Below are 57671 nucleotides of genomic sequence, written 5' to 3'. Positions count from 1 at the left end.
TAATATCCCTTCCTAGTGAAAGTGATACGTTTTCCAGAGATGCGAATTCGGAACGAGAAACTAGCGGAGAACCGGATCGTCGTGATCCGTTCGAATCTTCACGACAAGTGCGACGATAGATGCGGCGTACAACCCGAGAAGCGGTGTCGCCACGCGTGCGTAGGCCTCGTATTCGTCGGGCGTTCCACCGGGGATCATGAACCCCACCAGCAGGAATCCAACAACGAGACTTCCCACGAGATACGCGACCGCGAGACCGATCTGCGTCGGCCTTCCCTTGGGTGCGAACGGATGGACTCCGGCCAGAACTGCGACGCTCACCGGAATCACCACGAGCCAGCTGAGCCGTTGAGAGGCGAGCCACCCGAATACGAGGCCGCCAAAAACGTTAGAAGCGCCTCCGGGAGCTTTGAGAGTCAGTGGGATTCTGCCATCGGGGATCACCCGGAGAGATCTGCGCGTTTGAGGAACTGGGCGTTGATCGCGACGATGACCGTACTCGCGGACATCAACACGGCACCCACGGCCGGCGAGAGCAAGATTCCGATCGGTGCGAGAACGCCCGCTGCGAGCGGCAGCGCGAACACGTTGTAGCCGGCCGCCCACACGAGGTTCTCCTGCATCTTCCGATAGCTCTTGCGGCTCAACCGGACGAGCTTCACCACGTCCCGCGGGTCATTCTCAACGAGAACGACATCGGCCGATTCGACGGCGACGTCCGTCCCGGACCCGATCGCGATGCCCACGTCCGACCGGGTCAACGCAGGGGCGTCGTTGACGCCGTCTCCGACCATCGCCACGAGATTGCCCTGTTCCTGCAGCTCAATGATCTTCTTGTCCTTGTCGTCGGGCAACACCTCCGCGAAGTACGTGTCAATGCCGAGTTCTTCGGAGACGGAGCGAGCGACATCTTCGCTATCGCCGGTCAGCATCGCCACCTCGACACCCATCGCGTGAAGCGCGTCGATCGCCTCGCGGCTCTCCTCGCGAATGACGTCCGCGAGGGCGACCGCCCCGATTGCCTCGCCGTCGCGGATCAGATAGACGACGCCCTGTCCGCGTTCGCCGGCCTCGTCGCTGAACGCCTTGAGCCCATCACTGGATTCGACGTCGAGGTGGCGAAGCAGGTTCGGCCCGCCGACGTACACCGTTTCTCCATCTTGTCCACCGCTCGCCTCCGCGCCGGGAAGGGCAGCGGTTTCCAGCTCGACGGTCGCACGGACGCCCCGACCCTTCAGCGCCTCGAAGCCGCGGGCGTCGGGGACATCCAGCTTCCGCTCCCGGGCGGCGTCTCGGATCGCTTCGGCGATCATGTGTTCGGAGTCGCTCTCGACTGCCGCCATCAGAGCGAGCACCTCGTCTTCATCCCAGTCAGTCGTCGTCTCGATGTCGACGACGCCCTGCTCGCCTTTCGTGAGCGTGCCCGTCTTGTCGAAGACGATGGTATCGAGGTTGCGGGCCTCCTCCATCGCGATCCGATCCCGGATGAGCATCCCGTTGTTGGCGGCCATCGTCGTGTTGATCGCGACAACCAGCGGGACGGCGAGGCCGAGTGCGTGCGGACAGGCGATGACGAGCACCGTGACCACGCGTTCGACGACCGGCAGCCCGAACCCGACCGCCATCGTCCACGCCACGGCGGTGAGCGCGGCGACACCGAGGGCAGCGTAGAACAGCCACCCTGCGGCCCTGTCGGCGAGCACCTGCGTACGCGACTTGCTCTGTTGGGCTTCCTCAACCAATCGCACGATTCCCGACAGGGTCGTCTCGTCACCCGTTGCAGTCACTCGAACGCGCAAGCTGCCGTCGCCGTTGGTCGTCCCGCCGATCACCTCGTCGCCCGGCTCCTTCCCAACGGGACGAGACTCTCCGGTGATCATCGCCTCGTTGACGTTGGACTCACCTTCTTCGACGATGCCATCGGCCGGGACGTTCGCCCCCGGCCGGACGAGCACCAGATCGTCGGCCGCTAGCTCGTCGACGGGAACGTCCTCGGTGTCGCCGCTCTCAGTGATACGCTCGGCCGTGTCGGGCATCAATTCGGCCAACTCGTCCAGTGCACCCGACGCTCGGCGGACGCTGCGCATCTCGATCCAGTGACCGAGCAGGAAGATGACGACCAGCGTCACCAGTTCCCAGAAGAACGGCTCGCCGATGTCGAAGGCGACGGCGGCCGCGCTGTAGACGAATGCGACGGTGATCGCCAGCGAGATCAACAGCATCATCCCCGGCTCTCGTTTTCGGGCCTCGACAGCGCCCATCCGGAGGAAGGGGATCCCGCCGTAGAGGAACACGAGCGTGCCGAGTGCCGGGCCGATGAGCACGCTTCCCGGGAACGTCGGCGCGGTGAACCCGAACCACTCCTGTAGCATCGGACTGTACGCCAGCACCGGAATCGCGAGGAGGAAGCAAACGAAGAATCGCCGTTTGAACATCTCCTCGTGGCCGGAGTGGTCGACGTGAGCGCCGTGGTCGTGGTCGTCGGCGTGAGCGTCGTGATGGGACGCGTGCTCGTCTTCTGCATCGGGTTCCGCCTCGTGGCGAGCGGCGTGTTCGGCGTGCGTCTCTTCCGACGGCTCGTCGTCGGTCTCGTCTTCGACGTTCAGAGTACAGACTCGACAACAAGGACAGCGTCGATCGGTCAATCGCTCGTGGGATACCCGTGAGTCTGGTGCATGCTCCTCGGTGTGGCCGTCGTGTTCGTGGCTGTGGTCGGACATTGACTCGACTCACCTACTCATCTCGTCGGAGGCGTTCGCTTCGCTGCTCGAACTCCTCCTCGGAGATATCGCCGCGAGCGTACGCGAGTCGAAGTTCCTCGAGTGCTTCGTCCGTTCGGTGCCCATCCTGCGAACGACCCGTCCTGACCAACAGATATCCTCCCCCCGAGAACGATTAACAGGAAGACTGCCCACATGAGTAGCCACGACCACCACATCCCTCCAGTGCCGTTCCAATCTCCCATATGGCCCCAACCGACCATCCCCATCATCGGCAGCGCGAGGAGCATCACGAGAAACGGGGCAATCAGAACGATGGCAACGACGATCAGTAGCGTGCGTGCGAGTGGATCCGTGGTTGACATGAAATCCGATTTGCTCCGAGTAGACATAATAGCTGGCCTGATTTGTGGAATGCCGCCGAGACTGCCGTTGGACAAGAATTCTGACGACCTGATCGGGGTTGTCAGAGCCAGCGTTCCTTATAGAACGTTTCAAAACGTGGGTAACTCGGTTCTCGATGGCATCGATTCGATCCCGCTCGAACCGTTTCTTTTTGCTCAGAACACTCCGAAGTTCCATGAGGCTGAGAACCGAAACAAGCGGATCGTCGATTTGATCAAGCAGTTCGATTGCTTCGTCAGACCGATCGGTATCCCGAGTAACGGCTGCGACGAAAACGCTCGTGTCGAGGAGCACTCTCATAACCTTCGCGGACGTCACGAACGGCTTCGACGGAGTCAACCTCGACATCGAGACCCAGCTCTGAGAGTGCCTGTCCGAGCGGGACCGTCTCGTCATCATCGGGGTTCGAGGAAACGAACTCCTCGAAGTCGTCCGAAGTGAGACTCATACCTGACCTTACCCACCAACTCGCAAAAGACTACTGGCGGTCCCGTTGTCCGTGATGTGAGAGGATAAACCTCCAGACCGTCGGTCCGGATATACGTCTCGCCGCAGTATCGACACTGTGTGACTGACGACTGGATCGAGTCAGTCTGATCGCCGGTGACTGCCTCGGCCTCATCGAGTTGTCCAAAGAAGTCGTCCGAATCGGTCACTGTGACCACCTCCAGATGGGAGACGGCTGAGTACGGAGCGGTCGCTCGGAGTCGGAAAAGAATGGAAAGAAGTGTAGATGTTCGTTACTCGTTCCCGAACATCTGGCGCATCATGGGGTAAATGGGTGAGCCAATGGGCCACCCAATTTAAATGATACCCATACCATTCGAAAATATCATAGAACGCATCTGACACGCCGTCAGTCCTCGCGCGGTCTACCGTGAGCACGGAGCCTCGCTTGCCCGTTCTCTCCGCTGTCAAGCGTCACGTCACCCTCAACGCATAACGGGGGTTGAAGTGACTCAGCACGAAACCCGCGCGACGGCTCAATCCCCGTGCGGCAAGCACATCACCTGGTTGTACGTCTCATCGAATTCGGCGATGAGGGTGTCAAGAAACGCACAGACCTCCCCGATGTTCGCGTCGCTGTCATAGACCGCGGCGACACCGTCTTCAAACGGCACTCACAGAGGACTCGTCGTTTGAGTCCACGTGCACTGGGGTCGTTGCACGGTCGATCGTACAGAAACTCCACTCGTCGATCGCTCTCACTTCACCCCCAAACTTTTGCTACTTGGACTTAAATAGGAATATATTACTCGGCAGTAGGTCAGCATTTATGATTGGATCCCAAACGCAAAACGGTGAGGTGCAGACGCCACCAAATCACCGACCGGAATCCCCTCGAATTCTCTTATTGCTGGAGCGCGAGGCGAACTGCGACCGTTTGGCCGACTGGCTGTCACCCACGTATGAGGTTATTACCACAGATGGTGAGCCGTCAGACGAGGAATTCGATCTCTGCATAGTCGATGGACCGATGCTTGCAACGCACCGTGAGAGACTCCAGACTGCCAAGAAGCAGGCAGCCCCCATATTCCTCCCATATGTGCTGATGTCTACCACCACCAATCCGAAACCAACATCCCAGGTTTGGGACGATGTTGATGAGGTGATTTCAGTCCCAACACAGAAAGCAACGCTTCATCATCGCCTCACAAACCTCCTCGAACGCCGCGCACTCTCACAACAACTGGCGGGTGATTTCCAAGAGCAACGGGAACTCTTTAGGAAAATCTTCGAATCCTCGAACGACGCAATCCTCGTAACCGACCTAGATAAGGATACAATCCGGGAATGTAACCCCCAAGCCTGTGAACTACTCGGATACACCCGGACGGAACTCTGCTCGTTGACGCCTGCAGAAATCCATTCGGGCGAACTTCCTACTTATCGAGCATTCGTCGAATCCGTTGTCGAGGAAGGACACGGCTGGATCGATGAACTCTCCTGCCAGACCAAAACCGGCGAGCGGCTTGACGCAGAAATCTCGGCCTCACGGCTCGAACTCAATGGACGACCACATTTGCTCGCCAGCGTACGCGATGTGACGACCCGAAATGAACAGCATCGAATTCTGAACAGCCTCCATGATACGACAGTCGAACTGATGGGGGCTTCGACGAAACAAGAGATCGCCGAGGTGACAGTCAAGGCCGCAAAGCGGGTCTTTAACTACGACATCGTCGGTGTTCGTCTACTCAATGAAAAAACGAGCCCACAAACGCTTGAGCTCGCGGCTGCAACTACCGATATTGAGGACCTTCTTGAGCCGGACCCACCCGCCTACGAGGTCGGTGAAGGGCCAGTCGGACAGTCCTTCGAACACGAGGAGCGAGAGGTAATCGACGACCTACGAGAGCGAGACACGCCGTTCGAGTACGATCCGATTCGGAGTGCGATGTGTTTTCCGCTTGAATCGTACGGCGTTCTGAGTATCGGGGCCACCGACTCCGCGTCGTTCACCGATGATGATGTCCAGATGGCGGCCATCTTGGCGACGAACGCGGCGGCAGCACTCACTCGGAGTGACCGGGAGGTAGCGTTGCGCGACCGGACGGCATCTCTCATTGGGCTTTTCGAAAATACAATCGACGGGATTGTTGAAGCCGAGTTCATCGACGGGATGCCCTATATTCGGGACGTCAACCCGGCGTTCGAGCGCATATTCGGCTATGACCGCGATACAATTCAGGGGGAATCGTTAGCCAAGCTTGTCGTTCCAACCGAGCAAGAACCAGAATCACAGATACTCATCAACCATGCACTTGCTGGCAGGTACATCGAAACGGAAGCCCGGCGCAAAACGGCTACCGGTCGTCGTGACTTCCTCATCCGCGTCATCCCGGTTGATCCCGACGGATCGGGAGTTGGTGCCTATCTCGCCTATATGGACATCACGGAACGGAAACGGAGAGACCAGCAATTACAGGTCCTCAATCGCGTGCTCCGGCACAACATTCGGAACAAACTGAATGTCGCTCGCGGCGTTGTAGAACAAACAATAAAAAAAGACGGCGAGGTATCCGACTCCCTTGCACACGATGGGCTCGATGCAATCAACCAACTCCTCGATCTAAGTGAGAAAGCACGCGAACTCACAACAGAATCTAACTCCCAGAACGATCCCGAGTCGGTGGCGGTTGCCGACCTTGTTACGCGCACCATCGAGTCACTCGAACAGGAGTATCCAGACGCAGTGATTTCGACCGACGTAACAACCGAAACATCGGTGGCGGACACTGGTCGGCTCAACCAAGTGCTACAAGAACTATGCGAAAACGCGATCGAACATACCGATCAACCCGAGCCATCAGTCCGGATTAGAGTCATGTCAGATCCCGACTCGGACGAACAGATCAACATTGCTGTCGAGGACGATGGCCCCGGCATTCCGGATGACCAGCGGGCCGTGCTTCAGGACGGTGAAGAAACACCGCTCCAGCACGGGGATGGACTCGGCCTCTGGACTGTCCACTGGAGCGTCAGGATGGCCGGCGGCGACCTTGATCTCGGAGAGGCAAGCGACCGGGGTACGACGGTAACAGTGATATGGCCGACTGTCAGTCAGGACACCGCGCGCCTAGAGTGGGGTCGGATTACAGGTGATACCAATGAATGATACTCCCGAGAATCAGCGTAGTACCGTCCTTGTCGTTGATGACGAACGCGGTCTCGCTGACCTGTACGCTGTGTACCTCGACGAGGACTACGAGACCCGAACGGCGTACGATGGCGAGACGGCACTCGAACAAGTGGATGACGATGTAGACGCTATTCTGCTGGATCGGCGAATGCCGGGATTATCTGGTGATGAGGTGCTGACAGCGCTGCGTGAGCAGGGATATGACTGCCCTGTGGCGATGCTCACCGCCGTCGATCCCGATGAAGACATTCTCAAATTAGACGTTGACGACTATTTCGTAAAACCCGTCGATCAGGAGGAGATTCGGGAGGCTGTCGCCACGCTCACTGCGCGGACGCGGTACAACGACGAGTTCCGTTCGTATTTTGCCACTGTTTCGAAGAAAGCTGCGATGGAGACTAACCTGAGTGAACAGGAACTTGCGTCTAGTGATGCCTATCAGACGTTGACAGAGGAGGCTCAAGCGGCGAAGGAAGATGCCGATGCCGCGTTCACGGAGATGATGGCGACAGACCAGAGCCCATTCGCCGGATTCCGTGAAATATGACTGTTCATACAGACCGATACAGTGGCAGAGCGGCCCCGACAACGGGAGTCGAATCTCGTTTACGAGCAACCCGGGAGGAGGCGGTCGGAGACAACTTATGACAGATACCACGAAACCACCGGACTTAGAGTTTGAGCCAGGCATAGATGTTGAACGGGATAGCGCGAAGGAGATACGCATTGAAGCGAACGGTCAGGAGATACCGTCGGAGGCGTATCGTGTGGTTCACGACTGGTCGGGGGACCGATCGCTCAGTACCACGGTCATACACGCCGTTCAACGGGTGTTGAACACGCCAGAAGAAGAACTTCCGATACTTTACGAACATATTGATCCAGACGCACTGGACCGCCTTTTTGCTCCTGTTCAATCAGATCGAAGTCGCACTGACGGACGAATCACCTTCTCGTATGCTGGATTATGCGTGATGATCGAGGCAGACGGCACCATCACACTGTTTATCACGCGAGAGGAGGGAGAGAAGTAGTATGACGGACGAAACTGATTCATCGCAACAGGAGACTCATACACAATCAATTGAACGACTTTCGACAGGGGTCTGCGGTCTGGATGAAATTCTACAGGGTGGGCTCATTCCGGAACGGAGCTACCTCCTTCGTGGCGAGCCGGGGACGGGAAAGACCATTCTTGGCCTCCATTACCTGACCACAGGGATCGCCCAGAATGAAATCCCCCTGTTCATCAACCTTGAAGAGACGACCGAAGACATAAAACAGAACGCCGCCTCGCTCGGATTCGATCTCACCGACGTCCATTTTTTGGACCTGAGTCCGAAATCGGATTTCTTCGCCGGAGATCAGGGCTACGATGTCTTCGAATCGGGGGAAGTCGAGCGCGATCCGCTGGTCGAAGAAATCACGGAACAGGTCACTGACCTCCAGCCGGACCGGGTGTTTGTCGATCCGATCACCCAACTGCGGTATCTCTCGACCGACGAGTACCAGTTCCGCAAACAAGCCCTCTCGTTCATGCGGATGCTCAGTGAACAGGGTGCCACCGTCCTATTTACGACCCAGGCAACCGAGGACGCCCCAGACGAAGATCTGCAGTTTATGAGTGACGGGACGATCCAACTCGGCTATGCGGCAACTGGCCGATCGATTAGCGTTCCGAAATTCCGTGGCTCACCCACCGAGAGCGGTGGGCACTCTATGGAGATTACCAGCGATGGGCTCGTCGTCTACCCGGAACTCTCGCCTGGGAAGTACGATCGCTCGTTCGTCAACGAGGCGATTTCGTCTGGCGTGCCAGAACTCGATGAACTCCTTCATGGGGGACTCGACCGTGGAACGGTCACCGTGCTGAGCGGGCCGACCGGGGTCGGAAAGACGACGACTGGCACACAGTTCATGAAAGAAGCCGCCGGCCGGGGAGAGCGATCGGTGATCTATCTCTTCGAAGAGTCCGAATCAACGTTCATGCAGCGCTCGGAGGCGATCAACATTCCAGTCCACGAGATGCGTGAGCGGGGAACGCTCTCTGTGGAAGAAATCGAATCGCTGCAAGTTTCCCCTCAGGAGTTCGCCAATATGGTTCGGCACGAAGTCGAAGAGAAAGACGCCGACATCATCATGCTTGACGGGATTGCCGGGTACAAACTTGGGCTGCAAGGCGAGGAAGACGACCTGGTCACGCATCTCCACGCGCTCAATCGGTATCTCAAGAACATGGGCGTAACTGTCATCCTGATCGACGAAGTAGCAAACATCACCGGTGAGTTCCAGGCGACAAACGTCGGCATCAGCTACCTCGCGGATAACATTATCTTCCTACGCCATCTGGAAGTCCGCGGCGAGATGAAGAAGGTCATTGGGGTGTTGAAGATGCGCACCAGCGACTTCGAGCGAACTCTTCGGAAGTTCGAAATCACTAAACACGGCATCACGGTCGGCGAGCCACTCACCAATCTCCGAGGGATTCTGAGTGGCACACCACAATGGACGGAGGATCAGAATCCAGACGTGAGCCGTGAATAGTCCAGCTATGGAGGCATCGGACTCTGAACGTCCCACAGCAACTACACTCCTCCTGCTCATCGACAGCGACCGGAATCGAGAGTTGCTTGCGGACCGACTCAGTGCCGAGTTTGCGATCGAAACAGCCGACGACGAACCATTGAATGACCCGGCATTCGATCTTTGTCTTCTCGATCCTCTGTCACTGAGCAGGTTTCACGATGACTTACAAGAAGTGAAATCCAGTGCAGAACCCGTGTTTCTCCCGTTCCTCTTACTCACAGGAGAGCGGTCCCCTGAAGAGCTATCGAGTGACGTGTGGGACGTCGTGGATGAAGTTATTCAACGACCGGTAAATCCAACAGAGCTGGATACTCGGATTGGAAATCTCCTTCGCCGACGTCGCTTATCGGTAGACCTAGCTCGCCAAAAAGCCCAGAGCGAAGAACGATTCGAGTCGCTCTTCCAATCGACACCCGACCCTGTCGTTGTAACAACACCTGATGGAACGATTACCGAAGCGAATGATGCCTTCGCCCGGACATTTGGCATCGACTCCGAGGAACTCCGAAACCGACCGATCACTGAGATCGACCTCTCACCACCCGATGCGGTTGAACGCGTGTTGCTTCGTATCGCTGATAATGAACCCTCGTCAACGACCGTGCAGTGGAATCTTGACGAGGATACCTCACTCGTCACAGAACTGAACACAGATATTGTGGCGGGATTGAGTGAGGCTACCGAACGGATCGGAATCTTCAGGGACATTACTGCCCGAGCGGAGCGCGAGAAAGACCTCAAACGGCAGAATGAGCGTCTCGAAGGGTTCGCAGACACAATCGCGCACGACTTGCGGAATCCCCTGAACGTCGCACAGGGTCGCCTCGATCTCGCGCAACAAACCGGTGATGAGGAACACTTCGAGGCGATCAGATCCGCACAGGATCGGATGGGGCAGATGATCGATGAGCTACTAACCCTCGCAAAACAGGGCCAAGCTGTTTCCGATCCAGATTCGTTCGTCTTTGTAGACGCGATTACCCGGGCGTGGAGTCACGTTGAGACATCGGATGCAACGATTGCAGTGGATGTTGACGAGTCAGTCATGATTACAGCCGATGAGGGGCGTCTATGTGAGCTTCTGGAGAATTTATTTCGAAATGCAGTTGAGCATGGGGGTGAGACCGTCACGGTGCGTATCGGGGTACTCTCAGAGGGAGCGGGATTCTATGTCGAAGACGACGGCCCAGGGATTCCGCCGGAGAAGCGAACGGAAGTCTTCGAGGCAGGGTATACTGAGTCAGCGACTGGAACGGGATTCGGCCTCTCGATCGTCCAGCAGATTGTTGATGGTCACAACTGGACGATTACGCTAACCGAGAGTGACAATGGTGGTGCACGGTTTGAACTCAGGGATGTTGAGATGTGAACCGTTGTGCCTATAATATTCATCGTGCAGTGTCTCTCACATTTTTTGATCTAATCCCCGGTATTCATTGGTTCGGTTGGAGGAGTGGCGGCACGACTTATCCGACGAGACATAACTAATTCTCCATGCTAAGGGACGATGTTCGGGTTTCAAACTGTAAGTTTACTGTTTTAGCCTGACGTAGGGGCTCTCGTCAAGGTATTCCACCAGAGCGACATCTCCCAACTCGCCGACTTGTCCTTTTTGGAGACGGAGATATTGCAGTCCTGTTTCATCCAGCCAGGTCTCCACACCCATCGTGGCGGCATCCGTGTAAAACTCCGCCATCCGCTCTTCCATCACATTGGGATTATGAACATCCAACAGTACATCCTGGTCAGTGAGGAACTGTGATGGCATCCAGTAGCGGAACCGTCGAGTTGCATCTCTTCCAATCGCGTGAACTGTTGCTTCAGTGTTCAACAACAAGAATAACCCCTCGCCGTCGCCCTTATTTCGAATCTCTTTCATCAAATACTGGAGGCCAGCATCTTCGAGTCGAGGATTAAAGACATTCTCGTGCGAGCCCCAACCACCCAGTGCATCAATAACAAAAAATCGGTTCGCATCCATCAATTCGGTCCCATCGGTGAAATCTATCTCTGCCCGCTGGATCAACTCATCAACACGCTCCGGTGACGTGCTGACACGAGGAATCATCACGAGACTCATATCATTTCGAAGTGCGTTCGCCGCCGCCGCAAACAGGAGATCCTGTACGTTGGCTTCTCCGTCGTGTTCAAACAGGGAAGCGTTGCCTTTCGGCAGACCGCCTCCGAGTAGTTCGTCTAACGTGTATAGACTGGTCGAGAGCCATTCCGTGCTCAGTTGTTCCGGTGGGAGCGCGCGTCGACGCGGAGCAATCTCGATCCCGTCATCTGAAAACATTATTTCATGGGGGCGAGTATCGTGGTCAACCCCACGCATTTTCATCACGTCGATAAATCGACGAAGGCTACCCTTTTTTTCTTCCCGCCAGAGACGCAACACACCGTGAACGTTGTACTGAACGGTGTTTTCAACCGAGATTGTCTCGATGTCTTGGTCACGAGGCGAGGTTCCGATGTACTCGGAGGTGAATAGCGTGGTCGCACCAAACTCGGTCGTGAACTGTTGGATCAGATCCAGCACACCACGCCGAAATTCCTCGCGGGTTTCAGCCATCGGTTCCAGGCCCGTCACACTATCGAGGACGATCCTATCTGCGGGTTTGTACCCTTCAAGCACTTGTTGAATGCGCTCGCTGCTGAACTCAGCTGAATACCCGAATCCGATGACGTCGCCTTCGTCAAATCGCTCGATGACCAATTCGTCATCCTCACTCTCGATGGTGCGGCCATTTCGAGCATGCAGTGAGGTGATAGTCAAGTTATCGTGGTCGAGATCGAACGCAAACGAATCAAATGCGTCTCGAAGTTCATCAACCGTCTGTTCGGTACTAATAAACAGACAGTCGTCACCCTCGTCAAGCCCTGCCTGGAGGAACTGCATCGCCAGCGTACTCTTACCAGTTCCGGGTGTTCCAGTGACGAGCACAGCACGACCCTCTGGGTACCCACCGTTCAACATCTCATTGAGAGGTTGAGATCCCGTTGTTGATGCAGGCATGTCCCAAGCTATGTAACCTATTAACAAAAGATGGAGGGTGAGATTTCGTGTCAAAACATACGGTTTACCTGACTATCTCAATACGTATTTAGTGAGATAATCGTTCAATAGTCAGTCACATACATCAGTATGATACATTTATGAAGTGGATACTAGTCGGCTTGGACAGCAGGTGCCCTAGCTGCGGCATCAACCTCCATTATTTCGATCTTGTCGGTGAGGTTCTCGCGCAGATATGTGGCAATCGCGGGGTCGTTTCCGGCTAGGCGACGCAGGAGATTACGCCACCGGGGATGCTGAGACGATCCAACCACGACGAATTCCGCACCGATTTGAGTAGCTTCCTCAAGAATTACCTCCTCAACAAGAAAACCACGACGCGTGGTCACCGATGCCTCGACACCATCAAGTGTAGACGAAATTGATTGTGTGAGCTCCTCTGTTTGAGTAGCATCCCCCGTCTGGTAGAGATTAACATGGAGTACCCGGAGATCTGCTGGGGCGTTATCGTGTGCGAGACGACCTGCGGTTGCGAGCGTTCTGGCGCTTTCGTCCCTGAGCGGATATCGTATCGGAACGAGAATCGTCGTTAGCTCGGACATAATTAACGAACTGTACCATACGCGCCAAGTAAAATCCATGGGTCAAATCGGATTGACAATTAGGATATGATTACTCCAGACTATCATAGAGTGATTGTCACCCACCGTAGAGACGCCGTGAGAACGTGAGTACAACCTATTCGAGATTTTGTGATGTGTTCGTTGTATGCGCAACGGCAATCTTGTTCCCTTCCATCCATACGGTGTATTCATCAATGGAGAAGGTAACCGATATCTCGTCCACATCTTCGTGAGTGAACAGTCGATTAAGCGCATCCGGGTCAAGGTAGTCATACAGTGTTATGCCCGCAACTTCTGACAAGGTGGCAGGATCAGTGTCTTTTACGGACGCGATGGCTTCGATAACAGCGGCACTCGGGGACGTTACTACCGGATCGTATTCAGTCTTGATGAGTGTATCCTCTCCACAGACCCCAATGTCGTCAGAGTTGGGCACTTCATCATTCATTGGTATTAGATACCATTTCCCAGTCGATTAAAATGTTACTGTCATTATGTGAGTGAATGGTCGTATTCTAAACAGAGCGATTCGACGGTACAAAACTTGGAACGAGGCTCATCCAGTTCCGCGTCCCATATTCAGCAAGCAGCCCCGGCCAAAACTGAATAAATTGGCTTTGTTGAATCCGTCAATTTCGCTGGACTTCTTGTGCTGAACCCGCATGGCGAATGTGCCACGATCAGGAACCCAATCTTCGATGGGAGTGATTTCTCAGTACTGTCGAGAGTGGTTTCAGATGCGCACCTAGCACGTTAATGGAGAGACCTTTTGACTGTCGTATGGACGCTACTTTCAGCATTCATATCAGCGTGTCAGCTGCAGTATGGATCCGATGCATGTACGAATGCATCCCGTTCATTGCCTCCTCGAAGGCAGGAAGAATTCTTTCCTCTCCTGGCTGCGGATTCTCACCAGGCTCTCGACTCGGTCTTCGGACGTACTGCCCTCCCCAGGTCATCCCAATGACGTCGCCATCGACGTCGAGGACTGGAGAGCCGCTGACACCCGGTTGTCCTGGAATGTTCGACGCAAAAAACGGTTCCCGGTGAGTTATGAAGGGACCCACAGAGGGCGTCCAGAAGTCGAGACTGTACGGATGGCCGAGCTGGAGCAATGGTTCGTCTGTTGATAACTCGCTGGAGACGCCGTGGGACATTTGTCTCCCTCGGGTGACTGTCTCGGAGACGCTGAGGAATCCGATATCCTCTCGGGTTTCGAAAATCTCATCACGGCCATAGGTGTGTCCCAGTAACGTACCATCTGATCGGTCGCCATTACGATCCCAGACCGTGTATTGCGTGATCGATTCACTCTCGGGAAGTCGTTGGGGCGCTACCACGTGGGCGTTCGACGCGATCACTCCCTCGTCGTATACCCAGCCAGTACCCACATGCCAAATTCCGTCGTCGGTAATCGCATCGATCACGACAACTGAATCGGTCCACGTGTCAGCGAGCCCCTGAAGCTGGGACATGGTTTCTTCGCTGAATCCCCAGAGATTCGGCGTCTCGACCCGGGGCTGATTGGTGGCTAGCTGATCTTCGAGTTCGGCCGTCCGTTCGGTGAGAGCTGCGTTCCGCTGGGTGAGAACTTCGTTCTCAGCACGAACCGCAGCTAATTCCGCCTCCAACTGCTCGATTTTCGCTTGATCATCCTCCCCAGCCGTCAGGCCACTACATCCGGCGAGTGCAGTTCCTACAGCGACGCCTATACCGCCTAGAAGCGCCCGGCGAGAGCTGTGATCTGCGGCCTCCTCGCTCGACTCTTCCATGGTATATCTCGCGTAATTAGTTGTATATGCTAATTTGTTTTGTTGTACGATTCATCGACATCTCATTCGTGACCTGCTTTTTCTACCGTAATTGACGCAGGTAGTAGTTCAATTCAATGACTGATAAGGTATCAAACAATAAGAATATCTGTGATCCAGACCCTCGGTACAAGATACATGCGTTGTGTTCAGAATGCCTGCTGAGACCTATCACAATTTGAGGAGTGAAACCAGGCCACAATAGTTGTTCTCTGGGGTTCCTGAACCCCGCCTTATTTGTCATTTGGCACCCAAATAGTTCCAACGAGACAATCTTGATGAAGCACTCCAACGCTTCAAACTCGCTTTCTGGTGAAGCGGCGCGAAACGAACTTTATGCCCTTTTGCATCGAAGTCTTCCCCGCAAACAAGCCATAGAAAGGGTCGTCCAAATCGGAGCAAATTATCTCAACCTAGACCATGGGCACATCACCAGTATCGATGAAGCCGAAAATCAGTGGGAAGTCATTGGCTCAACGGACTCACCCGACGGCCCGTATCCCGATGGTCTCACCGCGAAATTGAGTGATTCGTACTGCCGCCGTACATTCCAACAATCCTCACCGCTTGCATTACATGACGCTGGTAACCAAGGCTGGGAGGATGACCACGCGTACCAACTACACCAGCTCGATACCTATCTCGGAATACGCATCAACGCGTTTGGTGAGCCTTACGGGACGATTTGTTTCGTTGAATCAGAAGCGCGGGAGGACCCATTTTCCGAGGTAGAACAAATCTTCATCGAGTTGGCCGGTCAGATCCTTCAGAAAGTGCTTGAAGAAACCCACCATGAAAAGGACCTTGCGAACCGGGATCGCTTGATTTCGGTTCTTAATCGCGTGCTTCGCCACAACCTCCGGAACGACTTGAATGTCGTCCATGGTAACGCACAGTTGCTAATCGAGCAGACATCTGGAGACGAGGCTAAATTAGCCTCAAATATCGAATCGAAAACCACCGGACTGATCTCTCTCGCCGAAAAGGCACGAAAACTGGAGAATCTCACACGATCTGTCCCTGTGGCACGGCCGATGGACATTGTCCCAATTGTGAGCCAGACGGTGAGTGATGTTTGTGATGATCATCCCACAGTTAACTGTTCGCTCGATACTCCAGAGCAGGCGATTTCGTTTGCCGCCCCACAACTAGCAGATGCACTCTCGGAATTGCTTGAGAATGCGGCCAAACACGCGGGGAAAGAACCGGCGATAGATGTGGCGGTCCATCGAAATTCTGATCAAATTACGGTGCAGATCGAGGATGACGGTCCTGGCCTACCGCCAGATGAACGCAGAATACTCTCTGGCGAGAGTGAACAGCCGTTAAGCCACGGGAGTGGGCTCGGACTCGCCCTTGTCTACTGGATACTCACCAACCTTGACGCCGAGATTGATGTGGCAACAGCCTCTTCCGGAACAACTGTTGAAGTACATCTTCAACGGGCAGAATCAATCCCATCACCAGGGAATTAGATCAGTGGGATACTGCCTTGACCAACGAGTACCCGCTGACTTGACTCTCTGTCTCGGTCACTCCGTCCTATTAACTAGTGAGGAACTCAACAGATCCACCGGTTAGAAATCCGTGAGCGACGACTGTCCGGGTCGTGCACACCCGGATTTCCTGTCCGACCTCGCGTCTTCCTCGCTCGTGGCGTTCACGAGCTTTCCCTGGGCCTCGACTATCGACGCTGTCTGGTCGGTTCCGTTCGCGGACTCGCGTCGACGGGACGCAAGCCACTCGTCACGAAACAATGCATCCATCCATGGATCAAACTGAGTACTGGGCCTCGGTGTCGGCACCCATGGTGGGTCACCGATCGCCGGGGAAGAGAGCGCGTCCGTAAACAAGCCCTCGTCCATGGATGGGTGCGAGAATACGAGCGCATCTGGTTTGTCGGGAAGCAACCACCACAGCCGAGACTGCACGTCCAACAACTCGCCACGATCAACCGGCAGGTAAGTCCCAGGGTACTCGCTCGGGTCAGTGTTCTCTACACCGACGCCGACTAGATGCACGTCTAAGTCGTACTCGTCGCAGATACGTGGCAGGTCGGACGCGGCGACCGAATCCGGTGATGCGAACACTTCGACGATATATAGGTCCGCTTCCGGGCGCGCAGCGAACGCCTGAGCCGTTTCTCGCGGGACGTTTGTGTATCCCTCTATCGTTGAGTACACGTCCTTGTCACGCTTCGTACGGTACACAGCCTGGTTCGTTGCTTTCGTAGTTTTTCTCGCTGGACGGTACCGTTCTCGTTCGACAAGCTCAACTAACCCCCTTCTCCTCAGGCAGTCAAGCGTGCTGCGGGTGAGAGGTGTGTCCTGTAACATCCACTCACTGGCGTCAGGGAGTGGGAGCCCCATGACTCGATGCACGTTCGATTTCAACCAATTCGTCTGACTGCGCGTCAATTCTCGTCACCTCCTGGATAACGGGGGCGTGCATTCTCTCTACCAAATGCTCGGTTCAGAACAGTCACGCTGATTCACCCCAGTTCACTTCCCAGGTCCCACTCGATTCGGTATCCTCGCTACCACAGGATGAGTCCGGTGGCGGGGGAGCAAACCGGCTGGACAGGGTCGGAGTCAATTCGTCCGGTTCCGGTGACTCGTACTCAGCGTCTTGTGGGACCGCGTCCACGTCTCTAACAACGAGCGCCCACATCGACCCATCCATCTCACAATCCTGTGACAGCGAAGGTACGAGTTCTGTGAGGTGCGTGGTCGTGCGACCGGTGATTGCGCGGTACAGGTCAGCGCCGTACGCGCCTTCACCTTTCCGGCAGTCCACGACCTCCTGGTCACGGAGCTTCTTGAGTGTTTTCAGCACGTGCCGCTTCGTTGAGTTGATCTTGTCAGCAATCTCCTTCGCGGTGAGCCACTCGTCCGTTTTCAACGACCGGATGATTTCGGCTTGTTTCACCGTTGCGACCCACTTCACACCGCCGACCTGCACGTCAGCGAAACCGGTCGGGGACGCGTCCGTCCGGACGTACACGACGGCGCGGTCGTCCGAGTCGTCAGCGTTCCGCGCGTACCGCCCGGCAGCCTGCGCAACCTCGTTCTCCCGCACGGACGCCAAGATTGTGTCGGCGATGTCAGCATCCGGGCCAGTGAATCCACGGCCGTGAGCGCGGCGCTCGTTCTCGTCCTCGTCCGTCACGGTCTCCGGCTCAGCATCGCACCCGTACTCGGCGAGCACGGTCAGTACGAATTCATCGCCCGGGTCCATACACCCATTCACGAACCCGACGTCCTCGTGCCCGAAGTCGTTCCGCGACCGGACTTCACCGTAGTGCATCGTTTCCGGGACAGTGACGCCGTTCTCTTCAAGAAGCGACGCTAATTCGGACTCGACTTGCGCGGTCGTGATCCCGGTGTTCAATCCCTCATCGACGAGTTCACCGAGGAGCACGTCGAGTTTCTCCTCACCGAACCATTCCTGCGCGTTCGGCCCGGACAGCGGCCGCGTCGCGTCATCGACCTGCACGGCGAACAGCCCGCGTTCGAACAGTCGCCAGAACCGGCGTTCGTCAGTGTCGAGTATCTCCTCTCGTTCGATGTATTCGACGCTGTTGAGTTGCCACAGCGGCATCGAGGGATGCGCGTCCAGCCCGATAACGCTCCGTGCACTGGTCAGGTCCGGTGTCTGTCGAATCGTTTTCACGCGGTTGTCGTCGTCGATCACCAGGGATACGCGGACTCGTGCGTCCTCGTCGTCCATCCGCGGTAGCGTGTGTACTGTCGTTCCGTGACGCAGGTCGTTCCGATCCATTTCGCCGTCGAATGCGTCGAGAATGCACTCAATCACGGCGCGGGCTAACACATGCGCGTCGGGATTCTCGACATACCAGTCGAGAGGCGGGGAGTGCTCCTCAACGGCATCCCGGAGTTCTGCGTACTGATCGATGAGAGTCCCGTACAGTTCGCCGAATTTGTCGTCGCCACGGGAGCGTGCGAGTGTGATGAGCGTCTCCCACGTCTTGACCGGGGCGTCGATTGCCTGCAAGTACGCCGTCACGGCGTTCTGCAGTCGATCCATTGAAATCCCGCCGTCACGACCACCTTCCTCCACGCGAAGTGCATAGTCTGGGAGCTCGTCGATCACGACGTTCGTGTCTTTCGTCATACTCGGGACGAACAGCATTGGGTGCGTCGCGTGTACCACATCGTACCGCACGTGTTTTTCCTCGTCTTGGAATCCGTCAACGCCGCCGCATCCGCCTGGACCGGAGTTCTCACCGGGGTTGTACCACGGGACGTCGCTCCACTGCGTTTTCGACGGGCATTCCTGGTCACCCGGGCAGCACGGGAGTTCTTTGTCCTGGTCGTTGCCTTCAGCGAGGATCGTGTGCGCGACGCTGAGAGGGACGCCTTTCCCGTCGCACTGCCGATCCATCCACTCCGACGCCGGTTCGGCATTCATCGTGATTTCATCGTCGAAATCACCAGCCGCGACCGGACACGCTTCTTTCCGACCGAGAACCGCTTTCGCGTTAACTCCGTTCGCCCGTGAGCTTGCGAGCGCTTCGTCGCGGGCGTCACGCGTGGCGTGGACGTGCACAACCGGCGCGCCGCCTGTCACGTCCCGGTGACGGAGCCACGGGAACGTAGCGACGGTGTAACTCTTCCCGAGCGCTGTCGGAGCGTCAATCACCTTGTGGTTCTGCCGTGCAACCGTGTTGACGACTGCATCCTCTAACCGTTTCCGCGCTTCTCGCGTCGACGGCCAGTCGAACCCGCGTTTCCGGGCGAACCGCCGCGCTTCGTCCCACGACAGTGCCTGTATCCGGGCAAGCGGGACGGTCGAGACGCGTTCTCCGCCGACCGAGTGGCCGTGTTCGATGCCGTACTCTTCTTCAATAACGTCGAGCGTCGTTTCGTATGCGTTCCGGGGGAGCTTCCACCCGTCGATAATGTCGTCAGTGCTGCACACGCCGTGCTTGACCGCGACGTGCCGTAGCGCGGCGGACGGGCACTTATCGTCCGAAAAAATGTATCCTGATTCCTTCGCATGCCGCCACGCTACCCACACCTCGTCGTCAGTGAGTGACCCTCCGGGACGGTCTGCCCTCCGAGCACCTGCTTCACAGAGAATGTACGTGAGAGGGTTGTACACTTCCCCGTACTTGAAGTCTTTTGCGAGCGGTGTCCCTGTTTTGTGATGCTCAAAGACCGCAAAGTAGTCTATGGACCCATTTTCACGGCTGGTATGATGCCCTAAAGGATTCTTCCCTCGGAACCCTATGTTCAAACCAAGATCCGGTAAATCGAGCTCCCACAGTGCGGATGCGGTCGTCGATGAATCGATAGTATTCGCCGTTCGTTCGTTATTGATGTGTTCCGCAGCTTCATCCTCCGTTGGCTTCACCGGTTCGAACGCTGGATGTTGTGACGGTGGTTTCGCGCTGCGAATCACCGCGGTCAAGTCGCCGTCCCACCGGTATAGGTAGTTGTCAAGATCGACTTTGTTCAGCCCGGGGCGCGGGATTTCACCGACACGCGCGTCAATCCCGTCCGCGACGAGTCGAGACGCGGTTTTCACCGCACCCTTCACACCCGGGCCGAATTGATCGACGTGCAGTTTCTCGTCGTCACCGTCAGCCGTTTCAACGACGCTCGACGTCGGTCGCTCTGAGTCTTGGACGATGAACGCCTGCGTGACTCCGTGCTCGGTGAGTACGTCCGCTAACTGGTTCATGTCGGCGTTGCTGAATTGCGTCGTGACCGGGCTGATGCACGCGTACCCGTGCTGGTGCGCAGTGATTGCGTCGGCAATCCCTTCCGTAATCAGCACTGGTTCACCTGGTTCGATGGTGTCTAATCCGTAAATCGGTTCTTCAACGACGACATCGTCGCGCGACGTCGGGATTTTGTGGTACTTCGACGCGGTGTCGTCCTCACCATACCGACCGGCCCAGTCGCTTGGGTGCGGCGGCACCTCGGAGCGGCTAATCGCAAACACGAGGTTCCCCTCCTTGTCTGGGTACGGGAACACGAATCGACCGCTCCAAATCGCGGACAACGGGCCGTTCTCCCACTCAGCGAGCAACCCGGTCGCTTTGATCGTTTCCCAGTCATATTTACTCAGTAAACTCGCCAGTATTCCCCCTTCGTGATTCGGCGGTGCGTAACCGAGTCGCTTCGAATTGATTGTTTCGTCGGTCCACCCGCGAGCGTTGAAGTACTCGCGCGGCGTTTCGTACCCGCTCTCGTCGTGATCAATCGGTTTGTCTACTTGCTTGTGGTACCATTCGAGGATGTCGTTGATGCACTGACGAGCGTCCGCTTCCGAGACGTCCGGGGTCGAGTCTTCGTCTTTCTCACCGGGGTCATTGTCGCGGCCGGGGACCTGTAACCGCGGGAACATTCCGGTGTCGTCTTCAACGAGTTCACCAGCTTCAACCGCTTGATCAATTGCGTCACTGGCTTCGTTCGCGGTGAGACCGTAGAACTCGGTGACTTGCTCTACTGCTTCGCCGTGGGTTTTCCCGTGGACGGCGTTCCAGTTCGTAACCGGATGGTCGTCACTCAACATTCAGACTACCCAATACCAATCGAGAGCGTCGTAATTCAAAGTTCACAAACGACCACGTATTAGAGTCTACCAGAGGATCGTTCGTGACTTCGGCTGGTGCTGTAGCCGGGCGTATCTGCCCGTGCCAACGGTTGTAACCTTTCCTTTTTGAGGGTCGCGTTCTTATTTTCATGTGTCGGGAGTCGGGTAGCTTACTAGGGCCGCCTTCCCGACCTTTCCTCAGACAAGATCCCAGTATGACCTATGAGTCCGAGAGTCAGTCGGAAGTGCTTACCCCACCCTATCAGCCAGATACTTATAAATCCTCGGATGAATTTCATACAAGGATAGTGGCTTATTCATACGGGCGACTGACTCATTCATTTGGCACACTCACGAAGAACACGGAAGTATAAAACCAACCACGTTGAACATCCAGACAGCTACCGTCTATGCCGGAACGATCAACACTCACCGTCCCAACCGACCTGAAAATCCTTTCATTGCTAAGCAACGGTCGAAGACAAACACCGGCCAACGTCGCCGCGCACCTTGACCGCGACCGCGCATACATGAGCAACCGCCTACGGTTCCTCACCGAACTCGGGTACCTGCACGACGCTCCGCCCGCCAAGAAATCCGGCATGTACGAAATCACTACTCGGGGGATCGTCGCCGCATGGCACGGCGACCAGTACGTTCGCGGGCATCACGACACCTTCCATTCTTTGACTCTCGAAAACTGGAAGAATCAACCTGACAATAAGTTCCTTCCCGACCTCGTATGGGTAGGTGACGAGGAAAATTACGGGTTTGTAGCTCTTACCGAGCAAGACACCGTAATCCCATCCGAACTCGATGATGACCCGAAAGCCCTCCCGTATGATTTTGAAGAGCAAGGCTTCAGACCCGAGTACACCGGGGAAATATTGTACCGCATGTTCTGGCACGGATTTGCTGACCGAGTCGGTGGACTTGACGCGTACAGGATCACTAATCGTGGCGAACTCGTTCACGACCTCGTCACTGAACAAAACGTGACCGGTCCTGTCGAACTCACGGAACGCGTACGTGAAACCTACTCAGACGAGGAAAATGAGCGTCTCAACCAGTTCAACCGTGCGTACGGAATCACCAAGATAGACTCTTAACCGTCCCAGACTGTGCAATGTGCCGCAGTACGCCCTTGTCACCGCCGTACTCCGACACGTCTACGTCGGTGAGCGCAGTCTCCGTGACCCGAGGCATGTGCCGCCGAATCGCGTTGTCTGACACCCCAACCAGGTCACCAATCGTAGTCTGATGCACCCTATTCTCTCCCGACACGGAGAGTGACGCACAGTACAGTGCGCTCGCAGCTATCGCCGAGCGGCGGTAATGCGCCGGATCGACAACCGTGAGGATTTCCCGAGCGAACTCCCACGCTCGCTCATCAATCCCTGCAGCAACCGAGTCTGCCCTGAGAGGGAGGTGATTAACAGGGTCAAGTTGTTCACGTCGTTTCCGGAGCGTTGCTGTGCTCATGTGCGCCATGTTTACTTTAGTCGTTAACGTACTTAAGTTCCTGCCTTTCACTTTCAGGGTAATTCCCGGAAGTATACAAATGATGGTCAAATACTTTAGTAAACAACTATGAGTCAACAAAAGGAGAATCACACGGTTCACTCCTCACTCGCCCCTGACAGTGAATTCACCGGTGCGGTCGCAGTTGACATCGAATGCATCAACCTGGTCCCTCCTCCGGACCTCGCTTTCACTGACCCCTCCCACTGGACTGTGTTCGCCATCCCAATCGGGTACCGCGACTCGGAAGGCACCATTGAAACAAATGTGCTCTTCCGAAGCGGCACGTCGCTTTGCGACGAACGAAAGTTAATTGACCGAATGCTTGAATGGGTAAGAGACCGACGCCCTGCCGAATTACTGACGTTCAACGGGACAGTATACGATGAACCGATTCTCAGATACCGTGCGCGCGTCTCGACTCGTGAGTGCCGTGGGCATTACAACACGAACGACAACCTGGAGCTCGTTCTCGACCAGCTCACGCATGTAGATCTTTTCCCGATTATCAAAGCACAAGCTGGAGGGAACGTCCCGTTAGAGAGCGCTCTCGCGTACCACGAAATTCCGGACGAACCGACATACTTGAACGGGGAAGAAATCACTGGAGAGTCCATGCCAGATCTTGGACTTAAAATCATCTCGGGGACTGCGTCAAACGACGAGTTGCGAGCTGTCCGCGAGTACGCTGAGACAGATGTTGAACCGCTCTTCGCGCTTGCTGACGCTGTTCTCGACAAGTAACGAGTAACACTGTTTTCATGAGCGTCTGTAGGTTGTCAGCCGACAGTGACAAGTTACGTCGACAAGGACTCATGCACTATGCCGCATAAGCCGAACGAGGCGGATAAAGCGATCTTGGACTTGCTTCTCGACGGCCGTGACCGGAATGCACCGTGGGGAAGGCAGCTGCCAAAAAACATAGCGCGAGAACTAGACTATTCACGTCAGTACGTCCAGAATAGGCTTCAAATCTTGTCTGCAGGTGGGTTTGTCGAAAACATCGGCGGAGGACTCTATGAAATCCAACCGGCAGGGGTTACGCGTGATCCGGATATGGACGGGGATGATTATCCATCGGTCTAACTTTTTCGAGCGTATACTATACGGATTCGGAGAATCTCCCTAATAGGGTGCGGAGTAGTTAAACAAATAATGCGTTGTTGAGACGCTTGAATTCATCTGTTTGAGGCGTCGGGTGCTAGTTCAACGTTTCTGACGGTGCAATTCGATGCAAGTTCGCGGAACTGCCCATGCCATACTCTCGCTCGGACAAATTCACCGTATTTACGTCGGAATGCGAAAAATGGGCTCCGTTTAAACGACAGATACTGTCAAGTTCACGCTGGGTACTGCGCATTCTCGTCGACGAGGATACCAGCGGCATCGACCACTTCAACTTCTTCGAGTCTGTAAACTGTGTCTCCCCGCTCGACGATCCACTTACCTTGGTGTTTCCGTACCCACGCCGCCTGACCTTTGACTTTCGATTCGACGAAGTTCTGGGCACGGTTCAGATCAGCGAAGAACCATTCTCCACGAGCCGTGGGGGACCGTTTTCGAACGCGGTAGATCCGAGTTCCGCCCGGGTCCGTGATCATACTCGTCGATAGCGGGAGGACAGATGTGAATGCTTGCAAAACTGGTGAGACCGCAGGATTAGTCGATGTGATCGTGGCACTCACGGTGAACGATCTATCTGATGGTCCTATTGTATTCACGTCCGAACTCGCGCGGTGAGACGATACCATGGTCCGCTCGCTGCGGATTGTCTTTGATTTTCTTCCGCTGAAATCCTGTCGTGGCGGGACGGTTCCGTTATGATCACATCTAAGCCACTTCGAATTTTCAACATCGAACTCGATCGACGATGTGGCACTAGTCTTAGCGAATAGCAACTGGGAATGCACCAACGCCGCTACGAAGTCATATTGGATTTCCGGGAATTGAAAAGGACAGACACTTGGTTACTTTGATTCCTCGTGCGAGCGATGGACGGTGACGCACCAGTCACCCGGGGCGCGGACTTCAACTGTCACCGTGTGTTCGACGTAAACGAACCGTAGGCGTGCGGAGTCGCAGTCACCTATCGCCTCGACGGCAGCCGGATCGATTGTGTCGTGCAGCGGCGGGAGGTCGTTGACATCCCAGCCGGCCGTTTTAGCAACGCGCTGTACAATTTCACGGACGAGTCTACTGTCGTCGGTCATGCTATCTTGGTGATCGTGACGGCGTATGTTGCGCCGCATTCGTCGCAAATCATTGAATTATTCGACTCTGTGCCCTCGTCATCATAGTGGTCAATCCGAGCGCCGCATTTAGTGCAGGTAAGACGTAAATTCATTTTCTCCCCCGACCGACCAAGTATCCAACTGTACCACTCAACGCTGAGAAACCTCCGATGAGACCGAAAAGCATGGTCGGGGTGAGCGCCACACCTCGCGTCTGGACGGATTGGGTGGATTGCGGGTTAGTGGTCTGGGCCTGATTATCGGGCCGCGGTTCCGCTGTTTTCATCTCCTCGTTTTCTGTGTGTCTCTCGACCGTTTCGGTAGCTGAGTCTTGCGTTTCTCGCTGAGTTTGTTGCTCAGCAGAATAATCACCCCCAATGTTCTCCTCAGCCCACGTGTACCACTCGCGTTCGAACTCGTTATGCGTAACACCAAAGTGAGCTTCGACCGAGTCGTAGAATCTCTGGTCGTCGCGGAGAACCTGCCAGATAACGTCCTCTCCGTACGTGTCGATCATGTACATAGCTAAGAGGTGTCCGCCGTAGTACTGACTCTCAGACACGACGGAGAAATCCGCTTCTCCGGATCGGATCGATTCGTTCATCTGCTGAACTCCTCGGCCTGGGAATTGGTCTGATACAGTCGGTGTTCTATGAACGTAGTACTCGCTGAGCCCTTCCGGGTACCACCCAGGGTTCCGCTGCCAATAATTATAGTCGGCGTGATCTCTGGCGTCATCCCACAAAATGATGTTAGCAAATTCGTGCGCTAACCCGCCTTCGTACCAATTGGTTCCAACCCGTTCTGCGTCACTCGGGGCCTGCACGTGAATCCGGACTGGATCCGTGTTCTCCCAATAAAGAGTGTACTCGGATCTTTGCCACTGGTCTCCAGGGTAGACGCGTATGTGGATCGAATCGTCGAGCGTCGGCGCAACGTCACCTGGCATTTCAGCAAGTAGTTCCGCTCGTGCTGTCTCGGTCATACTGCCAATTCGCTCCGCATCGTCTTCGTACCCTGACTGATACTCAACGACAAAATGGTCGGTTTCGACCGTCTCCCAGTCGGTCTGCGCGGCCGTAACTGGGGGTATGGTAGTAGCGAGGCTGATAGTCAGTAACGACGTGATGAGGAGGATGCTGTACGGACTTCGTGATACACTTCGGCTTCGTGTCATAGCTTGCTCCGTATTCGGTGCTCTCCGAAAGGGAGCAAGCCGCAGGGCTGACCAGCCCGCTCACGTGGGGGAAGGGAGCGGAGCGTGTGACGTTGTCGTTAAGTCTTTGCGTCTCGCCGGTCAACCCAAACTTGCTCCCGTAGCGGGAGCCGCGTGAGAGGGAGTGATGCTTGCAGGCGTCCGCTCCCTCTCAATGCGCACTTACGTGCGCGAATCTGGGTTCTCGCCGTAGTTTAATGATAGTTCGGGTTTCAGATGTGAGTATGGGTAAGGAACCGTACCCGGACAAAATGCCGGATGAGGGGTGGCCGGACAACGATGAACCACTCCCAATCCGTGACGACCTCCCGGACGACGTCGGCGGGAAGATTGCGTACCCAGACGGTAGTTAGTCGAGCGGTGGTCGAAGGTCACGGGCTCTTAGATCCACTGTGCTGTCCTCGTCGTCGAGTTTGACACGGTACAGGTCGTCGTCAACGTCGCGGCCGGTCACGCTCGACGCGTCGTCCCGGATCACGTCAACGATCTCTCCGTGCTCACCGTGCAGCGAGTGGTCCGCGTCAGTTTCGTCTGGGATGTCGATGCGGACGCGCGACCCAATCCCGATCCGCCCCATGTTCGGTGTTGAGGGAAACGGGCGTGAAAGCAGTACTGACCCGTGGTAGTGGGGATTCGAAACGACGTTAGGGATCGGCCGGTTACAGCAACGTATACAATGCCGATGCACTTCATTCCCGGGCGGGGAATCAGGCGGTACGTCGCTAGCCTCAACCAGTCCCTGCGGTTGTTCGGACACCACAGACCGGGTGCTCAGCCCGAAGCGCCCGAGAAACAAATCGGGCACGGTCGCACTGAGGAGGAGCTGGATTCGGAACTCGCTACGCTCGAAAATGAAACCGGTGACGGAATGAGTGAGTGACAGTCCTCCGTCGACGCACCACACTGCGCCCGGCGCGGTACGGCACCTCCCCCGACGGATTCCCGCACATCTTCTAGGAGTCGTGTTTCGTTCCGTCTCATATTTCACTGATTGGTAATTCAAGACCTGGTTTAAGCGACCGCTGCGGGTGTTTCACCAGGCGTGAGCGGCCGGCACCCACACCAGGTCGATCGCGTTCAGTGCGAGGTAGAATGAGTGCGTCAACCACGTGGAAAGTTGCGCGAGGAACGCTTTGACCGGTGCGACACCGAGGTAGAATGTAGCGCCGAGCCATTCATCTAAACGGTGAAGGAATCGTTCCCCCGCGTCCGTTGTGGCTCGTCGAACGATTTTCTGGCGTGTGATTAGTTCGTCAGTTATGTTTCACTGGTTGGTAACACGACAACCGGTTTAAGAGACAGATGCGCGGATTTTCACCGATAATTACAACGTTGCTACGCAGAACAGTCGAGTATGCTGATTGATGCGCTCGTCCGGGCGTTCGGGGCTAACCTCCCGATATTCACCTTGCTGTTCGTCGGGATCGTGGTCGAGAAATACTACGTAAGCCGGGTTACGACATTTACGAACGTTCTCGCGTTGAACATGTCGTTTCTGAACTTAGAGACAGCCCCGAGATTCCTCGTTTGGTACGGTGATCTCGGATTGATTCTCGGGGTGTACGGGATGCTCGCGTATCTCGTCAATGCTGAGACCGGGAAGCTGTACCGCGTACCGGCGTTCACGATGTACGCGTCGCTCCCGGTCGCAGCCGTTATTCTTGCAGCACCCGGGGACTGGTGGGTCGCGTTGCTCGTCGCCGGGACAGCGAACCTCGTCGGGGGAGTAGTGCTTGAATCGGAGCTCGGAATTGACGTAGCTCATTGGGGACCGCGGCACGGTGAGGTGACGAGGTTCATCGAAACAGGTCGAATGACGTACTTGGACGGGGCTGTGCGACGGAAGGTGGATTTAGCGCTCGGAGAATTCGACCGGCGGTGAATCCGGAATACACGGGGTGCGATCTTTCAAGTCGCATGACGCACAACCGGAGAGTAAGTCATGGTTATGGGTCCGCAAGAAGCACTCGCGTCTCTTCGAATCGCCGGGTGGGTTGGTAACTGCCTCCCAACACGGGATGCCGTAAAGGACCGGATCGACGAGTACCGGAATCCGTTGCCCGACGGGATCACAGGGTGCATCGAACTCGACGACGTGCTGTGGCGATTTACTGCTGCGGTGAACATTGACGACCGGTCCGTGGAAGAGGTGACCGTTCGGGAGCGACCGACGTGCCCGGAGTGCCGCGCGGAGTTGACCAGGGAGAGGAGTGACCTGATAGGTAGCGATTCGATCGGTGGTATCGGAAGCCCGTACTCAAAGTCGTTCGATGCGAAGCGCCGGAATGCGCTAAGTAATCGCCCGTTCTGGGATTGCGTGTCGTGTGAGTTCACTGTTTCTCGGGACACTGGTGCCCGATCGGACGTGGAAACCGTTGCTCGACGGCATGTTGAGCGGATTGTTGAATCTCGTGACGAGTCGTATTCACTCCCGGCGCTTGTGGAATCGGTCGAAGAGGTTGACGCCCGGTCCGTGTGGGGAGCGTATGCTGACGTGGTTGAAGATTCGGACGTCTCGACTCAGTGTTTCCACTGACGGTGTTTTATAGACCGGGTGAGGAGTTCAGTCGGCAGAGACGGGTTTCGGTCCAGTGTGGACACCGGTACGATCGACGTACACGCGGTAAATCTGAGCGCGTCCGTAGATGTTTCGAACGGTTGACCGGGACATGCCGACGCGGTCAGCGATCTTGGACCAGGATTCACCGGCGTTGCGCATTACGAGCACCTGCAGGCACTTGTAGTAGTTCTCGCCGGGCTGCAGGTAGTCGCGCTTCGCGTCGAATTCTAATCCGGTCGGTGGTTCGTGGTTCCACTTCCCTTCACTCTCCCGGTCGCTCAGCGCCGCGAGAGCCTTCTCTAATTCCCACGCTTTGATGTGCTCCTCAACCTTTCGTCGGACGTCGTGGGTGAGCGTGCCGACCTCTGCGCCGTCCTCGAAGAACACGAATTCAGCGTCTCCGAGAGCGGCGACGCGTTTCCACTCGGCGAAGTAGTCGTCACGGGCGAGTCGAGCGTCGTCCAGTCCAACGATGAACGCGTACACGCCCTCTTCGACGCGCTGCAGTGCTTGGACGACGTCGGGGTTAGCGTCGATTCGCGTGTCGTCTCGGTCGCGTGAGTGAATGCTGTACCCGGTGTGCACGCCTAGGTCGAGTGAGTCCACGTGCTCCCAGTCGCCGGCGACGTCACGAGCGAGACGCGGGACGACCTTTCTTTGGAAGCGTAGGCTGGCGCTGTCGTCGTCCTCTCCCTGTGATTGCCTAATCACGAAAAGCACTCGCCTATTCATCGTGTATCACCTGGATTTCGAGCTTGTTCGATGCACCCCCCATTTTCCATTCGAGTTCAGCGCCGTCCATGTCGAATGTCTCTGCGAGTTGTTTCGGGATGGTGGTTCGGTACTGAGTTCGTTCGTGTCCATCCTCACCCGTGTAGGTGGTGGTTGTGACCTTCGTTTTCGGCATTTCTCATGTTGCACTACGTGTTGCGCATATATATGCGCTATTGAAATGGGGGCGGGGGGTATGTATGCTCCCCCGGGAGCCGACACACCCTCAACAACATCTATTCCGTAGAAACATCAATCGAAGAATCCTCCGACGAAATCATCAAGGAGTTCTTCATCAGTGAATACTGTAAAATCCACGTGCTCATTATCGGGTTCGCTGAGTACGGTGAAATTCATTTCATTCACTGCCCGTTCCCGAGAGCGCTCCATGCTCAGTACGTGATCTCTCATCGCCGCTGAGTATACGTAGTACCAAAACCATAGTCTCCATTCCCGCTCAATTTGGTTCATCGTCGTCCTTGACTCGCTACGGGAAGCAGGTAACGGCAGGCCGGGAAGTGCGGCGGAACATGCGTCAACGGGCGTAATTCGTTCACAAATTAGTTTCCCGGTTCGTGCAGCATCGGAGAATCCTAAACGGCTCAGATCACGAACGACTACGTACTAGACTCTAATACGTTACCGTTCGTGATCTCTGAAAGAGTACCACGGTGTCTTATTCAGGGACTCGTTCAACGCGGAATGTGACGAGTACGACTTCCCGGCAGTCAGGACAGCGAATTCGTTCGCCATAATTGAGCGAGTACGTCTGTTCGATTTGGTTGTTGCACGCCGGACATCGGATTCGAACCACTGGCGCTCCGTCGTGGTCAGTGTCAGCAATGATTTCGCGGAGCATACATGAATGAGGTCTACTGACTGGCTTGAACGCTTGCAATACTACTGAGAGCCGTTGCTCATTGAGGCAGACAGCGGGAGTATAGCGACACATGCCTTTCTAAAGGAAGTTGACGAGGACTATACATTGGACGGTCTTACCGCCAGTCTCAGTTCTACGGTTATGGGGTTGGTCATCGGTTCGGAGGTCACGATTCTCGGAATCAGGATTTAGACAGTCTTAGTCCATTTCGACGGGGAACACTATCCCGTCATCGGATGTTAGCGGGCGGTCAATGCCACCGCCCTTCACGTGCGCGACTTGGAGGATGTCTCGGAGCAGCTCTTTCGCGGCAGGCACCTCTCCGATAATAGTGCAGTACGACGCGCAACCGGGGTCCCGGGCTCTGCCAGAGAGAAGGTGTTCACCATCCACTGGGTTACAAATTGTTCGGAGCACGAGGTTTGTGGTATTCATGCTCGCCCATTCGTGGTACGGAGTATCGTGTTTATCAGTGCGGATACCACCGTATCGCAGGTCGTGGTTGTTGACGAGTGCGAGGAACGTATCGCGGTCCCCGAAATCGGTCAAATCAAGCTCAGCGGTTGCGTGCATATTGATCGTGTCAGGGTTCCGCAGGGAGTCAAACCGTGAAGAAGCCGCCAAGCCGAAATCAGAGCCGAAACATCTTGTTAGGAAGTTAGTTGTCGGCTTTCTCTTCACATTCGTCGCACAGTCCGCTTGTGGTCGGTTCCTCGCACTTCATGTTGGGTCTGGGTGGTTATTGTATTACTGTTCAACCAGAATCCGGCCGATACTGGCGGCGGCTTCTCCGTCGTATTCGTTCGGCCCGACATACAGGGTCGCGCCACCCTCCTGGTCAGCGACAAGGCAGTACTCCTCCTCCTCGATGTCGTTACGGAAGACGATTCGCTGGGCGTTTACGTGAACTTCGGCGACTCGGTATACAGCACCGATCGTGCGGCCGTAGAGCGAGAGTACGTCGCCGGTGGTGACGGTTGCGGTGAGTTCCGACAGTTCACTCGCGTCGAAGACTCGTTTTTGGTCGGCTGTTTCCGCCATTGCATACTCACCTTTGCCATTTATCTATTTAAAACTCAGGTCACTAAACAATGAATAGTTATGTCTAATCGCTATACGATTGTCCATGACCAACTCATCTATCTACGCAGGTCGGGGAGGGCCACGGGGAGAACATCCCGCGTCGACGGAGACCTACGGCAGCGATCAAAAGCCGGTCGCGGCGTGTGAGCGACAAGCCTCGGTGGCGCGAGAAACACTCACCCCTGGCCCCAAACCTGCTATGTAACTATTCTGATACCGTGTGGCTAAATGCCGTCCACACCCCCACACCATCTTCGTACGAAAACGGGCGTAACTAACGATTGTCAAAAACGAACTACGGGGCGAGAGAGTTTCTTATCGATTCTAAATCGATCTCCGTTGTCCTGATGAAATGCAGTTGCTGGAATCTGATAGGAAGGTTTCTAACTATGTTATTTACGCCGACAGAACGTAGTTGGTAACCAGAGAAACAGTCATGAAATCACACACCCCTGAAGTTCTGATCTACACCCGTGGGATTTCCTCGAACGACGTCAACGAGCACCTGGAAAACTGCCTGGCGTTCACCGAGAAAATCCTCGGGTATACGTGGATCGACGACCGGCACCGTCGTAAAGCCGTCACCGCGACGCACGACCCAGGCACGGACAGCACCGTCCTCGTCCACAGGCGGCGAAGCGACAATACAGGGATCCGGATCGAGCGTGACTGGTCACGACAGAAACAGCAAACCGGCCGTCGCCGCGCGCTTGACCTGCTTGACGAGTACGGGTCGCAACTCGACCTCGTCGTCCCGACCGTTGAATCGATCGGCAGGAACCGGAAGCACGTGGACGAACTCATGGAAATCCTCGGGAACGGGATCACCGTGCACATCGTCCGCAGCGGCGTCACGCTGCACGCCCCTACGAACGCCGCGCGCGAACTCCTCGAAATCCGAACCGGGCTGTACACTAACCATGAGCGGGTCGAACCATCCGCGCCTGACCCGGTGAACGAGGATGTCGAGTTAGAGTTCGCCGCTCCGGACGCGCCCGTCGAAGCGGACGTAGCCGCAGTCACGGCCCCCACCTCCGAATCAGCGGGTTCGCCCGTCGACGTGGACACCGCGAACGAACCCGCTGTCGAAATCACACCGGACACGGACACCTGCGACTTCGGTAGCGGAAAGTTCGAATTCCCCGTCCGGCGAAAGTACACGACTGGTCGCCCGCCGAAAGGCTTCGACGTAGTGGACGAGGGTGCCGCGATCGAGTCGAACGACCATTACCGGACGATCCACACTGTCGTGCAATCCTACAGGGACGGGGAGCTCAGTCAGTCAAAGGCGGCTGATAAGCTGGACTGTAGCCGAGCAACGATCGACAATCTCGCGGAGCGGACCGAGCTCTACCAGTTGGCGTGAACCGGTTTTGAAAACAGTGGTGTCCCGCTCAGTGAGCAGGATCATCTAACGTCAAGTCCCATTCTCGCATTGCCCCGCACGTGAGGCATTCCTTCACGGCGAATCCCGAGGGAGCGCCGGATTGTCGAATGTTGCGGGGTCGTCGTGCTCGCAGATCCGCGTCGACGCGCCGCGTCCGGCCACCATTAGGCTTCCCTCCTCTGGTCGTCCTGGATCACGCTGAGTACGCATGTCCGGCCGTCTGAGTGGTCGTAAAATACGACGTCGTTCTCGACACTCCTGTATGCGTCGTCACCGCATTCCGGACACTGAACGGTTGGGTCGTCGCTGTACTCGCCTTCTAATTCATCAACGGTGATCCGGCATTCACGACCACTCGGGTGCTTGTACATCACTTCGTCGTCCTCGACGATGAGAGCGGCTTTCGTGCCGCCGCACTCTGGACAGTCGTGTCGGTACGGTGTCGCGCACCTCATGCACCATCCGACAACCCACTGGTTGTGGTTGCAGCGGAACACGTCGTCTAGGTATATCTCATCGGTGACAGAGGGTTCACACGGTGGATCCGCTCGTATCATGACGGTACCTTCGTCTTCTTTCAAGGCGATGACGCGCCATGGTCGGAAGCCTTTCGGGTGGACAAACATAGCGCGTCGAAGCTCGGAGGCTTTATTTTCCACAGTGAGGTTTGCGGTTTGATCATACATTTCTCGTGGTCGGAGTTCGGGTTCTGTTTCTGCCATCTTTCTGTAGTTACTGTTTGCCAGTGCTGTACGCAGGGGGAGGGTCCCGAGTGAGTGCCGAATCCGGCTCATGGCCACCGTACCGGAGCCAGTGACGTCGCTTGTTACTAGACTATTTCCTTGATCGCTTCAAGCGTCTCCTCCTCGTCGATTTCGGCGACGAGATGTTGCACTTCTGTACGTAATGCGTCGATTTCGTCGTCACCACCTTCGAGAGATTCGATCACGTCCGCCTCGCTCATTTGTGTGACGACGAATTCTTCGCTCACGCTTTTGATCCGGTAGTATGCGTTCTTCTTGTTGTTGTGACTGCTACCTGAGACTTTGAGGATGTCGTCTGGGGTCAGCCCGGAGACATCGAAGTGCACTTTGCCGTCGATTCGCTTCTTATCGAGCCAGTCACCCTCGACACCATTTTTTTCGTGTGTACCAGTCACGTGCATCGCCCATGGTTTGCATGCTTTGGAGTTGGGGTGGAGGCTGATGTCTGCCCATTTCACGTATTTTCCTGCTGTGAGTTCGGTTTCCTTCGTTCGTGGCATGGTTCGTCTGTACCCAGACCTATGCCCCTGAACTGTTTAAAACTCAGATAGACTAACAATGTTCGACAACCAATTAGACTAGCTATTTTACTATTCTCAGCACAAACCATCGATCATGCCCGAGAAAGAGGGATTCCGCCCACGAACAATCGACGAGAAAATACTGCGTGTTATGCTCATCGGCCGTGACGCCGGTGATCCATGGGGACGAATGAGTCCTGGTATGATCGTGGACTCGCTCGACCGCGATGTTTCCGATGCGTACATCGTTAATCGGCTCAGTATGCTCAACGCGTCCGGGCACGTCATCAAGCGAGCAAAAGGCGTGTACGAAATCACAGACCAAGGGATCGGGGAGGTTGAGCCAGACGAGGAGTAATCGGTCGAATACGGCTGGACGTAGGCATCATAGCGAACACTCAATAGGAATGCTCATCCAGAGCATGACGACCTCTAACAAGCTTTATAAATCACGAAGTTGTCGGCCGGTGCTACGTTGGCCGTCGATAACTTTCCCCACTTGGATCAAATGGGCACTGTTGAATTGTCTAACCTGAATAATCGGTTTGTTACAGTTCATACGGCGTCGCCTGCTATTCAAAGTTGCAAACAATCTTCTCTCTGACCTTTCCCGAGGCACGTTTCATACGATGTCGGCTTTCACGCTCTTCTACAGGGTACTCTGAAAATTGCCAGGGAACCTCATTACATGACAGAATCCAGTCGTTCTCAACCTGTTGCAGACACTCTATGAGCGTATCACGCTTAAATTCGCTCCCGTAATGATTTTTCGAACCGACGTACGGGGGATCAACGTAAAAGAGGACGTCGACGGACGAGTCATCGTACGTCTGGAAGATCTCCTGGTAATCAAGGTTCTCGATGGTCACTTGGTCGAACCGCTCAGAGAGAGCGTGGATTCTCTTCTTTGCATTATCGAACGTTCGTGCCGGTGAGCGCCGCGCCCGGGTTTTGAAGCCGTTCGGGGAGGCTGACGCCCCAAGGTACTGCATATAGCGGAGGGAAAAGAAACGGCCTGCTCGTTCAATCGGATGTTCTGGTCGATACCCGTCGTAGAATTCGAACACCCACTCCTCATACTGGGACCGAGAATACGGAACAGACGAGAGCCATGTGGCGAGTTCATTAGGTCGATCTCGAACCACCCGGAAGAAGTGAGTGAGATCTCCGTTTACGTCGTTGTAGATCTCGTACTTGGACCGTGGCTTGCTTACCAGAACACCGGCAGACCCTCCGAACACCTCAATGTAGGTGTCGTGTTCGGGCATGTTGCTGATAATCCACTCTGCTAAGCGTCCCTTGCCACCAGGGTAGGGGATTGGACTGGCTGGCGTGACTGTTGGGGGAGTGTATCCTCCAGGGTCGATTTCCGGGGTGATCTCCATAGGGGAGTATTCACGAGGAGCACTTCCGGTACCTCCGGTACTTGTGAGTAAACCCAACTCCTCCATCGAGTTGAGCGTGTTTCGGACGGTTCGCGTCGACGGGGATTTACCTTCGATTGCGTCCCTGATGTCGGCCGCGGTGAATCGCCTTCGAAACTCCATCTCCTGCAATGTTACTGCCCAGATTTTGTCGCGCTGAGTAGGCACTAATTGGAAGTTATATTCCGACAAAATAGATTTTCTGAGTTCTCTCGCACAGTTCTTTACACTTCGCTCAGTAAGTGTGTATACGTCGGGTCTCGACGTCACCGTCGGGCGTTGCAACACGAGTGACATGGTCAATATCACACTCTTTCGAAGGAGCGTTGCAATGGGTTGTCACCGTGCTGATGACGACTTCCTTGCCGGTCTCGGCAGCCTCGCTGAGTGCGTCCTGTTCTCTTTCCTCGGTGGTTCGAGCATCATCGAGTAGATCCTCAAACGTCAGCACATCGCTTGGTTCGGCATCACTAGGGATACGATCAGTATTTACCAGGATAGAGAGTTTTCGTTCTCGATCAGACATCTCGCTGATGGATTTACTCGGGACGAGGCGCTGTTTCGTGATCTCTTGTCTCCCCCAACCCCCAGCGCTGCTGGTCTTAGTATACTCCTCAACTTCGTAGGTAAGGGGACTGTCGTCCTTACTATCTTCCCGAAGCTGTTCAATTTGGCATTTGTGCTCCTCAATAGGGATCAAGATGACCTCGCGGTTACCCTCTATGGAGTGGGTGCCACAATTCAAAACGTCCTTGCTTTTGTAAATGTCAACAACTGCCGACGTTCGATTGATGCTGATCTCGGGTGATTGGACATTGACGAATAGTTGGCCTGACTCAGCTGTGACGGTGACATTTGCGCCACCATCAGTCGTGAAAGAGACTTCGTCTTGCCCCCCGTCTGTGACTACGTTGGTGGTGAGTTCTTCGATCGCCATCTGTCTAGGCACCACACGAGCCGATTTTAGCTGGACTGATTTCGTGTTCTATACCATTGTCTTCGACTTTTGTCGTCAGGTTTGGTCTAATCATGTTACGTTGTGTAGTTTTACGCTTCTATGGGTGCGACGAACTTCGGCATAGTGAGGAATACCGGGATGAGAGAAACTCCGGCCAATAACGGGAGAGGCTTGCAAACCACCGCAGGCGTCCTGAATAAGTTAGTTTAGGGCTGCTTCACTTAAAAGGGTTAGCCGAGGTATCAAATCGATCGTCAGACCGGCCGAATGAACTAGTCTAAGTAAAGACTATGTTACTGGAACGAACTACCTCGGGTATCACGAATGACCCGGAAGCAAATTGGTCGCAATACCGGAAATTCAGGCCGGATCAACGTTTCCGGGTCTGAGCTACAACAACTTGGCGTAGAAATCGGCGACGCTGTTGACGTCGAAGTCGTCGACGCAAAGGAGATTGCCCACGCACTCATCGACAGCAAGGAAACCGAAGAATTCCTCATCGTCACCCCTGCCTAAGACATGCAATCGGCACTCACCTACCGGACGAACCGCGACCTGTTCTCCAACTACTACCTCGACGAGCACCTCCCCGAGACCGAAGAGTGGGACGAGGTCAGCGACGAGGAGCTCCAGGAGGCCTACGACGACATCATGGACCTCTGGGAGCGCGAGAAGAGTACTGCTCCCAAGCGAAACGAGTCCCAGCTCGAAGAGAAGTTCATCCGTCCGATGTTCCGGAAGCTGGGCATTCCCTTCGAGGTTGAGGAGAGCACGAGCCGCACCCAGCGCCGACCTGACTACGGATTCTTCGAGACCGAAGAAGCAGCCCGTGATGCCTTCCAGAGGCGTGATGAAGGCAACGACTTCTACAGGAACGCCGTCGCCGTCGCGGACGCGAAACGATGGGGTCGTCCGCTCGATACTCGCGGGAGCGGCGAGCACGAACGCGACTTCGAGAACCCGAGCTACCAGATCCACGTCTATCTACAGGAAGTCGATGACGCACAGTGGGGAGTCCTCACTGACGGCCAGAAGTGGCGGCTCTACTATGGCCCGACCAGCCACCGACTCGACTCCTACTACGAGGTTGATCTCCCGACAATCTTGGAGAAGGGTGATCTTGAGGACTTCAAGTACTTCTACCTCTTCTTCCGGCACGAAGCGTTCCTCGAAGACTCCGGCGGCGACAGCTTCCTCGACGACGTCTACGGCGAGTCGAACGTCTTCGCTCAAGAGTTGGGAGCCGATCTGCAGGACAACATCTACGAAGCGATCAAGGTCCTCTCGGAGGGGTTCATGCAGTATCCCGAGAACGACCTTGATGAAGCGGACCTCGGGCTCATTCACGACTCCTCGCTCATCTATCTGTACCGGCTCATCTTCGTCTTGTACGCCGAAGCAGAAGGCCGTGAGCTACTCGACACGAGCAACGAGATCTACGAACAATCCTACAGTCTGAACTCCCTCAAGCAAGAGGTCGCTGAAGAGATCGATAGCGGTGACCCGAAGTATCGTGACTGGCAGGATAACCTCCAATCCCGTCTGGACGAGCTGTTCGTGCTCATCGATCAGGGCAGCAAGTCCCGCGGTATCCCTGAGGAGGATCTCTACATCCCGGCGTACAACGGCGGGCTATTCCGAACTGACCCGGACGAAGACGACAGCGAGGAAGCGCGCTTCCTCGCCAATCACGACGTCGGCGATGCCTACCTCGCTCGCGTCATCGAACTCCTGACCCGGAGTCGGAACGGCAACGGCGGCGGGAAGATCTTTGTTGATTACTCCTCACTCGAAGTCCGGCATCTCGGGTCGATTTATGAGGGACTCTTAGAATACCAGATCAACGTGGCCCACGAGCCGCTAGCCATTGACGACGGCGAGTACGTGATCCCAGACGAGGGTGACGATGTCGTCGTACAGGAAGGCGAAGTTTACCTGACAACGGGGAGCGGTGAGCGGAAGGCCACCGGGTCGTACTACACGCCTGAGTACGTTGTCGAGTACATCGTCGAGAACACGCTCGAACCGCTCGTGTCGGACATTCGGAACGATCTGATGGCCCAGAGTGCTCGTGGTGACCGCGGCTTCGCTGCGGAGTTCGCAGAGCGTGTGTTTGACCTGAAGATCCTTGACCCTGCGATGGGGAGCGGTCACTTCCTCACGAGCGCCATCGACTACTTGGCCCGTGAGATAATCGATGCCCAGGAGAAGCAGGCCGCACAGCAGGGTATCGAGACTGTGGATGAAGAGCACGACATAAACTGGGCACGGCGAAAAGTTGCCCAGCGCTGTATTTACGGTGTAGATCTGAATCCGCTCGCTGTGGAGTTGGCGAAAGTGTCACTTTGGCTTCGGACGCTTGCGGCCGAGCAACCGCTCGCGTTCCTCGATCATCACTTAAAAACAGGAAATTCTCTGGTTGGTAGTGATATTGCGGACGTGCTTTCTAACGGTGAGTCCGATGCGCCAGACGGACAGCTCACCCTCCAACAGTCATTTGCCCGCACTCGTCAGAAGGCCCTTGAACACGTGATGGGGAGGTTTCAAGACTTGCTTTCCATCGACAACGAGACGTTGGAGGATGTCAAGGAGATGGAAGATGTCTATGATGAAGTCCGTGAGGATCAGTTGTACCAACGACTTATTGCTATGGCAAATGTCCACACTGGAGAGCAGTTTGACCTGCACGTCCCCGGCGACGCCTACGAGCGGATGGCAGAAGCGCTCCGCGATGACTCTTGGAATGAGATTGAGGAACAGGATTGGTTCCGAAACGCACAAGCGATGGCTGACGAGGAGGCCTTCTTCCACTGGGAGCTTGAGTACCCTGTCGCATTCTACGGGGAAAACGGTGAACGAAGGAATAATGCAGGGTTTGACGCTGTAATAGGGAATCCACCATACGTGAAGATACAAAATTTACATGGTACTGCGCCTCGGTTAGCAGATCATCTAAATCGTCATTATACTACTTCTACGGGCCGATTCGACATCTACGCGTGCTTCGTTGAACGTGGTAGTCAACTCGCCTCTGGCCAGCGATTAACCTACATTCTCCCCAACAAATTCTTTGAGTCGAGTGCCGGTGAGGGGCTTCGCACGTATCTTTCGGAGAAAGATGCCGTAAAAGAGATCTTGGACTTCGGTCATCAGCAGGTCTTTGATGGAGCGACAACATACACCTGTATTTTATCGCTTGGTGCCTCGGACACCTTTGAGTACGGCCAAATCCTCCAATCGAGTAATCCTCATCCAGATTTATCTAATGTGTCTTTTACGGAGATAGATCTTGAAGAGTTAGGAGAGGACCCCTGGATCCTCACAGGTCCTGAAGAACGTGCCCTACTCCACACCATAGAGGAGGGTGGCATACAACTTGGGAACCGGAGTAAATACATATCAGAAGGAATCGTTTCGGGGGATAACAAGATTCTTTTCGTAGAACTTCTGGACGTTGGTGAAGAATTGACTAAAGTAAGGACTCAGGTAGACGACAAAGAACGTGAACTTGAGTCTGAACTCGTGCATCCGTTGGCGATGGGTGATGAAATAAATCGTTATACAACACCTTCCGTCGGGATGGGTGTGATCTATCCATATCGAGAGACGGAACAGGGAACAGACCTGATCCCAGAAAACATCCTAAAATCGGAATATCCCCGAACTTACTCTTATCTGGATGCCCACCAAGAGCGTCTCACAGATCGGGGAAGTGAGTCGATGGATTATCCCGCGTGGTATGCTCTCTGGTGCCCCCGACAGAAGCCCCTGTTTGAGGCAGAGAAACTTCTAACGCCAGACATTTGCCAATATCCAAAATTCACCACGGACTCAAACGGAGATCACTACTTCGCCAATACAGCCTATGGGTTGGTTCCAGAAAATAATACGGTTGCAGAGCGTCACTTCCTGTTATCGGTCCTGAATAGTAGCCTCACTTGGTTCTATATCTACTATACAAGCCCAATTCTTCGTGGTGATTTCCGGAGATTTATGACTTCATACTTGGAGCGGGTTCCAATAGTTGCCGAGAGACCTTCGGAATTAAAATCGGAAGTAGATGATATTGATCGATTAGTTGACGAAAATCCAGCGAATGCATTAGCTTATCTTGGTTCTGAAATGATAGAGATGACTGACCGTCGCGCATCACTTAACCTCTCCCTCCGCGATTATCTCGGAAACTATAACAAGGGGCCAAAGCTTCCAGATGTGGGGCTCTTCCAGCCAACGTCGTCGAATATCCTTGATGCCACGGCAGAGGACTATGAGAAATTACGTGTCGGTGAGGTGAAAACTGAACGTGACGCGCACCACGTTACAGTATACGCGACAGCACGGTACAAACCCGAGGACGAGGGCGAGTTCGAGACAGATCAGTGGGGATACACAGAGACCGAGTACTCCGAAGCATTCACCATTGCTGATCTCTCAGAAGAGGAAGCAACACTCGTTGAGGAATTCGTGCCTGTCGCAGTCGAAGAAGCCGATGGTTTCGCGGACTTCCGTGATACTGCCACAAAAACGAACTCGCCTATTGACCGAATAAAGGCGATCACACTCCCTAACCCCGACAACATAGAGGACGACCTTCGGCGCTACATCCAGACGAAGGAGCGCGCTGCCGAACTTGATGAGAGGATTAAGAAGACGGACACACTCATCGATAACATCGTCTACGACCTCTACGACCTGACTGACAAGGAGATAGAACTTGTTGAATCGATCGTACAGGATGACTAACTTTAGCGTCGAAATTATATTTCCGTAATTCTTTCATTTAGCTGTATTCGAAGGGGAACTGGGTTGGTTCAGAGATAGTCGTTGACGATTTTCTGCCGGAATGTGTCAAAGCCAGTCTCGTATAGGACTGACCGAACAGTGTCCGGATCAGAAGAAAATACGGGCAAATCAAGGACATCATCTACTGTATCACCACGAGCGGCAGCAAGCCAACCTGCTATACCGGCACTCGCCGCTTTATCCGCTTCATCCGAAAACCCGACTTCCACTTCACCTTCGGAGGTCTTGAAGCAGACAACCTCATCATCCCCCGACGGTTTGATACCTTCTATTTCATACTCTAATGCATCACCGCTGGGAATAGCGGAATAGTAGTCACGGATTTGATTCCCGGTCGGATCACTAACGTACCCACGGAGTGCGGTCATCAATGATTCGTGAACCGAATCCATTTGATTGGCCAGTATGGTCACATCACCTGCGTCGTCGTCTACAATGTCTTCGATTTTTGACCTATGTTGGTGGAGCAGGGCACGATAATGCTTCACCCCTGGTCGGGCCGTACCCCCTTTTGACCAAGGGACAATTTTGTGGACTTGGTTCTGTACTTGTTCTGACCCAAGAACGGCGGCTGCTGCAACGGCTTTGGAGCCGCTTTCAAACAAGATGAAGTTGAAGTTATTCGATACGATGGTATTGTGTGGCGCAAGCACAAGCGGGCGCGTGTCGTTTGTCCCGGCAGGAAGAATAACTCGCCACGAGTCCATGAGTTCTTGACATCGGGCGCACCAGACCTCCCACCAGTAGTTATTGATGCGGCCTTCAACCACACGGGGATCTTCAGGATGGGTGAACCCAGGACTAACGCTCGCGTCCTCCCGCATGTCTGTTATAGGGTCTTTCTCCGGAATTTCGATGTCATTGAGACCTTTGACGGTATCTTTGTCAAGGCGGCCCCATTCCGTGAAGTCGCTTCCACCGCTGGTACCGCTGGTGTCAAACAGCCATCGAATTCCGATATTCGAGTCGCCGGTAAAACACGGAAGACCAACATCTCTTGGCGAGGGGTTGGTCCCTTTCAGTTGCTTGGCCCCTTTCAAATAGGGGAGAACACCTGGTGGAGATTCTGTTATTTTGGTGGCTGAATCTATTAGGTCGTCAAACTTGACAGAAAACGGTCCACGGGGGTACGTTACTTCTCCCTGAATCGTATGGATGGTGTCACCAGCAACATCGAATGCAGACCGACCAGACGTGTACTGTTCGTACGCGAACTCTGAGTCATCGAAATCTGAACTTTTCAGGCGACTGACGACATTTTTCAGATCGTCGAAAATTATGCCTTTACTCATTATTTCACCCCTAGAACGATAGCTGGATAGCTGACTGATTCACGGAACTCGGCGTCGCTGGACTGGCTAACGTCAAGTACGCGAACCTCATCATAGTCATTCAACATTTCTACAACTTCACCCCCCCACTCGCTGGCTTGGAAGCGAGCGTCAAGGACAAAGGCCATCACACCGCCTTCCTTTAAGAGGCGATCCCCAGCAATCACAAACGGAGTTAAGAGATTGTCGTCACGGGTATCGAAGTGATCACGCCAGACTTCCGGTACAAGATGGTCAATACGGTCATTTGCATCTTCACGAGAATGCCCGACATCACGTAGGTGACGGACAATTTCGCCCCGTCGTCCCCATGGTGGATTTCCGATGACCAGATCGAAGGATCCCTTCGTAATTTCCTTATCAGCCCGCTCCATGTCGTAGCGCACCTCGTCAATCGGAGCTCCAATGTCGCTATGTTTGTTGAACTGGTCAAGAACGCTCTGCCCTTGACTCGTTTGAATGTGGTCAAGAGTATTACTCCAGTAGACACTTGGAGATGGCGGACTGGACAAGTGGGGACTAAGACTGCCGTAAATCTGGGCGCGAGCCATTAAAACGGCTAACGGGTCAATGTCGATTCCATGGAGTTTCTTAATGAGGGTATTAGCAGTATCTGACGGAGCCCGATTTGTTTCCTTTATTGCTTTCTTAATGTAAGAGATGAAGAAAGTACCAGAGCCACAAGTGGGATCAATAACCTTGAAGTCAGGTTTATCGTAGAGGTCACGACGAGTGTAGTCGGTAATGCCCAGATCACCGACGAGTGTGTCAACGGCATCGACTGTCGTATCCGTAAGTTGAGGTGGCGTAAAGTAGGAGCCAAGAACTGCGGTTTCACCTTTTTTCCGCAGCTTTTGGTACGTCATCCCCATCAAGTCCTGCTGGAACTCAACTTCATACCAATAGAGTTGGTTCAGCACATTCGCCAGCCGACCGTTGAGTTCGAGATGAGCATCCTTCGTGTTTCGACGAACTTCGCTGATATGGTGAGTGGGTACCCACCAGTCGAATACGTCAATATCAGCTTTCATCACCTGCGGGAAGTTCATCGCTCCGAGGTCATAGGCGGATGAAAACGCTAGTATATACCCGAAGGGAGATTTGGAGAACTGGCGCATAACTTCAGGATTAAGAACGATCCCGAACTCGTTGTTCTGATCCTCCATCGCCCGAAGAAGCATGACCTTGCTCACCAAAGAAGCGGCCGTCTTCTGGACGAACTCCTCTTCACTTAGTCCACTGGGGATGATTTCCAACAGAAGATCGTACTCCTCTGGTTCGATAATGTCGAATAGGTCTTGCAGGGGTGGAGTGAGTTGTTCGATGGACGCTTGGAGCGTATCTGCGAACTCCCACGGGTCCTCAATTTTTAGCAGTTCGTCCGGAAGACCGCCGACGAGTGGGACTAACTTTTCCAGTTCTTCGAAGTCAGAATCTATTGCCTCCGCAAAGACTATTTCGCTCTCAGGGTCATCGTGCAGTGAATCCCCTTGACGACGGTAGACAACAAATCGTGAAGCGTCAACAAGGAAGCCGAAATTGCAAATCTTCTTCTGAGTTACGTACCGTTCCAACTGCCCAATCGCAGTCTCACCTGACTTTCCGCCGGACTTTTCTTCCAACTCCTCGGTGCTTTCGCTCTCGCCCTTCTTGTACTCGATTACGAAGGCAGGTATCTCGATATCTCGGTTACCGAGATTCGTTACGGGGACTGAGTCAATGCTGCCTCCACTGCCAGAATCAACCTCCGTCGTTAGGGTCCACCCGAGCAACTCTTCGAGATACGGATTTACTCGCGTTCGAACGTCGTTATGAGACGACGAGTTGTCCAGTCTGTCCCGAATAGCGTCTAATGTGGCCGGCATAATTTACCGTTCGTTGTACCTCGTACTCAAGCTGTTAAAGAGGAGATGATAATAATATTTCCCTCATCTCGTTATGCCCTCAACTTGGTAGGGTAAGATGACTAAGCTCCCGCAAATAATTTGTAAACACTGTTTGTGAGGCACCACAATACAAATTACGGATTTTAGGGTTGTGTGATGATGACTGTTGACAGTTGTTAGGAGAGGTCGTCGAACATCGTCGGGTCGGGCGACCTCCACGCAGAGTTGGATTTGGAGGCACTCGAAGAAGATCTGTCCACACCGTACCTTGAGTACGATCCATCCAATTACCACGGTCTGTACGTTCGTCTCAAAGAGGGAGGACCTCTAATTACGGTATACCGGAGCGGGGAGTACATCATTAGTGGATGTTCCAGTTATGAAGAACTCGACGTGACGAACGAGGGACTACTGGCAAATATGAGCGATTTGGGGATCCTTGAGCAAGGGCGTGACACTGGATTTGGAGTCCAGAACGTCGTGTGTACTGCGGCACTTGGTGAAGATGTCAACCTGAACGCGCTCTCAATCGGACTTGGCTTAGAGTCAACTGAGTACGAGCCTGAGCAGTTCCCCGGCCTGATCTACCGTCCTTCGAACATCGGTGCGGTTCTCCTCGTCTTCGCAAATGGAAAGATCGTCATCACCGGTGCCAGAGATGTGGACGTCGCGGAAGAGGCTTTCAACTATCTACAATCCCGGGTCCGCGAGTTTATCTGATCAGAGATGCTGTACCCCTGCTTATACACCAAAAAGATGAATCTGGGCCTGCCCAGACGTCACTCGCCTTTTCCGAAAGCCAACTTCCTCGTTCAGCAATCGTGTCCTCGTTCCACTCATCGGGCCAATTCGTGACAAGATGGTGGTTGACTCGTAGTACTGTGTGCTCCTGAATTCCCTCTCGCTTGTCCACCCACGCTGCGTTGGAAACCGAAGGGTTCAGCTTGTACGTGAGGATGGGCGTGTGTAATGCGAAATTCACCCAGGATTATCGCCGACGAGGAATTCCCTTATTCTATTGTGGGTTGCGATTCACTCCGCCACATAGTAATGTCATAAGATTGACCACCAACACTATGTTAACACACTGTTGGTAGTCAAAAATATAACTATTCTGCGTGTCAAGGTCACTTGGAACCCCAAACACCTATGTTGGAGTCACTAGAAGCTCGCGTCGACGCAACCTGCCACCACCGGTGAATGGCCAGTTAGCCTATTAAACCTCTGACCCTCACGCAAAGAATATGAGCATGCATCGTCGCAAGGACTGCCGTGGTGCGGCACGTTAACGGACTACCGGGGTAGGTGCGCCCCCTCTTCGGGAAGTCGTTTCACGCAGCTGGTGAGCCGGCTTCTTCATCGTCATCGATCCAATTCACTCCATCCGTTAGGCCGTGTTTCACAGCGCGCTCAGCCGCCGCTCTGTACACGTCTCGACGACGGCAGATGCGCCACGCAGTCGTCAACGGAACACCGGTCTCACGCTCAATTACCCGGTACGATGCACCCTCTCCACGCAGCTGGAGGACATTAAGGACGCTTCGACACTCGCCCTGTAACGGAATCAGACGTTTCCCGTGTTCCTCGTTGACGCCGAAGTGCAGGCCGTACGGGGCTTCACCGGACCAGTACCCGTTCTCAGCGCGCTTTTCAGTGATTTCAACAGCTTTCTCGATTTCAGCGAGCTTCTCTTCGAATGCTGCTGCAGCCTGGAGTATCTCGATCGCGGCATTCATAGGGTCGCTTAAATCAAGCTTCCCGTCCTGCACGGTGTGTACTTCAATTCCGGCGTCGCGGACATCCGGGATGAACCTCATCACCTCGTCAATGTCCCTGGCGAGACGCCGCTTCCCACGGACGATGAGCGCATCGATCTCCGGGAAGTCAGTACGGTCTCCGTTGTTTTGTATCACGTCTCGCAATGCGGTCCACTCTTTCAGGTTGGCAGGAGTGAATCCGCTAGATTGCTCTCCCTCGTCGAAAATCTCTACGAGTTCGAATCCGTACTCGTCGCAGTACTCTCTGATGCGACGTTTCTGTGTGTCTATACTGGTATCTGATTGTTGTGAGAGGCGCGTGTACCCTATTGCAATCGGGTTTTTGTCTGTTTCAGTCATCGCTCTCACCTTCTTTGATACGAGAGGTGATTCCAGAAGTGTGACACCCTGGACAGGGCGTGTCGATCATCTTCTCGTCGCAGTCAGTGTAGTCTCCGATTGTCCCGTGGTGCGTGTTTGTTCTCAGAATCGTCATCTGTAGTCAAAAACGTCGATGACTTTGCTGGACGCGATCCACTCTTTTGAGCGTGCGATTACTGCTGGGTGGTCGTCATCGCATCGATGCATTATGTGTTTCTCGGTCCCGTCTCCGGCGGGGACTATCCGTGTAGGAGAATCAGTCGTCGGCATCGTGGATGATCACCTCCATTTTATCTCGCGCGGTGCCGGCGCGCCACTCCAGTTTCTTTCCGGCGAGTTCGTAGTGGTCGCCGAGCGCTTTTGGGATCGTGACTTGGAATTGTCCTTCAGAGTTTTGCGTCACGGTTGTGGTCGTGGTTTTCGGCATGGATTAGCTCGAACCTCAACAATAGTGATTCGAATGTTTGATCTAATAAGGGAAGCCCCTGTTTCAGGGGGCCGGCCCCTGAAACGGGGAGGAAGTGATTTACAAGTTTTCACAACACCTCCAGCACTACTCACTAACGACAATGATCACTGAGCCCTGCAGAACGTGTATCTGGCGCGTACGACTCCGGTCCCCTACGAGTAGAGGTGAGTGGCACTTCGCATCACAGGACCGAGCGCAGCGGTTCGTAGAATCGAAGCTCGGTCGCCAGACCGCGAGGTGGGTCAGAAAACACAGCGAGAAATGGCTCGCCGAGGATGACGACAAGACGTACACAGTCGAATCGATCGAGGTGTACGATGCCGTCGGCATAATGATCGACGAAAACGCAACGCACCCACCCTGATCCCCTGTCTGTTATTCGGAGGTGGGGTTCTCGGACACTCCTTACTGAGCGTGTCATAGAACGCTTCGCACGCTCTGTCTATCCAGGTCTTGTCAAGACTGGCGTTCAAGATACAGGGCGCGAGTTCCACAACCTTCGATGCGCATGACGAGGATTTTCGATCCCCGCTGGTAGTTCCGAGGTACCGACGATTCGGTGGATTAGATTGGTGTAACGGCGTCCTCATCAGTAACGTTCCCCTCCTCTCGAATTTCCTCGATCAAACTCGCATGCCAAGCAACGTTCAAACCAGTCTCACCCGTAAGCTGCTCAACTATAGATTCTAATTTTCGCATAAATCCGTCATCCCCACCGGCCTCCAACTCTTCTAACCGTTCACGTATCTCCTCCATCATTGTATCTTCACTCGTCTCAATCCTCTCCTCAGAATGAATCCCCAGAAGGTATTCCCGAGTATTCGGCATATCGATAGAATCGATATCGATGTCCATATCTTCTACAGGTTCTGGTAAGCCGTCCTCGCCTGATTCATAAACAACCGCGTCGTCGATCGGGATTGTTTCCGGTGGGATGTAGACCACCGGACTCCCGCTCATCCCGTGATGAAGCCGAGCATCAAAATAGAAGAAATCCTCATCCTCGAAAGATACGCTGTAAGGACTTGATATCAACCCGTTACGCATTATCGGGAACATCCGGAACTCCCTTAGCAAATTAGGGTATCCGATCACTCGGGCCATGTCACCACCCGAGACCTCGTCACCCCTATCCGCTATTTGAAATCGCGTGTACGTGAACCTAGGACCGAGCTCCAGATCAAGCAAAATCAGGACAACATCGACATCTTTGTTCGGGTGCTCCAACCAAAGTGGTTCTCCTTCGTCATCGTACAATGGTAGGTCGTATCTCGTAGGACTGGCACTGAACCCGTCCTCACGGAGATAGATAGCTAACCTGTCCGGATTAGGGTCACCTATGGGCTCGACGATGTGCCTATTCGTAACAAGGTAAGGACCCATTGGTGGATGTTCCACGTCATCGAAATACGCCGAGAGTGGCTCTGCGTACTGCGAGTGGTAGAAGAATCCGGTGCCAGCGAATCCTTCCTCTTCTTCATCGGAATCGTACCTGTACCCGATAGGAGTTAGCTTATTGAAATGTTTATTTACAGAGACGGACATCTAAATCCCCCGGTTCGTTGGTTCTGTTCAATTTCGAGACTCATCGGCCCTAAGATTCATGTCTACCTTCCTTAGTTCCTCTCCCAGTGCGTCCAGTTGGTCGAACAATATGATTGAGGGGATATAGGAGACTGATCTCTCCCTCTGCGTTACTGAGTGCTTTCCGGTCTTTCTACCCCGCTCAACGACCGCCCCGCGGCCTAGGCCTCTTTCTGGACCTGTTCTTCGTCAACACCGTGGCTCCCCCTATCTCTCCTACCGTGGGTATGTGGTCAGGTGGCATGCGTGATTGCGCTGGAGGTATTCGAACCCACGTCTCCGCTAGGGGGCCGTCGCCAGGTGTGATCATTGGTGAGCTTCCCTGTCTTTCCCTATAGCGCAGTGGCTGGGAACGACCCGGTGCGTGGTCAGAAGTAGGAGGTACGGACGGTTAACTGACCTGTAGGTAGACACCACTAACATCAATAACCCGACCTACCCAACCAGCAGACAAAATGAGTATGCCGAACAACCCTCTAGACCCGCTTTTCCTGAGTGTCACTCCGATCAAATTCCCGGACGGCGGTCACGCAACAGGCACGCTGTTCAGGTTCGAACAGCAAGGCGAGGAGAAAGACTATCTCGTCACGAACCGGCACGTCTTCGTCGAAGAGAACGACGACGGCGAGGAAGAATTCGTGTCCGAGGAAGCCCGGATTTACCTGCGAGACAGTGCTGACGCGCCGATGCTCCGTATCAGCCGGCCGCTCAACTTAGTTGAGGACGGCGAGCGGCAATGGATGGAGCACTCTGCAGAACCGCAGCCCGACTTAGCAGTGCTCGAACTGTATGACGACCTGGATGATTACATTAATCAACCGATCGGCCCGCCGAACTTTCTCCCGGATGAACGACCGATAAAGGCAGGTGAGGAAGCGATGATCGTCGGGTACCCAGTGATTGAGCCGAACGATTACATGCCGGTGATTAGGAGTGCGCTTATCTCTAGTCACTACGGCGGCGGGTTCATGGGGAACCTCGCGTTCGCTACAGACGCGAACACGCACTCAGGGATGAGCGGCAGCCCTGTTTTCACCACACCGTCAATAATCGACCAGATGGGGGGTGAGCCAGTTGTGTATAAGCAACCGCAGCGGTATTTCCTCGGTATTCACTCGTCTACTCTCCATTCGAACGTACACCCGATCGAGGAAGGCCCGTTGAACGTGAACTTCGCGTTCTACCCGCAGCAGATAATCGAGATTGTCGAAAACAGTGAGGAGTGACCGCCGCTCCGGGTATCACAGCCTGTCCTAGTCGTACCACGTCCAAACTAATCCGAGAACGTTCCGCCCGCGCCACTCAACCAGCGACAACACCAGTACGACAGTGACGAACAACGACCCAGCTCCGGACCGATACCGGCCTTGACGGATTAGTCACGTCCCGAGGAGAACCATCAGGACAGCGAAAAACAAGGTACGTGCAGCGTCAAGGACGCCATCGTAAATCCGGGCGAGACGGACCAGCATCGGTCAGTCGATGTAGGCGTACGTCTTCCGGTTAACGAGCGCGCCGATCGAGCTCTCAGACGAGTCGTATTCAGCGGCGAGTTCCTTGTACGTGATGTCCTCGTCACGGTATCGTCGCCGGATCTCTCGTACTTCATCGGCGGTGAAGCAGTCGTCGCGGTCGATGCCTTTCGTCCCGGTGATTCCACCGGTCTCGGCGGCTTCTCTCGAATTCTCCGCAGGGGTTCCCAGCCTGAGGTGCCGGGGATTACAGCATGCTCTCGTCGAGCACGTCGAATCGTCGTGCAAAACACACATCCCAGCCGGGATGCGGCCATAGTGAATCCGGTACGAGATCCGGTGCGCGCGACGCACGGCTCCATTGTACCCGAGATACCCGTACCCGTGCTGCGTCGCTCCGTCGAACGGCCAACACTCGTCTTCGTCGTACTCGTCCGGGATGTCGATCCGGCGGATGATGCGGTGTATCTTTTGCGGGTCGGTGATCGCTGGTCTCTCTGGGGCCTGATTTGGACCTGGGTTGTAACCATCTGTAGACAATGGGATTCACGCTCTTTGGTCGGTGTCTTCGTTGGTCACGGTCGCGTCGACGCGGCGGAGGAACGCGTTGAATGCGTCGAGCGAATCGTCGAAATACCACCGGATCGACTTTCCGTCCATGACGCCCTCGATCCCAACTTCAGGTCTGACGCGGTGTATGTCGAGTTTCTGCTCATCGATCCGGACGTACACGTTGTCAAGTAGGACGTCGTACCGCGTATCGATGCGGGCGGGGACGCCGCCAATCTCGATTTGCTCGTGGAAGTAGAATTCCTCGTCAATCTCTATGTCCTCTATCGAGATTGGCTCGGGATGCACGTACACCCCGAGTGAGTCGTCGTAGCTGTACTCTTCCTCTTGTTTTGCGATGTTCTCGGCCATTTCCCCTTACCTGTCCTTACACGGCCTGGACATAAATAACTGAGCCGAGACCTTGCAAGGACAGGACTAAGGAACCCGTAGTCAACATCGGCGTATGACCCAAGAAGACCGGGAACGTGACGAGAAAGGCCAATTTATTTCCGAACGGGACATCAGTCTAGATGACGTGTATGCCGCTTTCGAACGTGTCGATGAGCCTACGTCGACGCGGGAAATTGCCGACGAATTGGGAATACCAAGACGCTCTGCACTTCGTTACCTTGATTCGCTCGCTGACGACGGTAGGATAACAAAGAAAAAGATCGATGAGCGCCGCGCCGTCTGGTTCAAGACCACCTGATCCACTATTTTGGAGTTTTGTGAGGATTCACCACTTGATGGCGTACTGTTCAACGTATTGATGGTCTCAGTATGACTTCGTTATTTTCAGCGTTTTCAGACAAAGTTTGATTTGTATCAAAGTAAAATTTGGGCAGCGGCGAACAAGCGAGATAAAGGACAGTACTTCATAGAATTCTTCCGCTGGCTCATCGAGATAGACGAAGACGCCTCTGTTGAAACCTTGCCAACCGATAAACGGTGTGCTGCATACAGAGAAGGGGCCTTGTTTAGACGCTTGAATTCGAGGATGAGAGCCCTCAAATCGCCGGCATCGATCTCATTCTACGTCGAAAGGAGTTCCAGGACAGACCTAACGATCGAGGGAATCTGTATTCTCAGCCGTTCTACGGCCGGCCGAAGTTCTCCATTAGGAGAATCTCCCTCGAACACTCTCGCTCGCCACCTGGTGGAAACGGCTCCAAACCACCAGTAGAGCCGTTCTCGCTAGCGTCTAAACAAGGCCCAGAGAAGGTATTCAACATAGTATTCCAACAGTCACGAGACAGGTCAGGAACGGGTGTGTACATACGTTCTACACTAACAACCCGCCCGAAATGGCCATTTAACCCGGTCATTTATAATTCAACATTGTAAGTCTCATGTATATGGTGGAATCAGGGGGTGTAACTGTATATCTGGTTTTAGCAATTGCGGTAGTATTTGGAACTGCAGTGTTGCTGATTTATTCAATTATCTGGCCTCAAATTCTTGCTTGGTACCGCCGAAACCCTTGGATACTGTTTCCTCGACAATCGCTTCGGAGGAAGACGCTGTGGGAAGAGGCACGTGCTAATAGCCGAATACGGGTTCTGAAACGGTCATTATTCCAGAAGAGATCGTTGTGGACACACTGGAGTTTCACATGGGTAACCCTATTCGGGGTACCACTGATCGTTTCAATAGCCTACCTGATAACCTATTTCGGGAACTCACCAATCACAGGGTCTGTAGGGGCGGGCTGGCAGGCTGAACTAACTATTACTGGACTGAGTTTTATCGTCCTGATTTTCTTGCTTGACCAAGTATACCGTACTAGGTACCGTGAAGGCGTTATTCAGGAGTTCTTGGCTGAGTCGCGGGCGATGCCTGCCATCTACTTTGCGTTGATGTCTTCCGCTCTATTAGCGTATCTCCACTTCTACTGGTCACCAGAAGATGTTGCGCCTCTAGTGGTAAATACGGCTTCCACCGCGTTTCTTGGAACCATACTGATGATTGGGTATGTGTATTTTCGGGTCGCCAAACTAGTTTTCTCAGATCCACTTGATGAGATGACAGTGGAGCAGGTGAAGAAGGGAATTGGACTCCAACTTCAGGAACTGGATCGGCAGGACGTTTCCCAAGAGATCCTTCAAACGGCTGTCCCAGAATTTGTGGTTATCGGAAGGAGTCGGGGAGGAAGATTGTACACTGTTGACGAATTAAGTTTGAAGGGCTACGTCTCTGACATCGATTTAGGAGCACTACGAGAGGCCTGTCTCTCAGAGAAGGAACGTTTCGAAGAGCACGATTTGAATCTGTTCATCGATGTCGAACTCGGTAAAGAACTGAATCAGGGTGTGGACCTAGTGTATCTGGTCCCAGATGAAGGTGACCGGCCAGAGCTTTCACCCGGATTTGCAGAAAAGTTGAGCCAAGCCATTTACACTAGTCCTGAGAGGCCTTGGCGCACGGGCGATGTCTTTGTTGAGCGGAATATGGCTCAAATCCGTGAGTCTGCCAGAACAGCGATTGAGGAACTTAGGCAGGCCGGGCTTGAGTATTATCTGAAGCTGTACACGGGGCTACTCGAATACGCGACTGATTTGAACCGTGAGATTGTAGAACAGTATTCAGGTACACCACAACCGCTAAGTAGGCTTGTGAATCGGGTTTTCCGCAGGTTCTATCCTATCTTGGAGGGCGTAGGTCGGACCGGTGATTCTGAGCTAATCAACACTGTCAGGAGGGAAATCTTCCGGATCTCGGTGATGTTTCACCAGCAGGGTGAGACAGAGCTTTTCGATAAATCGGTTTCGCTGTACAGTCTGTTCTACCAAGCGCTGGTTTCGAGCGGGGAAGATAACCAAAATTTGGTTCACGGCCTGCTCTCCAGTTTCCAGGATTTACAGACCTTGTTGGTGGCGTCTTTCCGGGATGCTCGTTCGAGGGATGAAGCGGATCAGGTGGTTGCAAATTTTGAGAGCTACTATGATACCCTTGAAGATTTTCTCCGGATTGCGCTTGAGCACGGGGATGCTCAGACTTTCAATAATGCGTGGAATCTCGGTGTGGATGCGTTCATCCTTGTTGATTCGGAGATGGAAATCTATGAGCTGGAATGGGCGTTAGAGAATGAAGAGTCTGAAGAGGAGGCAGAGAAGATCGAAGAAGAGTTAGAATACAAGAGATATGAGCAGGAAACAGTTGAAAGATTTACCTCAGAGTTCGAGGTTTCCAGGTATACTGCTGCGGCATGGGCCTACCAGATGCTCAAGCAAGGAGAACTCCCAGCAGAGACTTTCCGAGAGATTTTTTCAGAGTCCATTAAGAACCGGTATTCGAGTTTTAGTGCGTTGAACGAGTCATATTTCCGGTTTTTCGAGCAAATGCGACTTGACTTCTTCCGATGGGAGTCGGATGACGCAGACATCTTCAAGGGGGTGCAAGTAAGCCAGCCCGCTGTACACGGCTGGTTGAAAGAGTTCTACTGCATCATGGGTCTCATACTACTTGACCCAGATGACTTTGACCTCGATGATATCGATGAAAGCGAAAATCCGCTTGCGGATTTGGAAGTAGACCGGGTTACGTACCCTGGATTTGAAGAGAGTATCGAGCAAGTGTCGAAGGAAGATTTGGAAGACGTCCCGGTACCTGACCGGGTGGAAGATGAGTTGGAGGAGCGGAAGGAATTGTTCCTTGCGTTTGACCAACAGATGGAGGAGATTTTGGAGCGGAAGGAGGAGGACTTTATAATTGAATCAGACCTTGATTCGGAAAAGGTCTCGAATTATAAGGACGACTATGTCGAGAAGTTCGAGGAGCAGTTCGTTCTTCGCCAGGTCTTCACTGATTTAGGTTGGTTGGAGATCGAACCATACAATGAGGAAGATGATCCACGTCAACTGGTTTTCAATCTGCCATTGCCGAGAGGTGCTTTCATTGAAGAACCTCCGACGGAGTATGTGTTTTCAGTGGATAGAGAGGCTAAGGAGCACATTAACGGAATTTTAGAATATTGGCTGGATGAAGGTGTTTCAAAGGCCGAAGTGGAGGGTCATGAGCAACTGTTGGATGCTGTGGAGAAGGTGTGCGAGGAAGATGGAGATGTGAAAGCTATCGTAATTTCAGGTGTCAGGGCCCGACAAGCTTTAATTCAGAATGAGCGGTTCGACTTTGATTTCGGAGACTCGGAAAACGTCCTAGGAGGGTTTGAAACCGATTCGGAACTGGTTCCCGTCTACACGGATTCCTCGCGTGTTTTCTCCATACTTGTGTTGACTGAGCCAGAGTCAAAGCCTGAGATAACTGAGTACAGGAAAGATGGTAGCTTAGTCGATTTGAAGTTGAAGGAAATCACCCGGGAGCTTCTTAAAGATGAACGCGGCGAGGAGTATGAGGAAATGTCGGAAGAAGAGATTCGTGAGCAACTCCAAGGAATCTGGATACACGGATACTACTACTGGCTAATGGACTCTGGAGACGGATTCGGGATTAAAATCACTGTGAGTGAATAGTAGAGTTTGTAGAAGGAGGAAGACATCAGTATAGTCGTTGGACTAGGGTTTATGCTCGGTCAATTCGGCCGAAATGTGATTCAAGGTTAATCGGCTAGACGATTAACTGGCAATCGAGTCAAGCACGCGCCGCGCCGTCCTCCATATCGCGTTGTCCGACGCACCGGACACGGCACTCACCTCGGAGTGTGGCAGCGGATCATCGGCGAGCTTCCTGGCGAGCCACAGCGCTGCGGCAGCTTTGACCTGCGGTCGCTCGCCCGTCCCGACCGCGAGCCAGTCTAGGACGTCGTGTGCTGTGCGGCGTACGGTCCCGTCGACGGAGAGTTCGCCAGCGAACCGGTCTAAGTAATGGTCAGCGGTGAATGGCATCGTTTGTACGCCCATCGCGCGCTTGACAGCCCGGGCTTCACGCATCATCAAAAACGGGTCAGTACCCTTGACGGCGGAGATGTCGTCGATGCGGTGCGGGACACCGTGCAACTCACACGACACCCGGACGCAGACTGCCACTCTGCAGGCGAACCCTCGGACGGCCTGCAGGATTTCAGGGTGCGTAGAGACGAAGAGGCGTTGTGCATTCTCGATCGTCTCGTCGTCCATGTCAAGAGCGGTGGTGCGGCGTGAAGAGCGGAGCAGGGCGAACGGTACGGTGACATCGCCGATGAGTACCGTATTAGCAAATCTAGGATATACATGATTAAACAGCGAGACAGCTACGCGTAGATCGACGAGGACCCGGACGGTGACGGTAGTTTTGCGAGCGTTCAAGTCGATTCACGAGCGATTCAGTGAGTGGATGCGGGGCGACGACAATGTGCATGTGATAGTTGCGTGGTGCCGCCCGTCAGGTCGTCGCCTAGCATTCAGTTCCGCGGGGAAAGCTAGATCGTGGATCGAGTCAGTTTGTGAACCAGACGGGAAGTGGGAACATGAAGACAAGTCGTGGGTGCTACGCGTCGACGGGGAAACGCGAGCGATAGTCCGGAAAGTACCGGTGGAAGACCCCCGGGCGTGGGTCACTAGGTTCCCCATTCTCGCCGAACTGTGAAGAGAAATCCGAGCGGTCATTAAACTCAGCGCACCATTATCCGTATGCACGCGAAGGTGACTTGCCAGTGCGGTGAGTCAATCGCCCGGACCGGCGAGCACGACCAGTCGATCAACGACATCGTCGAGTGTGATTGCGGGCTCAAGTACGCACTCACTGTCACGAGGGTGGTGGAATGAGGGAAGTGACCGAGGAGCAGCGACGCGTACGTCGAATCACGATTGAAGCACTCGACATGGCAAGAGAGCCGGAGCCAGGTAACGAACTCGAAAAAATTCTTGACCGCGTCGCACGGCGGCACGGGGAGGATCCGATACGTGAGTTCATTCGGAAGACTGTCTTGCAGGGCAAATCGGACGGAGAGGCAGCAACGCTAATCTTTGGGGACGCGGCAGTCGGTCAGCAACTCGGCATCTGTATCCGACACATCATTCACCGCGCCGAGGGGTGATCGAATTCCCCCGTGGTTGCGGAATTCGTACGGTCACTCACAACGATTCACATCCCATCTGTAGAAGAGATAGCGGAGGCTACGGGTGTGGACCGAACAGGGTGTCGGAGAACCCCTGTCAGTTCACACACTGTGAGCAACTTTCCGACTGTATAGGATGACTCAGGGCAAAACTGTCTACGTGCGAAACGGAAGGCTACTCAGACGTCTGGAGGCAGGGCTTCGGCCCCGACCCCACACGGGGTTACGCAGCAATGTATACACAAACCGCGATGTATGCACCTCAACCAGGTTGAACAGCTGGCCGGGTGCATAGAATTGGCGATGGGGAAGAAGCTACGACGCTCAGGTCCCATCAATGCACAGCACCCCTTTATAAAGAATAAGCTCTAGCTCGCTCCCGAGCGACGCAACGACACCCCCGGTGCATACGCTACTACTTATACCACTCCTGACAACTGATCGAACTTCCCTGAAATTGACCGATGAGCGGAAGCGACTGTTCAACCAGACGAGCGAGATAGTCGCTGCTGATGGCCAAAACAAACCACCGCGCTCCAACGTGATCGACACGGCACTCACCCACCTAATCGAATCCAAGGGCCTTGTTGAAACCCTCAAGCGGTGATAGGTTTCAACGGTCCTGCTGAATACAGGGTGCGGGCCTTGTTTAGACGGTTGATTCCGATCAGTCTGAGAGCTCTGTCACTCGGATTGCCGTACTCGTCTCTCCGTAGAAGTACCACATTTTCTAGGAACTGAAGCGGGACGGATTGGGTGT

At 54.3% G+C, this 57671-nt stretch carries 53 protein-coding genes and 3 pseudogenes; 22 read left to right on the top strand and 34 right to left on the bottom strand.

What is annotated here, in order from left to right:
- Positions 1 to 60: 60 nt before the first annotated feature.
- The 5 genes and pseudogenes from ACNSN7_RS08930 to ACNSN7_RS08910 form a co-directional block, all read right to left on the bottom strand.
- On the bottom strand, positions 61 to 321 hold the full coding sequence (locus ACNSN7_RS08930; protein WP_418281931.1) for a hypothetical protein: 261 nt from the start codon (positions 319 to 321) through the stop codon (positions 61 to 63).
- 119 nt (positions 322 to 440) lie between these two features.
- Positions 441 to 2720: a heavy metal translocating P-type ATPase gene (locus ACNSN7_RS08925; RefSeq protein WP_418281930.1), complete on the bottom strand. Its 2280-nt coding sequence runs from the start codon at positions 2718 to 2720 to the stop codon at positions 441 to 443.
- 13 nt (positions 2721 to 2733) lie between these two features.
- Positions 2734 to 3085 (bottom strand): annotated as a pseudogene (locus ACNSN7_RS08920) (SHOCT domain-containing protein).
- A gap of 169 nt (positions 3086 to 3254) precedes the next feature.
- Positions 3255 to 3425 (bottom strand): annotated as a pseudogene (locus ACNSN7_RS08915) (PIN domain-containing protein); the annotation flags it as partial.
- A gap of 683 nt (positions 3426 to 4108) precedes the next feature.
- Positions 4109 to 4246: a hypothetical protein gene (locus ACNSN7_RS08910; RefSeq protein ID WP_418281929.1), complete on the bottom strand. Its 138-nt coding sequence runs from the start codon at positions 4244 to 4246 to the stop codon at positions 4109 to 4111.
- 263 nt (positions 4247 to 4509) lie between these two features.
- Here ACNSN7_RS08910 and ACNSN7_RS08905 point away from each other — a divergent pair, with 263 nt between their 5' ends.
- The 5 genes from ACNSN7_RS08905 (at position 4510) to ACNSN7_RS08885 (ending at position 10723) form a co-directional block, all read left to right on the top strand.
- A complete protein-coding gene (locus ACNSN7_RS08905; protein WP_418281928.1) occupies positions 4510 to 6744 on the top strand; it encodes a PAS domain S-box protein in 2235 nt (744 codons plus the stop codon).
- Complete coding sequence (locus tag ACNSN7_RS08900; protein WP_418281927.1) at positions 6737 to 7315, top strand: response regulator; 579 nt, start codon at positions 6737 to 6739, stop codon at positions 7313 to 7315. Before ACNSN7_RS08905 ends, ACNSN7_RS08900 begins: the two co-directional genes overlap by 8 nt.
- 97 nt (positions 7316 to 7412) lie before the next feature.
- Positions 7413 to 7802 (top strand): HalOD1 output domain-containing protein, encoded by a 390-nt coding sequence (locus ACNSN7_RS08895; RefSeq protein WP_418281926.1) that lies wholly within the window; start codon positions 7413 to 7415, stop codon positions 7800 to 7802.
- Between the two features lies 1 nt (position 7803).
- A complete protein-coding gene (locus tag ACNSN7_RS08890; RefSeq protein WP_418281925.1) occupies positions 7804 to 9312 on the top strand; it encodes an ATPase domain-containing protein in 1509 nt (502 codons plus the stop codon).
- Positions 9313 to 9319: 7 nt separating this feature from the next.
- Positions 9320 to 10723: an ATP-binding protein gene (locus ACNSN7_RS08885; RefSeq protein WP_418281924.1), complete on the top strand. Its 1404-nt coding sequence runs from the start codon at positions 9320 to 9322 to the stop codon at positions 10721 to 10723.
- A gap of 162 nt (positions 10724 to 10885) precedes the next feature.
- Here the strand turns inward: ACNSN7_RS08885 and ACNSN7_RS08880 are convergent, their stop codons facing one another.
- The 4 genes from ACNSN7_RS08880 to ACNSN7_RS08865 form a co-directional block, all read right to left on the bottom strand.
- The gene (locus ACNSN7_RS08880; RefSeq protein ID WP_418281923.1) at positions 10886 to 12370 is read right to left on the bottom strand and encodes an RAD55 family ATPase; all 1485 of its coding nucleotides are present in this window, start codon (positions 12368 to 12370) and stop codon (positions 10886 to 10888) included.
- Between the two features lie 152 nt (positions 12371 to 12522).
- Positions 12523 to 12972, bottom strand: a complete 450-nt coding sequence (locus ACNSN7_RS08875) for a universal stress protein (RefSeq protein ID WP_418281922.1) — start codon at positions 12970 to 12972, stop codon at positions 12523 to 12525.
- A 136-nt stretch (positions 12973 to 13108) separates the two neighbouring features.
- Positions 13109 to 13441 (bottom strand): HalOD1 output domain-containing protein, encoded by a 333-nt coding sequence (locus tag ACNSN7_RS08870; RefSeq protein WP_418281921.1) that lies wholly within the window; start codon positions 13439 to 13441, stop codon positions 13109 to 13111.
- Between the two features lie 352 nt (positions 13442 to 13793).
- On the bottom strand, positions 13794 to 14765 hold the full coding sequence (locus ACNSN7_RS08865; RefSeq protein ID WP_418281920.1) for a trypsin-like peptidase domain-containing protein: 972 nt from the start codon (positions 14763 to 14765) through the stop codon (positions 13794 to 13796).
- Between the two features lie 317 nt (positions 14766 to 15082).
- Between ACNSN7_RS08865 and ACNSN7_RS08860 the strand changes: the two genes are divergently transcribed.
- Positions 15083 to 16279 carry a GAF domain-containing sensor histidine kinase gene (locus tag ACNSN7_RS08860; protein ID WP_418281919.1) on the top strand — a complete coding sequence of 399 codons (1197 nt, stop codon included), beginning with the start codon at positions 15083 to 15085 and terminating at the stop codon, positions 16277 to 16279.
- Positions 16280 to 16381: 102 nt separating this feature from the next.
- Here the strand turns inward: ACNSN7_RS08860 and ACNSN7_RS08855 are convergent, their stop codons facing one another.
- Positions 16382 to 17173, bottom strand: coding sequence for a hypothetical protein (locus ACNSN7_RS08855; protein WP_418281918.1), 792 nt, complete (start codon positions 17171 to 17173; stop codon positions 16382 to 16384).
- A 112-nt stretch (positions 17174 to 17285) separates the two neighbouring features.
- A complete protein-coding gene (locus tag ACNSN7_RS08850) occupies positions 17286 to 21347 on the bottom strand; it encodes a hypothetical protein (RefSeq protein WP_418281917.1) in 4062 nt (1353 codons plus the stop codon).
- Positions 21348 to 21778: 431 nt separating this feature from the next.
- On the opposite strand from ACNSN7_RS08850, the gene ACNSN7_RS08845 reads away from it, so the two are divergent.
- A complete protein-coding gene (locus ACNSN7_RS08845; RefSeq protein ID WP_418281916.1) occupies positions 21779 to 22477 on the top strand; it encodes a hypothetical protein in 699 nt (232 codons plus the stop codon).
- Positions 22478 to 22958: 481 nt separating this feature from the next.
- On the top strand, positions 22959 to 23633 hold the full coding sequence (locus ACNSN7_RS08840) for a ribonuclease H-like domain-containing protein (RefSeq protein ID WP_418281915.1): 675 nt from the start codon (positions 22959 to 22961) through the stop codon (positions 23631 to 23633).
- 434 nt (positions 23634 to 24067) lie between these two features.
- Here the strand turns inward: ACNSN7_RS08840 and ACNSN7_RS08835 are convergent.
- The 4 genes and pseudogenes from ACNSN7_RS08835 to ACNSN7_RS08820 all read right to left on the bottom strand — a co-directional run.
- Positions 24068 to 24202, bottom strand: a pseudogene (locus tag ACNSN7_RS08835) (IS5/IS1182 family transposase); the annotation flags it as partial.
- A gap of 27 nt (positions 24203 to 24229) precedes the next feature.
- Positions 24230 to 24490 carry a hypothetical protein gene (locus ACNSN7_RS08830; RefSeq protein ID WP_418281914.1) on the bottom strand — a complete coding sequence of 87 codons (261 nt, stop codon included), beginning with the start codon at positions 24488 to 24490 and terminating at the stop codon, positions 24230 to 24232.
- 366 nt (positions 24491 to 24856) lie between these two features.
- On the bottom strand, positions 24857 to 25099 hold the full coding sequence (locus tag ACNSN7_RS08825) for a HalOD1 output domain-containing protein (RefSeq protein WP_418281913.1): 243 nt from the start codon (positions 25097 to 25099) through the stop codon (positions 24857 to 24859).
- 130 nt (positions 25100 to 25229) lie between these two features.
- Positions 25230 to 25724: a hypothetical protein gene (locus ACNSN7_RS08820; RefSeq protein WP_418281912.1), complete on the bottom strand. Its 495-nt coding sequence runs from the start codon at positions 25722 to 25724 to the stop codon at positions 25230 to 25232.
- 836 nt (positions 25725 to 26560) lie between these two features.
- On the opposite strand from ACNSN7_RS08820, the gene ACNSN7_RS08815 reads away from it, so the two are divergent.
- On the top strand, positions 26561 to 26689 hold the full coding sequence (locus ACNSN7_RS08815) for a hypothetical protein (RefSeq protein WP_418281911.1): 129 nt from the start codon (positions 26561 to 26563) through the stop codon (positions 26687 to 26689).
- Here the strand turns inward: ACNSN7_RS08815 and ACNSN7_RS08810 are convergent.
- Positions 26686 to 26913: a DUF8139 family protein gene (locus tag ACNSN7_RS08810; protein WP_418281910.1), complete on the bottom strand. Its 228-nt coding sequence runs from the start codon at positions 26911 to 26913 to the stop codon at positions 26686 to 26688. The genes ACNSN7_RS08815 and ACNSN7_RS08810 overlap by 4 nt on opposite strands.
- A gap of 777 nt (positions 26914 to 27690) precedes the next feature.
- On the opposite strand from ACNSN7_RS08810, the gene ACNSN7_RS08805 reads away from it, so the two are divergent.
- Both ACNSN7_RS08805 and ACNSN7_RS08800 read left to right on the top strand, forming a co-directional pair.
- A complete protein-coding gene (locus ACNSN7_RS08805; RefSeq protein WP_418281909.1) occupies positions 27691 to 28218 on the top strand; it encodes a hypothetical protein in 528 nt (175 codons plus the stop codon).
- Positions 28219 to 28284: 66 nt separating this feature from the next.
- Complete coding sequence (locus ACNSN7_RS08800) at positions 28285 to 28872, top strand: hypothetical protein (RefSeq protein ID WP_418281908.1); 588 nt, start codon at positions 28285 to 28287, stop codon at positions 28870 to 28872.
- Between the two features lie 27 nt (positions 28873 to 28899).
- On the opposite strand, the gene ACNSN7_RS08795 is transcribed toward ACNSN7_RS08800, so the two are convergent.
- The 5 genes from ACNSN7_RS08795 to ACNSN7_RS08775 form a co-directional block, all read right to left on the bottom strand.
- Positions 28900 to 29628, bottom strand: a complete 729-nt coding sequence (locus ACNSN7_RS08795; RefSeq protein WP_418281907.1) for a helix-turn-helix domain-containing protein — start codon at positions 29626 to 29628, stop codon at positions 28900 to 28902.
- Complete coding sequence (locus tag ACNSN7_RS08790; protein WP_418281906.1) at positions 29621 to 29803, bottom strand: AbrB/MazE/SpoVT family DNA-binding domain-containing protein; 183 nt, start codon at positions 29801 to 29803, stop codon at positions 29621 to 29623. Before ACNSN7_RS08790 ends, ACNSN7_RS08795 begins: the two co-directional genes overlap by 8 nt.
- Before the next feature lie 116 nt (positions 29804 to 29919).
- Positions 29920 to 30138, bottom strand: a complete 219-nt coding sequence (locus ACNSN7_RS08785; RefSeq protein ID WP_418281905.1) for a hypothetical protein — start codon at positions 30136 to 30138, stop codon at positions 29920 to 29922.
- Between the two features lie 607 nt (positions 30139 to 30745).
- The gene (locus tag ACNSN7_RS08780) at positions 30746 to 31228 is read right to left on the bottom strand and encodes a hypothetical protein (RefSeq protein WP_418281904.1); all 483 of its coding nucleotides are present in this window, start codon (positions 31226 to 31228) and stop codon (positions 30746 to 30748) included.
- Positions 31229 to 31294: 66 nt separating this feature from the next.
- On the bottom strand, positions 31295 to 31588 hold the full coding sequence (locus ACNSN7_RS08775) for a hypothetical protein (RefSeq protein WP_418281903.1): 294 nt from the start codon (positions 31586 to 31588) through the stop codon (positions 31295 to 31297).
- 478 nt (positions 31589 to 32066) lie between these two features.
- On the opposite strand from ACNSN7_RS08775, the gene ACNSN7_RS08770 reads away from it, so the two are divergent.
- Positions 32067 to 32996: a hypothetical protein gene (locus ACNSN7_RS08770; RefSeq protein ID WP_418281902.1), complete on the top strand. Its 930-nt coding sequence runs from the start codon at positions 32067 to 32069 to the stop codon at positions 32994 to 32996.
- A gap of 185 nt (positions 32997 to 33181) precedes the next feature.
- On the opposite strand, the gene ACNSN7_RS08765 is transcribed toward ACNSN7_RS08770, so the two are convergent.
- Positions 33182 to 33703, bottom strand: coding sequence for a hypothetical protein (locus ACNSN7_RS08765; protein WP_418281901.1), 522 nt, complete (start codon positions 33701 to 33703; stop codon positions 33182 to 33184).
- 143 nt (positions 33704 to 33846) lie between these two features.
- Positions 33847 to 34281 carry a hypothetical protein gene (locus ACNSN7_RS08760; RefSeq protein ID WP_418281900.1) on the bottom strand — a complete coding sequence of 145 codons (435 nt, stop codon included), beginning with the start codon at positions 34279 to 34281 and terminating at the stop codon, positions 33847 to 33849.
- Between the two features lie 115 nt (positions 34282 to 34396).
- Between ACNSN7_RS08760 and ACNSN7_RS08755 the strand changes: the two genes are divergently transcribed.
- The gene (locus tag ACNSN7_RS08755; protein WP_418281899.1) at positions 34397 to 34660 is read left to right on the top strand and encodes a hypothetical protein; all 264 of its coding nucleotides are present in this window, start codon (positions 34397 to 34399) and stop codon (positions 34658 to 34660) included.
- Positions 34661 to 34874: 214 nt separating this feature from the next.
- On the opposite strand, the gene ACNSN7_RS08750 is transcribed toward ACNSN7_RS08755, so the two are convergent.
- Complete coding sequence (locus tag ACNSN7_RS08750; RefSeq protein WP_418281898.1) at positions 34875 to 35687, bottom strand: DNA adenine methylase; 813 nt, start codon at positions 35685 to 35687, stop codon at positions 34875 to 34877.
- A 274-nt stretch (positions 35688 to 35961) separates the two neighbouring features.
- Positions 35962 to 36663: a hypothetical protein gene (locus tag ACNSN7_RS08745; protein WP_418281897.1), complete on the bottom strand. Its 702-nt coding sequence runs from the start codon at positions 36661 to 36663 to the stop codon at positions 35962 to 35964.
- 345 nt (positions 36664 to 37008) lie between these two features.
- Between ACNSN7_RS08745 and ACNSN7_RS08740 the strand changes: the two genes are divergently transcribed.
- Together ACNSN7_RS08740 and ACNSN7_RS08735 are read left to right on the top strand one after the other, a co-directional pair.
- Positions 37009 to 37200, top strand: a complete 192-nt coding sequence (locus ACNSN7_RS08740) for a hypothetical protein (protein WP_418281896.1) — start codon at positions 37009 to 37011, stop codon at positions 37198 to 37200.
- A gap of 3 nt (positions 37201 to 37203) precedes the next feature.
- The gene (locus tag ACNSN7_RS08735) at positions 37204 to 41427 is read left to right on the top strand and encodes an Eco57I restriction-modification methylase domain-containing protein (RefSeq protein ID WP_418281895.1); all 4224 of its coding nucleotides are present in this window, start codon (positions 37204 to 37206) and stop codon (positions 41425 to 41427) included.
- Between the two features lie 68 nt (positions 41428 to 41495).
- Here the strand turns inward: ACNSN7_RS08735 and ACNSN7_RS08730 are convergent, their stop codons facing one another.
- Positions 41496 to 42779 carry a hypothetical protein gene (locus tag ACNSN7_RS08730; protein ID WP_418281894.1) on the bottom strand — a complete coding sequence of 428 codons (1284 nt, stop codon included), beginning with the start codon at positions 42777 to 42779 and terminating at the stop codon, positions 41496 to 41498.
- On the bottom strand, positions 42779 to 44683 hold the full coding sequence (locus tag ACNSN7_RS08725; RefSeq protein WP_418281893.1) for an Eco57I restriction-modification methylase domain-containing protein: 1905 nt from the start codon (positions 44681 to 44683) through the stop codon (positions 42779 to 42781). Before ACNSN7_RS08725 ends, ACNSN7_RS08730 begins: the two co-directional genes overlap by 1 nt.
- A 216-nt stretch (positions 44684 to 44899) precedes the next feature.
- On the opposite strand from ACNSN7_RS08725, the gene ACNSN7_RS08720 reads away from it, so the two are divergent.
- Complete coding sequence (locus ACNSN7_RS08720) at positions 44900 to 45424, top strand: TATA-box-binding protein (RefSeq protein ID WP_418282002.1); 525 nt, start codon at positions 44900 to 44902, stop codon at positions 45422 to 45424.
- Here ACNSN7_RS08720 and ACNSN7_RS08715 read toward each other — a convergent pair.
- The 4 genes from ACNSN7_RS08715 to ACNSN7_RS08700 form a co-directional block, all read right to left on the bottom strand.
- Complete coding sequence (locus ACNSN7_RS08715) at positions 45417 to 45686, bottom strand: GmrSD restriction endonuclease domain-containing protein (RefSeq protein ID WP_418281892.1); 270 nt, start codon at positions 45684 to 45686, stop codon at positions 45417 to 45419. The two genes, ACNSN7_RS08720 and ACNSN7_RS08715, sit on opposite strands and share 8 nt — an antisense overlap.
- Before the next feature lie 349 nt (positions 45687 to 46035).
- The gene (locus ACNSN7_RS08710) at positions 46036 to 46821 is read right to left on the bottom strand and encodes a recombinase family protein (RefSeq protein ID WP_418281891.1); all 786 of its coding nucleotides are present in this window, start codon (positions 46819 to 46821) and stop codon (positions 46036 to 46038) included.
- A 277-nt stretch (positions 46822 to 47098) separates the two neighbouring features.
- Positions 47099 to 47269 carry a hypothetical protein gene (locus ACNSN7_RS08705; RefSeq protein WP_418281890.1) on the bottom strand — a complete coding sequence of 57 codons (171 nt, stop codon included), beginning with the start codon at positions 47267 to 47269 and terminating at the stop codon, positions 47099 to 47101.
- Positions 47270 to 47875: 606 nt separating this feature from the next.
- Positions 47876 to 48856 carry a S1 family peptidase gene (locus ACNSN7_RS08700; RefSeq protein WP_418281889.1) on the bottom strand — a complete coding sequence of 327 codons (981 nt, stop codon included), beginning with the start codon at positions 48854 to 48856 and terminating at the stop codon, positions 47876 to 47878.
- 494 nt (positions 48857 to 49350) lie between these two features.
- Between ACNSN7_RS08700 and ACNSN7_RS08695 the strand changes: the two genes are divergently transcribed.
- Positions 49351 to 50121, top strand: coding sequence for a S1 family peptidase (locus ACNSN7_RS08695; protein WP_418281888.1), 771 nt, complete (start codon positions 49351 to 49353; stop codon positions 50119 to 50121).
- Positions 50122 to 50370: 249 nt separating this feature from the next.
- On the opposite strand, the gene ACNSN7_RS08690 is transcribed toward ACNSN7_RS08695, so the two are convergent.
- Both ACNSN7_RS08690 and ACNSN7_RS08685 read right to left on the bottom strand, forming a co-directional pair.
- Positions 50371 to 50907, bottom strand: coding sequence for an HNH endonuclease signature motif containing protein (locus ACNSN7_RS08690; protein ID WP_418281887.1), 537 nt, complete (start codon positions 50905 to 50907; stop codon positions 50371 to 50373).
- A 6-nt stretch (positions 50908 to 50913) separates the two neighbouring features.
- Entirely contained in the window at positions 50914 to 51288 is a 375-nt protein-coding gene (locus tag ACNSN7_RS08685; RefSeq protein WP_418281886.1) for a hypothetical protein, read from the bottom strand.
- 94 nt (positions 51289 to 51382) lie between these two features.
- Between ACNSN7_RS08685 and ACNSN7_RS08680 the strand changes: the two genes are divergently transcribed.
- Together ACNSN7_RS08680 and ACNSN7_RS08675 are read left to right on the top strand one after the other, a co-directional pair.
- Positions 51383 to 51628 (top strand): winged helix-turn-helix transcriptional regulator, encoded by a 246-nt coding sequence (locus ACNSN7_RS08680; protein WP_418281885.1) that lies wholly within the window; start codon positions 51383 to 51385, stop codon positions 51626 to 51628.
- A 646-nt stretch (positions 51629 to 52274) separates the two neighbouring features.
- Positions 52275 to 55388 carry a hypothetical protein gene (locus ACNSN7_RS08675; RefSeq protein ID WP_418281884.1) on the top strand — a complete coding sequence of 1038 codons (3114 nt, stop codon included), beginning with the start codon at positions 52275 to 52277 and terminating at the stop codon, positions 55386 to 55388.
- 102 nt (positions 55389 to 55490) lie between these two features.
- On the opposite strand, the gene ACNSN7_RS08670 is transcribed toward ACNSN7_RS08675, so the two are convergent.
- Positions 55491 to 55991, bottom strand: coding sequence for a transcription initiation factor IIB family protein (locus ACNSN7_RS08670; RefSeq protein ID WP_418281883.1), 501 nt, complete (start codon positions 55989 to 55991; stop codon positions 55491 to 55493).
- A gap of 492 nt (positions 55992 to 56483) precedes the next feature.
- On the opposite strand from ACNSN7_RS08670, the gene ACNSN7_RS08665 reads away from it, so the two are divergent.
- The 3 genes from ACNSN7_RS08665 (at position 56484) to ACNSN7_RS08655 (ending at position 57518) form a co-directional block, all read left to right on the top strand.
- A complete protein-coding gene (locus ACNSN7_RS08665) occupies positions 56484 to 56618 on the top strand; it encodes a hypothetical protein (protein ID WP_418281882.1) in 135 nt (44 codons plus the stop codon).
- 5 nt (positions 56619 to 56623) lie between these two features.
- Positions 56624 to 56890 carry a hypothetical protein gene (locus tag ACNSN7_RS08660; RefSeq protein ID WP_418281881.1) on the top strand — a complete coding sequence of 89 codons (267 nt, stop codon included), beginning with the start codon at positions 56624 to 56626 and terminating at the stop codon, positions 56888 to 56890.
- A gap of 424 nt (positions 56891 to 57314) precedes the next feature.
- Complete coding sequence (locus ACNSN7_RS08655; protein WP_418281880.1) at positions 57315 to 57518, top strand: DUF7386 family protein; 204 nt, start codon at positions 57315 to 57317, stop codon at positions 57516 to 57518.
- Positions 57519 to 57671: the final 153 nt, after the last annotated feature.

The sequence above is a fragment of the Halorubrum rarum genome (assembly GCF_048380895.1).
Taxonomy (GTDB): domain Archaea; phylum Halobacteriota; class Halobacteria; order Halobacteriales; family Haloferacaceae; genus Halorubrum.
This window is presented reverse-complemented; position numbering and strand designations above follow the sequence as displayed.

Bases quoted from the DNA above. Each gene is read 5' to 3' on its own strand.
- ACNSN7_RS08925 (WP_418281930.1), bottom strand. From the start codon at position 2,720: ATGTCCGACCACAGCCACGAACACGACGGCCACACCGAGGAGCATGCA.
- ACNSN7_RS08900 (WP_418281927.1), top strand. From the start codon at position 6,737: ATGAATGATACTCCCGAGAATCAGCGTAGTACCGTCCTTGTCGTTGAT.
- ACNSN7_RS08895 (WP_418281926.1), top strand. From the start codon at position 7,413: ATGACAGATACCACGAAACCACCGGACTTAGAGTTTGAGCCAGGCATA.
- ACNSN7_RS08890 (WP_418281925.1), top strand. From the start codon at position 7,804: ATGACGGACGAAACTGATTCATCGCAACAGGAGACTCATACACAATCA.
- ACNSN7_RS08885 (WP_418281924.1), top strand. From the start codon at position 9,320: ATGGAGGCATCGGACTCTGAACGTCCCACAGCAACTACACTCCTCCTG.
- ACNSN7_RS08880 (WP_418281923.1), bottom strand. From the start codon at position 12,370: ATGCCTGCATCAACAACGGGATCTCAACCTCTCAATGAGATGTTGAAC.
- ACNSN7_RS08875 (WP_418281922.1), bottom strand. From the start codon at position 12,972: ATGTCCGAGCTAACGACGATTCTCGTTCCGATACGATATCCGCTCAGG.
- ACNSN7_RS08870 (WP_418281921.1), bottom strand. From the start codon at position 13,441: ATGAATGATGAAGTGCCCAACTCTGACGACATTGGGGTCTGTGGAGAG.
- ACNSN7_RS08865 (WP_418281920.1), bottom strand. From the start codon at position 14,765: ATGGAAGAGTCGAGCGAGGAGGCCGCAGATCACAGCTCTCGCCGGGCG.
- ACNSN7_RS08860 (WP_418281919.1), top strand. From the start codon at position 15,083: ATGAAGCACTCCAACGCTTCAAACTCGCTTTCTGGTGAAGCGGCGCGA.
- ACNSN7_RS08855 (WP_418281918.1), bottom strand. From the start codon at position 17,173: ATGGGGCTCCCACTCCCTGACGCCAGTGAGTGGATGTTACAGGACACA.
- ACNSN7_RS08850 (WP_418281917.1), bottom strand. From the start codon at position 21,347: ATGTTGAGTGACGACCATCCGGTTACGAACTGGAACGCCGTCCACGGG.
- ACNSN7_RS08845 (WP_418281916.1), top strand. From the start codon at position 21,779: ATGCCGGAACGATCAACACTCACCGTCCCAACCGACCTGAAAATCCTT.
- ACNSN7_RS08840 (WP_418281915.1), top strand. From the start codon at position 22,959: ATGAGTCAACAAAAGGAGAATCACACGGTTCACTCCTCACTCGCCCCT.
- ACNSN7_RS08830 (WP_418281914.1), bottom strand. From the start codon at position 24,490: ATGATCACGGACCCGGGCGGAACTCGGATCTACCGCGTTCGAAAACGG.
- ACNSN7_RS08825 (WP_418281913.1), bottom strand. From the start codon at position 25,099: ATGACCGACGACAGTAGACTCGTCCGTGAAATTGTACAGCGCGTTGCT.
- ACNSN7_RS08820 (WP_418281912.1), bottom strand. From the start codon at position 25,724: ATGAACGAATCGATCCGATCCGGAGAAGCGGATTTCTCCGTCGTGTCT.
- ACNSN7_RS08815 (WP_418281911.1), top strand. From the start codon at position 26,561: ATGGGTAAGGAACCGTACCCGGACAAAATGCCGGATGAGGGGTGGCCG.
- ACNSN7_RS08810 (WP_418281910.1), bottom strand. From the start codon at position 26,913: ATGGGGCGGATCGGGATTGGGTCGCGCGTCCGCATCGACATCCCAGAC.
- ACNSN7_RS08805 (WP_418281909.1), top strand. From the start codon at position 27,691: ATGCTGATTGATGCGCTCGTCCGGGCGTTCGGGGCTAACCTCCCGATA.
- ACNSN7_RS08800 (WP_418281908.1), top strand. From the start codon at position 28,285: ATGGGTCCGCAAGAAGCACTCGCGTCTCTTCGAATCGCCGGGTGGGTT.
- ACNSN7_RS08795 (WP_418281907.1), bottom strand. From the start codon at position 29,628: ATGAATAGGCGAGTGCTTTTCGTGATTAGGCAATCACAGGGAGAGGAC.
- ACNSN7_RS08790 (WP_418281906.1), bottom strand. From the start codon at position 29,803: ATGCCGAAAACGAAGGTCACAACCACCACCTACACGGGTGAGGATGGA.
- ACNSN7_RS08785 (WP_418281905.1), bottom strand. From the start codon at position 30,138: ATGAACCAAATTGAGCGGGAATGGAGACTATGGTTTTGGTACTACGTA.
- ACNSN7_RS08775 (WP_418281903.1), bottom strand. From the start codon at position 31,588: ATGGCGGAAACAGCCGACCAAAAACGAGTCTTCGACGCGAGTGAACTG.
- ACNSN7_RS08770 (WP_418281902.1), top strand. From the start codon at position 32,067: ATGAAATCACACACCCCTGAAGTTCTGATCTACACCCGTGGGATTTCC.
- ACNSN7_RS08765 (WP_418281901.1), bottom strand. From the start codon at position 33,703: ATGTATGATCAAACCGCAAACCTCACTGTGGAAAATAAAGCCTCCGAG.
- ACNSN7_RS08760 (WP_418281900.1), bottom strand. From the start codon at position 34,281: ATGCCACGAACGAAGGAAACCGAACTCACAGCAGGAAAATACGTGAAA.
- ACNSN7_RS08755 (WP_418281899.1), top strand. From the start codon at position 34,397: ATGCCCGAGAAAGAGGGATTCCGCCCACGAACAATCGACGAGAAAATA.
- ACNSN7_RS08750 (WP_418281898.1), bottom strand. From the start codon at position 35,687: ATGGAGATCACCCCGGAAATCGACCCTGGAGGATACACTCCCCCAACA.
- ACNSN7_RS08745 (WP_418281897.1), bottom strand. From the start codon at position 36,663: ATGGCGATCGAAGAACTCACCACCAACGTAGTCACAGACGGGGGGCAA.
- ACNSN7_RS08740 (WP_418281896.1), top strand. From the start codon at position 37,009: ATGACCCGGAAGCAAATTGGTCGCAATACCGGAAATTCAGGCCGGATC.
- ACNSN7_RS08735 (WP_418281895.1), top strand. From the start codon at position 37,204: ATGCAATCGGCACTCACCTACCGGACGAACCGCGACCTGTTCTCCAAC.
- ACNSN7_RS08730 (WP_418281894.1), bottom strand. From the start codon at position 42,779: ATGAGTAAAGGCATAATTTTCGACGATCTGAAAAATGTCGTCAGTCGC.
- ACNSN7_RS08725 (WP_418281893.1), bottom strand. From the start codon at position 44,683: ATGCCGGCCACATTAGACGCTATTCGGGACAGACTGGACAACTCGTCG.
- ACNSN7_RS08710 (WP_418281891.1), bottom strand. From the start codon at position 46,821: ATGACTGAAACAGACAAAAACCCGATTGCAATAGGGTACACGCGCCTC.
- ACNSN7_RS08705 (WP_418281890.1), bottom strand. From the start codon at position 47,269: ATGCCGAAAACCACGACCACAACCGTGACGCAAAACTCTGAAGGACAA.
- ACNSN7_RS08700 (WP_418281889.1), bottom strand. From the start codon at position 48,856: ATGTCCGTCTCTGTAAATAAACATTTCAATAAGCTAACTCCTATCGGG.
- ACNSN7_RS08695 (WP_418281888.1), top strand. From the start codon at position 49,351: ATGAGTATGCCGAACAACCCTCTAGACCCGCTTTTCCTGAGTGTCACT.
- ACNSN7_RS08685 (WP_418281886.1), bottom strand. From the start codon at position 51,288: ATGGCCGAGAACATCGCAAAACAAGAGGAAGAGTACAGCTACGACGAC.
- ACNSN7_RS08680 (WP_418281885.1), top strand. From the start codon at position 51,383: ATGACCCAAGAAGACCGGGAACGTGACGAGAAAGGCCAATTTATTTCC.
- ACNSN7_RS08675 (WP_418281884.1), top strand. From the start codon at position 52,275: ATGGTGGAATCAGGGGGTGTAACTGTATATCTGGTTTTAGCAATTGCG.
- ACNSN7_RS08670 (WP_418281883.1), bottom strand. From the start codon at position 55,991: ATGGACGACGAGACGATCGAGAATGCACAACGCCTCTTCGTCTCTACG.
- ACNSN7_RS08665 (WP_418281882.1), top strand. From the start codon at position 56,484: ATGCACGCGAAGGTGACTTGCCAGTGCGGTGAGTCAATCGCCCGGACC.